Here is a 55,367-nt window from a genome sequence, read left to right as displayed (position 1 = left end):
GCGGGTTCTGGCCGCGCTCAAGGCGCGCGCGATCGAGCACAAAGACACGGTGCGCATCGGCCGCAGCCACGGCATCCATGCCGAGCCGACCACCATGGGGCTCACCTTCGCGCGCTTCTACGCCGAGATGGATCGCGGCCTCGCGCGGCTGCGCAACGCACGTGAGGAGATCGCCACCGGCGCGATCTCGGGCGCCGTCGGAACCTATGCCAATGTCGACCCGGCCGTCGAGGCGCATGTCTGCGAGAAGATGGGCCTGCGCCCTGAGACGATCTCGACCCAAGTGATCCCGCGCGACCGTCATGCGATGTTCTTTGCGACGCTGGGCGTCATCGCCTCGTCGATGGAGAACATCGCCACCGAGGTGCGCCACATGCAGCGCACCGAGGTTCTCGAGGCCGAGGAGTTCTTCTCCAAGGGCCAGAAGGGCTCCTCCGCGATGCCGCACAAGCGCAACCCGGTGCTGACCGAGAACCTGACCGGTCTGGCCCGGCTCGTGCGCATGTCGGTGACGCCCGCGCTCGAGAACGTGACGCTCTGGCACGAGCGTGACATCAGCCACAGCTCGGTCGAACGCGCGATTGGCCCCGACACCACCGTGACGCTCGACTTTGCGCTGAACCGCCTTGCCGGGATGATCGAGAAGCTGGTGATCTACCCGCAGAACATGCTCGACAACATGAACAAGTTCCGCGGTCTGGTGATGAGCCAGCGCGTGCTTCTGGCACTGACGCAGGCGGGGGTGAGCCGCGAGGACGCTTACCGCCTCGTGCAGCGCAACGCGATGCGGGTGTGGGAGCAAGGCGCGGACTTCAAGACCGAGCTTCTGGCCGATACGGAAGTGACGGCGGCGCTCAGCCCCGAGGAGATCGAGGAGAAGTTCGACCTCGCCTATCACACCAAGCATGTGGACACGATCTTCGCCCGCGTCTTCGGCTGATGCGCGGCGGGCGGGCCGGCATCGGCCCGCCACTCAGATCAGGCCGAACCCCGCGGCCAATGTCGCCGCCTGCGTCGCGGTGTTGGCGCCGAGCTTGGTGCGGGCATTCTTCAGGCGTTGCTTGATCGCGCCTTCGGTGACGCCCAGCGCGTGGGCGATCTGCTTGAGCCGGTAGCCGTTCTTGACCATGCGCAGCACCTCGATCTCGGCCTGCGTCAGGTTGCTCGGGGGCGCGGCATCCGAGTGCATCTTGCCGAGCATCTCCACGATCACCGCCAGCTCCCGGTCGCTGAACTCCCGGTCCTCTCGCAGATAAATCCCGTAAGACCGGGCTCCCCCGACATCGGCGACCGCTGCCACGGCCCCATAGCGCAGCCGCAGCTGCCGCGCCTTCGCGAAGACCCCGTGCGGGTCCTCGAGCGCGCTCCAGCGCGTCGCGCCCTCGTTGGCATAGGCCCAGCGGATCGCGGAATCATCAAGAATAAGTCGCTCGGAGGTATAAATGTCGATCCATGCTTTCGGCAGGTGGTTGTATTCTTCGAGTGGGAATGCAAAGCCGATGCGCAATGCGATGTAGTGACCGGCGGGGGCCAGTTGCCCGAGCCGTTCGGTATCGACAAGACCCGTCACAAGGCGGGTCCAGCTCGGGACAGGTCGGTGTGAGGTCGTTCACTCATTGCGCCAACTTCGATCTTTGCCCCCGGACCTCGTCCTGACGGGTGCGATCTGTGAACGCCGAGGTAGAACCGCCAGATGACCTTGCCCAATGATATCAGTATCGGCCATAGCCTTGCGCATCTCAAGCAGATTGCGCCCGGCGGCTTTGCTCTCGGCGTGCATATCCATTTTGCCGCTCCGAAATTGATGTTCAATTGCTACCCCCTGGCTTGGGTCGAATCCTATGCCCGGCAAGGCCTGCTGATGCACGATCCGACGGTGCGCTGGGCGATGTCCAATGAGGGGGTGCGGCGCTGGGAGGAGTTCGACGCGTCGGAGGACCCGCGCGACGTGATGACGCAGGCCGCGAGCTACGGGCTTCGCTATGGCGTCAGCATCTCCATGACCGACGACGCTCACAGTTTTGGCGGGCTGGCGCACCCCGATCGTCCGTTCGAAACGGCGGAGATCGAGGAGATGCAGGCGGAGTTGGCGCGGCTGCACGACCTCACCCGCGAGGTCGAGACACTTGGCCCGGCCATGCGCGCACGGTTGGGGGAGCTGTCGATCGCGGTGGTGACCGCCTGAGACAGAAACCTGTTGTTTACCTTTTGCCCTAATCCTGCCTGTAGAAGCACAGATCAGGGAAGTCGGGACCCCGTGTCAGCCCCCCCGGCCCATCGACAAGACCGGCATCGAGTCGGTGAGCGTGGGCCGGATCAACCGATGGAACGAGGCGGCAAGAGGGGCTCAGGCGGTGATCGCCTGAGGGCGTTCGTGCGACCTTGGTCAGGATGGTCCGGGTTAGCCCAGCACGCGAGCCGCCCGACCCTTGGCTTGGCATCCGGAACGCCCCACTCTATGGCCACTGGCAGGCTTGGCGGAGAACTGGTTTTGGCGAAGGACGGCACGATGACGGTGCGCGGGCGCGGTCCGACCGACAGGGCGGTCGATCTCGCCCTGCGTGCCGCCTTGGGTGTGGCGCGCAGCCTGCCCTACGAGCGGCGCGTCGCCGCGATGGGTGCCTTGACCGCGCGCGCGCTTGGTCCCCTTGCGGGCTACCGCCGCAGGGCCGAAGCCAATCTCGGGCTGATCTTTCCCGATATGCCTGCTCCGCGCCGGGCCAGTCTGGCCCGTGCCGTTTGCGACAACCTCGGGCGCACGCTGATCGAGAATTACTCCGGTGCGGAGTTCGCGCGGGCGTTGCCTGCCGCGCTGCACGAGGACGCCGGATTGGAGACCATTGCACGTGCCCGTGCGGAGCGCCGACCGGTGATTTTCGTGACCGGTCATTTCGGCAATCACGAGGCGCCGCGCCGGGTGCTGACCAGCATGGGGTACGAGATCGGCGGCCTTTATCGCGCTATGTCGAACGGTTTCGTCAACGACCACTATGCCGCCACCATGCAGGACGTGTCGGGTCCGGTCTTTGCCAAGGGGCGGCGCGGGCTCACGGGGTTCTTGCGGCACCTCAAATCAGGGGGCATGGCGACGATCCTGTTCGACCTGCATGATCGGGGCGGTGTCGAGATCGATTTCATGGGCCGGCCCGCCCGCACTGCGCTCACTGCGGCCGAGCTGGCGCTCCGATTCGATGCGGCTCTCGTGCCCTATTTCGGCATTCGCCGCCCCGATGGCATCGGCTTTCACATCGCACTCGAGGCGCCGATTTCCCAAGCTGAGCCGATCGCGATGATGCGCGAGGCGACACGACGTCTCGAAGCGCGCATGGAGCGCGATCCGGGCCAGTGGTTCTGGGTGCACAACCGATGGAAACAGGCCCGCGCGGCCTAGGGCGAGGGCAGACGCGCCGCCGCGAGGATCGCACCGGGTCCTTCTTCCTGCACGATCACGGCCCCCGGCAATTCGCCATCGAACGGTGCGGTGATGTCGAGTGCTTCATTGCCGGTCCAGCGCACGAGCAGGCTCCACGAGGTGACGATGTTGGCATAGACGAGCCGTTGGCCCGCGTTCTCGCCATGCTCGATCTCCACCTCCGCCTGCGGCCGGAAGCGCACCAATTGCACCATGACCGGCACTGCCCCCTCGTCTAACCGCTCCGCCTTGATTCGCAGCGTCTGCCCCTCGCGCATGACCGAGACCGACGCCCGTTCGGGGGCCTCGGCACGGTCCATCACGGCCTGCATCACCTTCATCGGCTTGGCTCCGACGATCCGCTCTACCCCGCCCACGACGAATTGCGGGGTATAGACCATCCGTTCGCCAACGGCGGCGGCATAGCTTTTCTGGCGCTTGGTGAAGCCGGGCTGGGCGAAGCTGTCGGCCCAGCCGATATAATCCCAGTAATCGACATGCAGCCCCAAGGCGATCACATCGTCACGCGTGGAAAGATTGCGCACCATTTCATCCGCCGGCGGGCAACTCGAACATCCCTGCGAGGTGAAGAGCTCGATGACCACCGGGGACTCGGCCAGCGCCGCCGGGCTCAAGGCGAGGCCGCCCGCCATGCTCAGTGCCGCCAGATATCCCCGCATTCATGCTCTCCACCGCGATTGCCCTACAGGTCTAGGCTGATTGACGCTGCAACACCAATCAACCCGCCGCGAGAGCCGCGTGCGCGCCACGTGTCCTCGGGTGTCTGGACATTTGTGTGCCGTTGTATACATAGCGGGCAACGGCCTTGATCGCCTGCTGCCGTTGCGGCAGAACCGGGGCCAGACCCACAGCTCGCAGCCAGAAGGGACACTTCATGCCGATTCAAGTTGGCCAGGACAGCGCCAAGACCCGCCGCAAGATCACGGTCGGATCGCAGAGCCTGTCGTATTACTCGATTCCCGCCGCAACCGAAGCGGGCCTCGGCGACTTCAATCGCCTTCCCGCCGCGCTCAAGGTCGTTCTGGAGAACCTGCTGCGCTTCGAGGATGGCGGCTTCTCCGTCTCGACCGACGACATCAAGGCCTTTGCCGAATGGGGCGCCAATGGTGGCAAGAACCCCCGCGAGATCGCCTATCGCCCTGCCCGCGTTCTGATGCAGGACTTCACAGGTGTGCCGGCGGTGGTCGACCTCGCCGCGATGCGCGACGGAATCAAGGCGCTGGGCGGCGACGCGCAGCTGATCAACCCGCTCAACCCCGTCGATCTCGTCATCGACCACTCGGTCATGATCGACGAGTTCGGCAACCCGCGCGCGTTCCAGATGAACGTCGACCGCGAATACGAGCGCAACATCGAGCGTTACCAGTTCCTGAAGTGGGGCCAGAAAGCGTTTCAAAACTTCCGGGTCGTGCCGCCGGGCACCGGCATCTGCCACCAGGTGAACCTTGAATACCTCGCGCAGGTGGTCTGGTCTGACAAGGACCAGAACGGTGAGGACGTCGCCTATCCCGACACCCTTGTCGGCACCGACAGCCACACCACCATGGTCAACGGCGCGGCCGTGCTGGGCTGGGGCGTGGGCGGCATCGAGGCCGAGGCCGCGATGCTGGGCCAGCCGATCTCGATGCTGATCCCCGAGGTGATCGGCTTCAAGCTGACCGGCAAGATGGTCGAAGGAACCACCGCCACCGACCTCGTGCTGCGCGTCGTGAAGATGCTTCGCGAAAAGGGTGTGGTCGGCAAGTTCGTCGAATTCTACGGCGACGGCCTCGACAACGTGCCGCTGGCCGACCGCGCCACGATCGGCAACATGGCCCCCGAATACGGCGCCACCTGCGGTTTCTTCCCGATCGACGCCGAGACGCTGCGCTACATGGAGCAGACCGGCCGCGACAAGGACCGCATCGCGTTGGTCGAAGCCTATGCCAAGGAAAACGGCATGTGGCGCGACCCGGGCTACGAGCCGGTCTATACCGATACGCTCGAACTCGACATGGGCACCGTGGTTCCCGCGATCTCGGGCCCTAAGCGCCCGCAGGACCACATCGCGCTCGACGCCGCCGCCCCGGCCTTTGCCGAATACGTGAAGGGCCAGCGCGAGGGCAAGGACACCTCGGCCAATTCCGAAATCCGCTGGGAAGGGGAAGGCGGCCAGCCTGAGCCGGTCGACATCCCCGGTGACGAGGGCCATCACAAGCGCGGCTTCGTGAGCACCGATGACGGTCATTACCAGCTGCATGACGGCTCGATCGTGATCGCCTCGATCACGTCGTGCACCAACACCTCGAACCCCTATGTGATGATCGGCGCCGGTCTCGTCGCCCGCAAGGCGCGCGAACTGGGCCTCGACCGCAAACCTTGGGTCAAGACGTCTCTCGCGCCGGGTTCGCAGGTCGTGTCGCACTATCTCGAGGCCGCAGGCCTGCAGGAGGATCTCGACGCGATCGGCTTCAACCTCGTGGGTTACGGTTGCACCACCTGCATCGGCAACTCGGGCCCGCTCGAAGCGCCGATCTCCAAGGCGATCAACGATCACGACCTGATCGCGACGAGCGTCCTGTCGGGCAACCGCAACTTCGAGGGCCGGATCAGCCCGGACGTGCGCGCCAACTACCTCGCCTCCCCGCCGCTGGTGGTGGCCTATGCGCTGGTGGGCGACATGAATGTCGACATCACCCGCGAGCCGCTGGGCCAAAACAAGAACGGCAACGACGTCTACCTCAAGGACATCTGGCCGTCGCAGGCTGAGATCGCCGAGCTGGTCGAGAAGACCGTGACCCGCGCGGCGTTCCAGGAGAAATACGCCGACGTCTTCAAAGGCGACGAGAAGTGGCAGTCGGTCGAGACCCCCGACAGCGAGACCTATGACTGGCCCGCCACCTCGACCTACGTGCAGAACCCGCCTTATTTCCAAGGCATGGACCGCGAACCGGGCCAGATCCACGACATCGACGACGCCCGCGTTCTGGCGATCCTCGGGGACATGGTGACGACCGACCACATCTCGCCCGCAGGTTCGTTCAAGGAGACCACCCCGGCCGGCAAGTATCTGGTCGAGCGTCAGGTTCCGTCCGGGAATTCAACTCGTACGGTAGCCGTCGCGGCAACCACGAGGTGATGATGCGCGGCACTTTCGCCAACATCCGCATCCGCAACGAGATGCTGGATGGCGTCGAGGGCGGCTACACCAAGGGCCCCGACGGCAGCCAGATGGCGATCTACGACGCCGCCATGGCTTGGCAGGAGCAGGGCAAGCCGCTCGTCATCTTCGGCGGCGAGCAGTACGGCGCGGGCTCCTCGCGCGACTGGGCCGCGAAGGGCACGGCACTCCTGGGCGTGAAAGCGGTCATCGCCGAGAATTTTGAGCGCATCCACCGCTCGAACCTCGTTGGCATGGGCGTGATCCCGTTCGAGTTCACCGGTGGTGATACCCGCAAGTCGCTGGGCCTCACCGGCGAGGAAAGCGTGTCGATCAAGGGCCTCAGCGACGTGAAGCCGCTGCAAGAGGTGACCGCGACGATCACCATGGCCGACGGTTCGACCAAGGAGGTCACGCTGCGTTGCCGGATCGATACGGCGGTGGAGATCGACTACATCAAGAACGGTGGCGTGCTGCACTACGTGCTGCGCAATCTCGCGCAATCGGCCGCCTGATCCTGGGATCATTGCGCTGAACGGAAACTGCTCCGGCCCATGGCCGGGGCAGTTTTTCTTTGGGCGCGCAAGCCAACGGAACGAAAAATGGCGTTTTGTTCCGCGCCCCAGCAGCCGGGGCTCGAGGCGTTCAAACTCGTCCGACCGGCGCATGAATGCGCCGGGAACCTGTCGTCTATCTTCTGAAACTGGTTGGCTGCGAGGCCAACCCTAGTTCGCCGCCGCCCGCTCAAGCGCGGGAGTGAGTCGGTCGCGGATCGCGCGCTGGGTCACCGGTCCCGCCATGCGCTCGACGATCCGACCTTCGCCATCGACGACGAAGGTCTCCGGCACGCCGTAGACGCCCCAGTCGCGCGCCACACGGCCATCATCGGTGCCGATCGCGACATAGGGGTCGCCCAGCTCTTCGAGAAAGGCATTCGCGTTCGCCGCGTCGTCCTTGTAGTTGATGCCGTAGATCGGCAGGCCGTCCTCGGCCAGCGCCTCGAAATTCGGATGTTCGACCCGGCAGGGTGCACACCAGCTGGCCCAGAAGTTCACCAGCTTGACCTCACCATCCGCCAGTACTGCCGGATCGAAGGGCGTGCGCCCCGGCAGGGTACCGGTCTCGGTGAGCGGAGCCGCCTGCCCGATCAGCGCCGAGGGCAGCTCATCGGGGTTGTCGCGCAGCATACCGGCGGCGAAGAGCCCGGCCAGCGCCGCGAAGATCGCAGGCGGCAGGATGATGAGCGGCGAGATCCTAGCCATGGTCGCGTTCGGTCCTTTCAAGCTCGGCCCTGACCTTGCGGTCGCGCGCGATGGTCCACCAGACGAGCCCGCCCAGAAGCGCGAGGCTGATGCCCCAGGCCGAGATCACCTCCGCTGCATATTTCCCCAGATCCATCATGCGCGCACCGGTTCGGCCCGGCGGGCACGGGCCCGCATCGCCGCGATGCGGCGGGCGCGGATTTCCGTGCCGGTGCGCAGCAGCACCAAGCTCACGAAGAGCAACACGAAGCCTGCCATGCATACCAGAAGCGGCAGCCAGAATACGTCAGCCACGTTCTCTTGGCTGTCGAGCGACAGCGAGGCGCCCTGATGCAGACCCTGGTTCCAGAAGTTCACGGCATAACGCGACAGGATCGCGAAGACCGAGCCGACGAGGCAGAGCACCGAAGTGAGGTCGGCGGCGCTGTCGGGGTCGGGGATCGCAGCCCAAAGCGCGATGTAGCCGAGATAGAACAGAAACAGGATCAGGAACGAGGTCAGCCGCGGGTCCCAGGCCCACCATGTGCCCCACATCGGCTGGCCCCAGATCGCGCCGGTGACGAGCGCGATCAGCGTCATCACCATGCCGATCGGCGCGGCCGCCCGGGCCGCCAGCGCGCTCACATGGTGACGGCGGACCAGCCAGATCAGCGAAGCCACGAGCATCATCAGCCATGCATTGATCGCCATGAGCGCCGAGGGCACATGCAGATAGATGATCTTGACCGAAGAGCCGAAGCGCTCGGCCTCGGGCGTGAAGAAAAAGCCCCAGACCAGCCCGACTGCCAGAACGGCGGCGGAGAGCCACATAAGCCACGGCACCCAAGGGGCGGTGGTCTCAAGGAACTTCCTCGGATTGGCGTAGGACCAGATCGACATGGCTTTTCCTATCCCGGCCCGCGGCGCGGCTCAATGCTCGAACGGGTCAACGCAGCGTGACCCTGAGCGCGGCGGCCGTGGCAAATGGCAGCAGCGCCGCACAGCCCAGCGCGATGCCCGCCAGCAACAGCAGCGGCGTCGCGGCGGGCAGCCCCTCGGCACCGCGCCGCGCCGCTTCGGCGCCGAAGATCAGCACCGGCACGTAGAGCGGCAGCACGATGAGCGACATGAGCAGCCCACCCCGGCGCAGCCCCACCGTGAGCGCCGCACCGAAGGTGCCGATGAGCGAAAGCGCGGGGGTGCCGAGGGCCAGCGAAACCAGAAGCCATGGCATCGCCGCCCCTGGCAGGTGCAACAGCACACCCAAGAGCGGGGCCGCGACGACGAGCGGCAGCCCCGTGGTGATCCAATGCGCCAGCGCCTTGGCCAGCGCCAGCATCTCCAGCGGCAGCGGCGCGGTGGCCAAGAGCGGCAGCGAGCCGTCCTCGTGATCGAGCGCGAAGATGCGGTCGAGCGAGAGAAGCGCTGCGAGCAGTGCCGCCACCCATAGGATGCCCGGCGCGATACGTGCGAGGATCGCGGTCTCCGGCCCGACGCCGAACGGCACCAGAACCACGACGATGAGAAAGAATGCCAACCCGAGGCCGAAGCCGCCGCCAGCGCGCACTGCGAGGCGCAGGTCGCGCGCGAGAAGTGCTCTCACAGGAACGCCTCGTCCGAGCCGCCCCGTGCCTCGGGGGCGGCACGGTAGGGCGTGAGGTCCATCTCGGGCAGGTCGAGGCCGAGGTCGATGTGGGTGGCGATGACAGCGATGCCGCCTCGCGCGAGGTGATGATCGCGCAGGAAGCTTGCGAAACGTTTGACCGAAAAGGCGTCGAGCGAGACGGTGGGCTCGTCGAGCAGCAGCACCTCGCGCGAGATCACCGCGAGGCGGGCGAGACCGAGACGGCGTCCTTGCCCGGCCGAAAGCGTGCCCGCCGATCGGTCGCGCAGATCGGCGAGGTCGAAGAGATCAAATACCTCCTCAGGCAACGTGCTGCGATAGAGATCGGCCCAGAATTGCAGCGTCTCGGTCACGGTCAGCGCGGGCTTGATGCCGTCGGCGTGGCTGGCGTAGCCCGCCCGTTCACCGGCGCCTTCGATGCTGCCCGAAAGCTGTGGCTGCAGCCCGGCGATGGTGCGCAGCAGCGTCGTCTTGCCGATGCCGTTGGCCCCGCGCAGCACCAGCCCCTGCCCCGGCGCGAGACGGAACGACACTCCGGTGAGCACCGGCATGCCGCCGCGCTCCACCGCGAGATCGGTGACCGCGAGGTCGCTCAGACCGGCAGCAGCGCGACCGCGACGCGCCGCCCTTCCGACAAAAGCACGTTATAGGTGCGGCAGGCGGCGGGGGTCGCCATGGTTTCCACACCGATGCCCGCCTCCTCCAGCCGGTCGCGGAAGGCGCGCGGTGCATGGGCGATCTCGGCTCCGGTGCCGACGAAGAGCACGTCGATGCGCCCGGCCAATGCCAGAACCGCATCAAAATCCTCATAGCCGCCCCAGGCCTTCAGCCCGGTCGGGGCGAGAGTTACCGCCCCCTCGATCACCTTGCCGCCGATCCGGAAGAAGCCCGGGCCGTAGCCGTCGATGGGCATCGAGTCGTCGTAATCGATCTCGGTCAGCCGCATGGGCGCGTCCTCCCCTTCAACATTCCACAGATACGCAGATCCGACGGCACCGCCGGATCAGGCGTCGATATTCGCGAACTGCGTTCCCGCCTTGGGGTCGTCCTTCTTGTCCCAGTCGCGCTTCACGCCGAGCATCAGCACGATGTTCTTGGCAACGTAGATCGAGGAGTAGGTGCCGACGATCACGCCCCAGAAGATCGCGAAGACAAAGCCGCGGATCACGTCGCCACCAAGCACAAGAAGCGCCAGAAGCGCCAGAAGCGTCGTGCCCGAGGTCATCACTGTCCGGCTCAGCGTCTCGTTGGCCGAAAGGTTGAGCAGGTCGCGCAGCGGCATGGTCTTGAACTTGCGCAGGTTCTCGCGCGCCCGGTCAAAGACGACCACGGTATCGTTGATCGAATAACCGACGATGGTCAGCAGGGCCGCGATAATCGCGAGGTCGAACTTGATCTGGATCGCGGCGAAGATGCCGATGGTGAGCACCACGTCATGCACCAGCGCCGCGAGGGCGCCGACCGCGAACTGCCATTCGAAGCGCAGCCAGATGTAGAACAGGATCGCGACGAGCGAGCCCAGAACCGCGAGGATCGCCGACTGGATCAGCTCGCCCGACACCTTGGGCCCGACGCTCTCGACCGAGGGGAAGGTGATCGTCGGATCAACCCCCTGCAGCGCCGTCTCCACGGCAGCAATGGTCTGGGCGCTGACCGCCTCGGTCCCGTCCTGCGCCTGAATGCGCACGGAGGCCACGTTCTTGTCGTCGCCGAAGGAGGGATCGAAGACCTCGGTGATCACCACATCGCCCAGATCGAGCGGCGCGATCGCCTCGCGGTAGGCGCGGACATCAACGGTGCTCTCGCTCTCGGTGCGGATCGTCGTGCCGCCCTGAAAGTCGATGCCGAAATTCAGCCCCATGACGAAGAACAGCACGATACTGGCGATCATCGCCAACACCGAGGCCCCGAAGGTGATCTTGGCGGCCCGGAAGAAGTCGATCTTGGTGTCTTGTGGAACGATGCGCAGCCGCATGTCAGACCTCGATGGTTTTGGGGCGGCGGCGTTCGAACCACATCACGATCAGAAGCCGCGTCACGAAGATCGCGGTGAAGACCGAGGTGAGGATGCCGAGGCCGAGGGTGATGGCAAAGCCACGCACCGGACCGGAGCCCACGAGAAACAGGATGAGCGCGGTGATCAGCGTGGTCACGTTACCGTCGAGGATTGCCGAGAGCGCCTTTTCGTAACCCAGATCGATGGCGCGGGCCGGGCCGCGCGCGGTCTTGAGCTCCTCGCGGATACGCTCGTAGACCAGCACGTTGGCGTCCACCGCCATGCCGACGGTCAGCACGATGCCGGCGATGCCGGGCAGCGTCAGCGTGGCCCCGAGGATCGACAGCACCGCGAAGATCAGGATCATGTTGAAGGTCAGCGCCACGGTGGCGAAAACGCCGAACAGCCCGTAGCTTGCGACCATGAAGACCACGACGCCGAGCGCGCCGACGATGGCGGCGAGCTTGCCGGCCTCGATGCTGTCGGCGCCGAGCTCGGGGCCGATGGTCCGCTCTTCGAGGAACTCCAAGCCCGCGGGTAGCGCCCCGGCCCGCAGCAGCACCGCGAGCTGGGTCGACTCCTCGACCGTGAAGTTGCCGGTGATGATGCCAGAGCCGCCAGGGATGTGGCTCTGGATGACGGGGGCGGAGATCACCTCCTCGTCGAGCACGATGGCGAAGGGCGAGCCGATGTTCTCGGCCGTGTAGTCGCCGAAGGCCCGCGCGCCGGTCGGGTTGAAGCGGAAGTTCACCGCCGGGCGTCCGTTCTGATCGAAGGCCGGCTGGGCGTCGACCAGCTCCTCGCCCGAGACCACCGGATTGCGCTCGAGGATGTAGAACACTCCCTGCTCGTCGAGCGAGGGCAGGATTTCGTTGTTGGGCCCCGCGCTCTCATTGGCGTCGGAAGTCCGCGACACGACCGGCTGGAAGGTCAGCTGCGCGGTGGTGCCGATGATCTCCTTGACCTCCTCGGCCGAGCCGACGCCCGGCACCTCGATCAGGATGCGGTCCTCGCCCTGGCGCTGGATCGTGGGCTCGCGGGTGCCGACCTCGTCGATCCGGCGACGCACGATCTCGAGCGCTTGGCGGATGGTGCGATCGTCGGTGGCGACGCGCTCGGCCTCGCTCAGCGTGACGACGATCTCGGCCCCTTCGGCGCGCACGTCGATGTCATTGGCGCCCGCCCCCGTGATGCTCGCCACCGGGGTGGCGAGACCGCGCACGATCTCGAGCGCCGCCGCCGCTTGATCGGCGTTGGAGATGCGCACGCGTAGCTCGGACGGATCGCCCTCCTCGCGGGTGACGAAACCCACCGTGTCACGCTGCGCCGCCAGCGCGTCGCGCACCTCGGGCCAGAAGGCCTCCATGCGCGCGGCATAGACCTCTTCGACCTGCACCTCTGCGAGCAGATGCGCGCCGCCGCGCAGGTCGAGGCCGAGATTGACGAGCCCCGAGGGCATCCATTCGGGCCAGAGGCCCGCATCGGCCTGCAATTCGGCGTCGGTCTGCCCGGTCTCGATCACGGCACGGGCGTCGTTCGCGGTCTCGACCCTGTCATAGAACAGGTTCGGCAGCGCGAAGAACAGCCGCCCAGACAGACCAGCCAGATCAGGACCCGGCGCCAGGTGGGGATGTGCATCATGTCGTTCGTCCTCTGGCGCGGGGCCGGATCGGAGGGATCAGGCCTTGGCCGGTTCGGTCTTGGAGGTCACGGCGGCGATGGTCGAACGGACCACGCGGACGTTCACGCCCTGCGCGATCTCGACCTCGACCTCGTTGTTGTCGTCACGGACCTTGACCACCTTGCCGATCAGCCCGCCCTGGGTAATCACCTGGTCGCCCCGGCGCAGCGCCGCCACCATCTTCTGGTGCTCCTTCAGCTTCTTCTGCTGCGGGCGGATCAGGAAGAACCACATGATCGCAAAAATCAGGATCAGCGGGATGAGGGATTCGATGCCTTGCATGGCGGTCCTTTATGTCGGTCCGGGGCGTGCTCTCACGCCTTTGAAAAAGTCGCGGCACCCTACTGCCGGGTCCGGTGATTGGCAACCGCGCCCCCCGGCGACGTGGCGGGCCGGTTTGGCGGTTCACAAGCCCGGCCAATTCGGTCCATATGGGCGCGGCCCTTGGGCCGTGAAACCCCCTATGACGGACGAGACAATGCACGACATCCGCGCCATCCGCGACAACCCCGACGCCTTCGACGCCGCCCTGGCCCGCCGTGGGGTGTCTGGCATGTCGTCGCAGATCCTGGCGCTCGATGACGCGCGCCGGGCCAAGATCCACGCCGCCGAGACTGCCAAGGCCGAGCAGAACCGCGCTTCCAAGGAGGTCGGTGCGGCCAAGGGGCGCGGCGACGAAGCCGAGTTCGAGCGGCTGCGCGCGCTGGTGGCCGAAAAGAAGGCCGAGATCGCGCGCCTGAACGACGAGGCACAGGCCGAGGATGCGAGCCTGCGCGAACTGCTGCTGACGATCCCCAACTTGCCCTATGACGACGTCCCCCCCGGACAAGACGAGGACGACAACGTCGAAATGAAGCGCCACGGCACGCCGCGCCAGTTCAACTATGCCCCCAAGGAGCATTACGAGCTTCCGGCGGTACGGGACGGCATGGACTTCGAAGCGGCGGCCAAGCTTTCGGGCTCGCGCTTCGTGGTGCTGTCGGGCGGTGTGGCGCGGCTGCACCGGGCGCTGGCGCAGTTCATGCTCGACACCCATGTCGAGGAACACGGGCTGACCGAGACCATGACTCCGGTTCTGGTCAAGGAAGAGGCGATGATCGGCACCGGTCAGTTGCCGAAGTTCGGCGAGGACAGCTACCAGACCACGACCGGCTGGTGGCTCATCCCCACCGCCGAGGTGACGCTCACCAACCTCGTGGCCGACTGCATGGTCAAGGAAAGCTACCTGCCGCGCCGCTATGTCGCCGACACGCAGTGCTTCCGCTCCGAGGCAGGCAGCGCCGGGCGCGACACGTCGGGCATGCTGCGCCAGCACCAGTTCGAGAAGGTCGAGATGGTTTCGGTGGTGCACCCCGACCAGTCCGAGGCCGAGCATGTACGCATGACCGTTTGCGCCGAGGCGATCCTCGAAAAGCTGGGCCTGCCCTACAGAACGATGCTTCTTTGCGCGGGCGACATGGGTGCTGGCGCGCGGCGGACCCATGACATCGAGGTCTGGTTGCCCGGTCAGGACCGCTACCGCGAGATCAGCTCGATCTCGACCTGTGGCGATTACCAGGCCCGGCGCATGAACGCGCGGTTCCGCCCCGAGGGCGGCGGCAAGCCCGAATTCCTGCACACGCTCAACGGCTCCGGCCTCGCGGTGGGCCGCACGCTCATCGCGGTGCTGGAGAACGGGCAGGAAGAGGACGGCTCGGTGACGCTCCCCGAGGTGCTGCACGGCTACCTCGGCGGGCGCACTCGGCTTTCGGCCACGGGCGAACTGGTCCGCGACTGAACGTCACGCCCGAGGATTTGCGCGCCACCCGGTTGAACCACCGGGCGACGCGGTGCGTAGTGGGGTCATGAAAACCCTCATCGCATGGGGCGTGCTCGCCCTCTCCGTCGCCTTTGCGGCCGCGCCGCTGGTAACCTCTCCCTTCACCGGTTTCACCGCCGATCAATTGCCGGTCCCGCAGATCGACCCGCCGGTGCAGCCAGCGGGCTGGGCCTTCTCGATCTGGGGGCTGATCTACCTGTGGCTGATCGTCTCCGCCGCCTATGGCGTCAGGAAGCGCCCCCGTGCCGAGGATTGGCGCCGCGCCCGCCTGCCGCTGCTGGTGGCGCTTGGCATCGGCACGCCTTGGCTCGCCATCGCGAACGCAAGCGCGATCTGGGCGACGATCACGATCTTCATCATGGCAGCGGGCGCGATCGGCGCGTTCCTGATGGCGCCGGAGCGCGACGTCTGGCTCGCCCGGGTGCCCTACGGCATTTTCGCAGGCTGGCTATCGGCGGCGAGCTTCGTGTCACTGGGCTCCACTGCGGCGGGGTACGGCCTTGTGATGAATCAGACAGGCTGGGCGATCCTCTGCATCATTCTCGCGACGCTGCTGGCGCTCGCGGTGCAGTCGCATCGCCCCCGCGCGGCGTCCTACGGGCTGACCGTGGCGTGGGCGTTGATGGCCATCGTGGTGGCGAACGGGTTCAACGTGCCGGGCGTCGTTGCCTTGGCAAGTCTCGCGGCGATCCTCGGCGCTCTGGCGCTGGCGCGCCGGGTATCGTCATGAGGTTTAAGAGACCCATGCGTCCACGCTGACCCCAAGCCGGTTACTTGAATAAAAAGAGCGCCTTGCGGCGCTCTCTTCAGATCAGTCCTTCATGTGCTTTCGCAGCTTGGAGGGCTGGGCCTTCTTGCGGTTCTGGAACGGGTTCTTCTTGCCCTGATCGCGCAGGAACAACCGGATCGGCGTTCCGGGCATGTCAAAGTCGCTCCGCAACCCATTGACGAGATAGCGAGAATAGCTCTCGGGCACCGCATCGGGATGAGAGGTCATCACCACGAAGGCGGGTGGGCGCGTCTTGACCTGCGTGGCATAGCGCATCTTGATGCGCCGGCCGCCGGGTGCGGGCGGCGGGTGCTGCTCCAGCATGCCGACAAGCCAGCGATTGAGATGCGCGGTGGAGATGCGACTGTTCCAGACGGCATGGGCGCGCAGGATCGCATCGTGCAGGCGGTCGAGGCCGCGCCCGGTCTTGGCCGAGACGGTGACCAGCGGTGCGCCGCGCAGTTGCGGCAAGAGCCGCTCGAAACTTTCCTTGAGGGTCTTGAGCTTGTCCTGCTTCTCGTCCTCGAGGTCCCACTTGTTGACCGCGATGACGACTGCCCGGCCCTCGCGCTCGGCGAGGTCGGCGATGCGCAGGTCCTGCTGTTCGAAGGGGATGTCCACGTCGAGCAGAACCACCACGACCTCGGCGAATTTCACCGCGCGCAGCCCGTCCGAGACTGACATCTTCTCGAGCTTTTCCTGCACCTTGGCACGCTTGCGCATGCCCGCAGTGTCGAAGATCCGGAACGGCGTGCCGTTCCAGTCGATGGCGAGAGAGATGGCGTCGCGGGTGATCCCGGCCTCGGGGCCGGTGAGCAACCGCTCCTCACCGAGGATCTTGTTGATCAGCGTTGACTTCCCCGCATTGGGACGCCCCACCACCGCGACTTGAAGCGGGCGCTCCTTGGTGGGGGCGAAGGGCGCGTCTTCGTCGGTGAGCCCCTCCTCGTCGACGTCGACATCCATCACCGGCGCGTCTTCCTCGGCGCGCGCCTCGAACTCGCCCGCGAGCGGCTCGAGCATCGACAAAAGCTCGCTCATGCCCTCGCCATGCTCGGCCGACAGGCCCAGAGGCTCGCCGAGGCCAAGCGAATAGGCCTCGATCAGCCCGCCCTGACCCGCGCGCCCCTCGGCCTTGTTGGCCGCGAGGATCACGTGCTTGGCACGTTTGCGCAGGATGTCGGCAAAGATCTCGTCGGCGGGAAGGACACCCGCGCGGGCATCGATCATGAACAGGCAGACATCGGCCATGTCGACGGCGCGCTCGGTCAGGCGGCGCATGCGCCCCTGCAGGCTTTCGTCGGTGGCGATTTCGAGACCGGCGGTATCGATCACGGTGAAGCGCAACGGGCCCAGACGTGCCGGGCCCTCGCGCAGGTCGCGGGTCACGCCGGGCTGGTCGTCCACCAACGCCAGCTTGCGGCCGACAAGGCGGTTGAACAGCGTGGACTTGCCCACATTGGGCCGTCCGACGATGGCGAGGGTGAAGCTCATCTCAGGGTCTTTCGCGTACGGAATTGCGCCCCATACACCGATTGCGCGTCAACGGAAAGCGGCAAGCGCGCCATCGGTGGTGACAACGTAGAGCACCCCCCCCGCCGCGATCGGTGCCGAAGCGGCGCCGCCTTCGAGCGGCAGCGCGCCCAACAGCCGCCCCGAGACCGGATCGGCTTGCCGGATCACCCCGTCGGAGGAGGCGATGAGCAGGCGGCCACCGGCGAGGATCGGGCCGTAATGGGCGGTGGGACGATCACGGCGTAGGAAACCCGCCGCTTCGCCTTGGGGAAGATCGGTGCGCCACACGGTCGTGCCGGTCGCAGCATCAAGACGCTGAAGCTGGCCGATGTCGTTGATCAAGAACAAGGCGTCGCCCGCCGGAACGACGGGACCGAGCGCGCCGTCGGCGGCGCTCCAGATCGTTTCGCCGGTAAAGCCGTCGAGCGCGGAAATCCGCCCCGAGGCGTTGCCGACATAGACCCGGCCATCCTCGATTACCGGATCGCCGGAGATGCCGCTGACGGTCAGGGCCGATGCCCTTCCGGGGCGGCGTCCGGCCACGACCGACGACCAGCGCGACCGCCCACCTTCGGGAAAGACGCCGATGACTTCGCCGGAAGCAAAGGGAAAGACGGCAAGATCGCCGCTCACTGCCGGGCCGGCGCCGCCATCGAAGCGCGAGACGTCCTCGACGCCCGATACCCGCCAGCGCACGCGGCCCGAAGCTGCATCGATTGCGAGGCCCTGACCATCGCGCGCGACGACATAGACCATGTCACCCACGACTGCCGGGGCGCCCGCGCCCGGCGCGCCGAGATCCTGGGTCCACAGGCGCGCGCCACTGGCCGCATCAAGCGCCACGAGCTCGCCGTAGCCGGTGGTCGCATAGACCCGCGCGCCATCCGTCGCCAGACCGCCGCCGGAGGCGTCGGTGGCCGCGTCGCTCGCGGGGATCAGGCTTTGGCGCCACAGAGCCGCACCGCCGGTTGTGAAGGCTGAAACGCCAGTCTGCGCATCCATGGCAAAGACGCGGCCCGCCGCGACCACCGGCTCGGCGGTGATACGGGCGCGACGGGTCTCGGCGGCCCCGATCGCCACGCGGAACAAGGGTGCCAGATCAGCCCTAAGGGCCGGATGCGCGATGTCGCGATCCGCCCCGCCGCCGCGCTGCGGCCAATCGGCGTTCTGCACGGGCGCGATGAGCGCCAACGGCACGGCGGTGCCGCCTGCCGCCGCGGCACCGCCCGGAAGGTCCACGCCGATGCGGGTGCCGGGCAGCCGTTCGTCCGGCTGGCCACAGGCCGCAAGGAGGGCCAAGGCCCCTGCTCCGATCACTCCGCTGCGCCGCATGACTGCCCCTCGCCCCATATCTTGTCTTTGCGCGGCCTGTCCCGGCCGCTTGTCGGTCATTGCGCGTCCGCCGCCCCGGTCACGGAGTCAGGCGTCTCACCCAGAGCGACCATCAGGCTTGCCGCGCGATCGCGCAAGTCCGCCGACGACTCGGCATCCTCGAGGATCGCGGCCAGACGCTCGAGCGCGGGCTCGCGTTCGCCCATGCCAAGCTGGACCAGAGCGATCTGTTCCAGAGCCAGCATCCGAAACGGCGCGCCCGGCACCGACAGCGCCTCGAGCGCGAGAAGCCGGTCCTCAGGTGTACGATCGGCGTCGATCAGCACGGATTTGAACGCCGCGAGATCGCGGTAAATCTCGGGCACCTCGCCATTGGCCGCCAGCGCGTCGAGCGTGGCCACCGCCGCCGTGCCATCACCTGCCGCGACCTGTTCGGCCGCGAGGGTGAGGGCGGGCACGACCGCGTCGGGGGCCTCCTGCGCGATCCGGGCCAGAGCCGCGGTGCGCGTCTCGGCGTCGGCCTCGACCTGCGCCGCCAAAAGCGCGTCGCCGCGCGCCTGCGCCTGCGCCGCGAGGCGCGATTGCCGCCACTCATAGCCGGCGGCGCCCCCCACGATCACGAGGACCAGAAGGATGCCGATCCAGCCGTAGCGCCGCAACAGAACAAAAAGCCGCTCGCGGCGGACCTCTTCGCTGACCTCGTCGATGAAGCTGTCGGGATTGCTCACGCCTTGGTCCCCCTGGGATTGCGCCGTGGCGCCGTGTCGGATGCGCACCGGTCTCGGCGCCGTGGTCGATCGCGCCCGTCTTATCGTGAAGCCGGGCGCAGGGACAAGTCCCGCCCGCCGCCTTCGAACGCTGCCGCCGGGTCGTGCGACATGCCGCATGCTGCGGCACCGGAGCCGCCGATCCGGGGCATCGGCGCGTCACCGTGTCGCGCGATCCGCCTGAGCGCTTGAGAGAGCGAGCGACGCGGCGTAGTCTGAACCAAGTGGTTCAGGCATTTCCGGCGGGGTGATCGACCCCGCGTCGATCCGCGTTCGTGCCGGGATCGGCATGATCGGGACAGGCCCGATGGCCGAAGAGGATGCGCAATGAAACTGATCCCCGTCATCACCGCGATCTTCGTGACCGCTTTCCTCTATATGCTGATCATCGACCGCGATCGGCTCTTTGCCATCGCGCAGATCGACGGGGATGCCGCGAATGCGGCGACCGGGTCCTCGCAGGTAACGACGCCCGGCATCGGTGTCGTGGCGTTGCGCAGCACCGCCCGGGAGGTGGATGACGCCGTGGTGCTGCGCGGACGGACAGAGGCCGCGCGCGAGGTCGAAGTGCGCGCGGAAACCTCCGGCCGGGTGGTCTCGGACCCGTTGCGCAAGGGCGCCTTCGTCGAAACCGACGAGCTTTTGTGCGAACTCGACCCCGGCACGCGGGAGATCGACCTTGCCGAAGCGAAAGCGCGACTGTCGGAGGCCGAAAGCCGGGTGCCCACGGCCGAGGCCGCGCAGGCCGAGGCACAGGCCCGGCTGCGGGAGGCCGAAATCAACCTCAGCAACGCGCAGCGGCTGAGCAAGGGCGGCTATCAGAGCGAAACCTCGGTGATCAGCGCCGAGGCCGCGATGGAAGCGGCGGCCGCACAGGTGCAAAGCGCCGCCTCGGGCCTCGTCTCGGCACGGGCCGGAATCGATGCGGCGCGCGCCGCCGTCGCCGCCGCCGAACGCGAGATCGACAAACTGTCGATCCGCGCACCTTTTGACGGGTTGCTGGAAACCGACACTGCCGAGCTGGGGCTCTTGATGCAGACCGGTGCGCCCTGCGCCACGGTGGTGCAGCTCGATCCGATCAAGCTCGTGGGCTTTGTACCCGAGGTCGATGTTGACAAGATCCGCGTCGGCGCGCCCGCCCGTGGGCGGCTGGCCTCCGGCCCGCCGCTGACCGGCGAGGTGCGCTTCGTGTCGCGCTCGGCAGACGAGACGACACGCACCTTCCGCGTCGAGGTCGTCGTCCCCAATGCGGATCTGCAGATCCGCGACGGCCAGACCGCCGAGATCATGATCGAGACCGACGGCAGGCAGGCGCATCTGTTGCCGCAATCGGCGCTGACGCTCGACGATGACGGCCGTCTCGGCGTACGTCTCGTCGATGGCGAGGCCACGGATGCGGTGGCGCGCTTTGCCCCCGTGGCGCTGCTGCGCGACACGGCCCAAGGCGTGCTGGTCGCCGGGCTGGAGCCCGAGGCCGCCATCATCGTCGTCGGGCAGGAATACGTGACCGACGGCGTGCGCGTATCGCCAAGCTTTCGGGAGGCCGGGCAGTGACCGGCATCGTCGACTGGGCCGCGTCCCGGGCGCGGATGATCATGGCCTTCATCGTGCTGAGCCTCGTGGCGGGCGGAGCCGCCTATGTCGGCCTGCCCAAGGAGGGCGAGCCCGACATCGAGATCCCGGCGCTGTTCGTCTCGGTCCCCTTCCCCGGCATCTCAGCCGAGGACAGCGAACAGCTTCTGGTCAAGCCGATGGAAACCCGGCTGTCGGATCTCGACGGGCTGAAGACCATGACCTCCACCGCCGCCGAGAGCTATGCGGGGGTGGCGCTCGAATTCGAGTTCGGTTGGGACAAGACCAAGATCATGGCCGATGTGCGCGATGCGATGAACGCCGCCGAGGCCGAGTTTCCCGACGGGGCCGACGCCTGGTCTGTCAACGAGATCAACTTCTCCGAATTTCCGATCGTCATCGTGAACCTCACCGGCGCGCTGCCCGAACGCACGCTGATCCGGGTGGCCAAGACTCTGCAGGACCGGCTCGAAGGGCTCGACGCCGTGCTTTCGGCCAACCTGACCGGCCAGCGCGACGAAATGCTCGAGGTCGAGATCGACCCGCTCAGGCTCGAGGCCTACAACGTCACCGCCGCCGAACTTCTGCAGGTCGTGACCAACAACAACCTGCTGATCGCGGCGGGCGAGATCGAAAGCGCGCAGGGCGCGTTCTCGGTCAAGATCCCGTCGAGCCTCGACGAGCCGCGCGACATCTACGAGCTGCCGGTCAAGACCAATGGCGACCGGGTGGTGACCTTGGGCGACCTGTCGACGATCCGGCTCACCTTCGAGGACCGGACCTCGACGGCGCGCTTCAACGGCGAGACGACAGTGGCGCTTCAGGTGGTCAAGCGGCGGGGCTTCAACCTGATCGACACCGCCGCGCTGGTGCGCGAAACGGTCGCGGCCGAGCAGGACAGCTGGCCCGACGACCTCAGGGCGGCAATCGAGGTCGGGACCTCGAACGACCAGAGCCGTCAGGTCGCCTCGATGGTGAGCCAGCTCGAAGGTTCGGTTCTGACGGCGATCGCGCTGGTGATGATCGTGGTGCTCGCCGCGCTGGGCCCGCGCCCGGCGCTGCTGGTGGGCTTTGCAATCCCGACCTCGTTCCTTTTGTGCTTTGCGCTTTTGGCGGTGATGGACATCACCATCTCGAACATCGTGATGTTCGGGCTGATCCTTGCGGTGGGCATGCTGGTCGACGGGGCCATCGTGGTGGTGGAATACGCCGACAAGCGCATCTCCGACGGCGTCGGACCGATGCACGCCTATGTCGAGGCGGCGAAGCGGATGTTCTGGCCTGTGGTCTCCTCGACCGCCACCACGCTCTGCGCCTTTTTGCCGATGCTGTTCTGGCCCGGCGTCGCGGGACAGTTCATGGGCATGCTGCCGGTGACGCTGATCTTCGTGCTCTCGGCCTCGCTCGTGGTCGCGCTGATTTACCTGCCGGTGATGGGCGGCGTGCTGGGCCGGATGAGCCGCAGTTTCGGCCATGCCTCCGACAGCCTGCGCCGCCGCCTGCCATGGGTCGTGTGCGCCGCTCTGGTGCCGCCCGCCGCCCTGCTGATCTTCGTGGGGCTGATGCTGGCGCTCAACCCGGGCTATCTCAGCGGCGAGGCCCGCCCCGCCACGGGGCTGCTCGACGCCGCCCCCGGTCTGGCGCTGGCGCTTTTCGGTGCGATCGCCACCACCATCACCGGTGGTGCGGCCAAGATCCGGCGCGCGCCCAAGCGGGTGCGCGCGGGCTATCGGCGTTCGCTCTTCGGGCGCGTCATCGCGCTGATCGCGGGCAACCCGATCATGCCGCTGGTGACGATCGGGGCCGTGGGGGCCTTCGTCTTTTCGACCTTCACCTATTTCGGCACCCACAACAACGGCGTGGAGTTCTTCGTCGAGACCGAGCCCGAGCAGGCGATCATCTACGTGCAGGCGCGTGGTAATCTCAGCCTCGCCGAAAAGGACGCGCTCGTGGCCGAGGCCGAGGCGGCGGTCGTGGGGTTTCCAGGCATCGGCTCGGTTTTCGCCTTCGCGGGTGAAGGCGGGCTCAACTCCAACACCGCCGGGGCCGGTGGTCCCGCCGACGCGGTGGGTCAATTGCAGATCGAACTGGTCCCGTGGGAGGACCGCGCCGCCTATGCGCGCGAAACCGGTTACGATCCGGCCGATCTCGATGGCAATGTGGTGTTCGAACGGCTGCAGGCCCGCCTCGACGATATCCCGGGCATCCGCATCGAGATCCTCGACCTTGCGCAGGGACCCGGCTCGTCCAAGCCGGTGCACCTGCGACTCACCGGTGACGATTTCGAGGCGCTGCGCGCCGCCACCGGGCAGGTCCGCGCGCGATTCGAGGAAACGCCGGGCCTGACGCTGATCGAGGACACGCTGCCGCTGCCGGGCATCGACTGGCAGATCGACGTCGACATCGAGAAGGCAGGCCGCTTCGGCGCAGACGTGGCGACCGTGGGCGCCATGGTGCAACTCGTGACCCGAGGCATCATGCTCGACACCATGCGCATCGACAGCTCGGACGAGGAGATCGAGATCCGCGTGCGGCTGCCCGAGGAGGACCGCGTGCTCTCGACCCTCGACAGCCTGCGGGTCCGCACGCCGTCGGGACTGGTGCCGCTGTCGAACTTCGTCACCCGCAAGCCGGTGCAGAAGCTCGCCGAGATCAACCGCGTCGCGCAACAGCGCTACTTCGAGGTCAAGGCCGACGTGACGCCCGGCCTCGTCCGGCTCGTCGATGGCGACGAGAGCCGGATCGTCACCGAGGCCGAGATCGACGACGCGTTGCAGACGCGCATCGACGCGGGCGAAGTTGGCCGCTCAACGATCAACGCCAATGAACGGATCGAGGCGCTGATCGACTGGCTCGACACCGCGCCGCTGCCTGATGGCGTCGGATGGGAATGGACCGGCGATCAGCAGGATCAGGCCGAAAGTCAGGCCTTCCTGCAATCGGCCTTCGCGGGTGCTCTGGGGCTGATGTTCATCATCCTGCTGGCGCAATTCAACAGCTTCTACAACGCCACGCTGGTACTTCTGGCGGTTGTCATGTCGACCGCCGGCGTGCTGATCGGGATGCTGGTGATGGATCAGACATTCTCCATCATCATGACCGGCACCGGCATCGTGGCGCTCGCCGGTATCGTGGTGAACAACAACATCGTGCTGATCGACACCTATCAGGATTACGCGCGTTACATGCCGCGCACCGAGGCGGTGATCCGCACCGCCGAGGACCGCATCAGGCCCGTCTTCCTCACCACCGTCACCACCATGGCAGGCCTCGCGCCGATGATGTTCGGGCTCAGCCTCGACTTCTTCGGCGGCGGCTACACGATCGACAGCCCCACGGCGCTGTGGTGGAAGCAGCTTGCCACGGCGGTTGTCTTCGGCCTCGGCATCGCCACGGTGCTGACGCTGGTTTTCACGCCCGCGATGCTGGCGCTGCGGATCTGGGCCGCCCGCTATGCCCATTGGATGTCGCGGCTTCTGGCGCGGCTGTCGATGGGACGCGGCAGCCGGGCGGCGCGCGACTGGGCGCTCAGGCGCGAGGCGCGGCGTATCAAGACACCTGAGATCATCTGGGAGGACGCGCAGGGCTCTGCCCCCCTCCCCGCATCGACGTTGCGCGCGGCGGAGTAGCCCGGATACGACAGGGCCGCCCCGAAGGACGGCCCCTTTCCACGAATGCATTTGGCGGGGTCAGGCCGCCTGAACGCCCTGCTCACCCCGGCCCAGCGCCAAGAGGGCAAGCCCCAGCGCCATCACCGCGCAGCCCGCGATCACCGCCACCATCGGCAGCGCCGTGCCATTGAAGAACGGCCCCGTGACCGCGACCATCAGACCGCCCGTGAGCATCTGCAGCGTGCCGCCCATTGATGAGGCGAGACCCGCGATCTCGCCATGCGGATCGAGCGCCATGACCTGGCTCGTCGGGATGACGAGGCCGAGGCAGGCATTGCCGCACAGCAGGAGCCCCATCAGCACCGGCAGCGTCGCATAGCCCGCCGCCGTGATCGCCAGCAGCGTCAGTGCGAAGAAGGCAAAGCCCATCAACGCCAGTCGCAGCATCCGGGTGAGGCCGATGCGGCGGCCCAATGTCGCCGCGAACTGGCTCGCCCCGAAGAAGCCCACGGCATTGGTCGCGAAGGCGAGGCTGAACTGCATCGGCGACAGCCCGTATTGCTGGGTGTAGACGAAGCTGGCGCTCGCGATGAAGACGAAGAAGCTCGCCATGCCGAAACCCGACACGAAGGTCAGCGCCATGAATGTCGGATCGCGGAACAGCCGCTTGGCCGACACCGCGAGCAAGCGCGGGCGGACCGGGCGGCGGCGCTCGGCTGGCAGCGTTTCCTTGAGGCCGAAGATGGTGAGGAGCAGGGCCAGCCCCGCGATCACCGCGAGCGCCCAGAAGATGCCGCGCCAGCTGGTGAAGCTCATCATGATCGCACCCGAAAGCGGTGCGAGCATCGGCGAAACAGAGATGACGAGCATGATCATCGCCACCAGGCGCGTCGCCTCGTGCCCGGTATACATGTCGCGCACCATGGCGCGCGGCACCACCATCAGCGCGGCGCAGCCAAGGCCCTGAAGCGCGCGGAACGCCACCAGCCACGGCAGCGATGGGGCCAGAGCGCATCCGATGGTGGCGACGAGAAACACGCCGACGCCGATATAGACCGGCGTTTTGCGCCCCGCCGCATCGGCGAGCGGGCCATAAAAGAGCTGCGCGAGGCCAAAGGCGAGGAAATAGGCGCTGATCGTCGCCTGCGCCGCGGCTTCGTCTACGTTCAGATCGGCGGCGAGGCCCGGCAGGCCGGGAAGATACATGTCGATCGTGAAGGGACCCACGGCGGAGAGCAGGCCCAGCACCACGGCGGTGCGGAACATCGGGGATAACATAGGGCTGTCCTTGAACTCCGCGCGCGGCACGCCCGGAACGTCGATTGGCCCGCACGCGGCAGGCGACTCAGGCGCAGACTAGACCGATCGGTTCAGAGGCGCAATCACGCGGCCTCGGCCTCTTCGGACTGCTGGCGCGACCAGAGCTGCGCATAGCGGCCCTCTTGCGCCAAAAGATGCTCGTGAGAGCCCGATTCCACGACTTTCCCGGCTTCCAGCACCACGATCCGGTCCGCATCCGCAATCGTGCTCAGCCGATGTGCGATGGTGATCACCGAGCGCCCCTGCCCCATGGCGCGAAGCTGGCCTTGGATCTCGCGCTCGGTGTCGGTGTCGAGCGCGCTCGTCGCTTCGTCCAGAAGCAGGATCGGCGGGTCCTTGAGCAGGGTGCGGGCGATGCCGACGCGCTGCTTCTCTCCGCCCGAGAGCTTCAGGCCGCGCTCGCCCACGGTGGTGTCGTAGCCTTGGGGCAGCGACAGGATGAAGTCGTGGATCTGCGCGGCGCGAGCCACCGTTTCGATTTCCTCGCGGGTGGCTCCCTCGCGGCCATAGGCGATGTTGTAGAGGATCGTGTCGTTGAAGAGCACCGTGTCCTGCGGCACCACACCGATCTGCGCATGCAGGCTGTCTTGGGTGACGTCGCGCAGATCCTGCCCGTCAATCCGGATCGCACCGCCTGTCACATCGTAGAAGCGGAACAGCAGCCGCCCGATCGTCGATTTGCCCGCCCCCGAGGAGCCGACGATGGCGACGGTCTCGCCGGGCTTCACCGTGAAGGACACGCCCTTGAGGATGCCGCGCGCGGCCTCGTAGTCGAAGCGCACATCGTCGAACACGATCTCGCCGCGCGGCACGGCGAGCGCCGCAGCACCAGGCCGGTCGGTGACCTCCGGCGGCTGGTTCAGAAGCTCGAACATTTCGCCCATGTCGATCAGCGCCTGCCGGATCTCGCGGTAGACGGTGCCGAGGAAATTGAGCGGCATGGTGATCTGGATCATGTAGGCGTTGACCATGACGAAATCGCCCACCGTCAGCGCGCCGTTCTGCACCCCGATGGCGGCCATGACCATGACGATGACGAGACCGCTGGTGATGATCAGTGACTGGCCGAAATTCAGGAAGGCGAGCGAGTAGTTGGTGCGCACGGCGGCAGCCGCATATTTCTCCATCGCGCCGTCATAGCGCATCGCCTCGCGGTTCTCGGCGCCGAAATACTTGACCGTCTCGAAGTTGAGCAGGCTGTCGATCGCCTTCTGGTTGGCGTCGGTGTCCTGATCGTTCATCTGCTTGCGGATCTTCACCCGCCACTCGGTCACCTTGAAGGTGAAAGCGACGTAGACGACGATCGTGCCAAGCACGGCCACGAGATACCACACATCGAACAGGAAGAAGAGCACGACCGCGACGAGCAGCAGTTCAAGGATCAGCGGCCCGATCGAGAACAGCAGGAAGCGCAGCAGGAAATCGACGCCCTTCACGCCGCGTTCGATGATCCGGCTGAGACCGCCGGTCTTGCGTCCGATGTGGTAGCGCAGGCTCATCGCGTGGATGTGCCGGAAGGTGCGCAGCGCCAGCTTCCTCAGCGCCCGTTGCCCCACGGGCGTGAACACCACGTCGCGCAACTGCTGGAAGCCGACATTGGCGAGCCGGGCGAGGCCATAGATCAGCGTCAGCCCGGCCGCACCGATCGCCAGCAGCATCGCGGCGCTTTCGCCTTCGCCCGCCAGCGCGTCGACGGCGGCCTTGTAGAAGAGCGGCGTGGCCACCGCGATCAGCTTGGCCACGACCAGGAGCGAGACGGCCAGCACGACGCGGCGCTTCACCCAGCCCTGCCCCTCGGGCCACAGATAGGGCATCACCTGCCGGATCGTGTCCCAACCCTGCACGGGCTGCCCCGAGAGGTTGGCGTCGGTCTTGGACAGGCGTCGCATCGGCGGGCTCCGGGCTGGCGGCGGCGGTTCAACCTAGGACGCGGCCGCCCTGATGGCCAGACCGGGCCGGTCGGTGGGCCTCTGACCGGTTGAGCCGCGCCGCGCCGCGTTCTACGACAGAGCGACACAACCCGGAGACCGCCCATGCCCATGTCCACTTTTTCCGCCTCCGTCTGCGTGTTCTGCGGCTCGCGTCCCGGGCTGCGTGCCAGCTACGAGACCGCGGCGACGGAGACCGGCGAAATGCTCGCGCGCCAGGGATGGCGGCTGGTCTATGGCGCAGGGGATGTGGGTCTTATGGGGTCTGTCGCGCGCGCGGCGCAAGGCGCGGGTGGCGCCAGTTTAGGTGTGATCCCGCGCCACCTCGTCGAGGCCGAGATCGGCAAGAGCGATCTCGATACCTATGTCGTCACGGAGACCATGCACGAACGCAAGAAAGTGATGTTCATGAACGCCGATGCGATCGTCATGCTGCCCGGCGGTGCGGGATCGCTGGATGAATTCTTCGAGGTGCTGACATGGCGCCAGCTCGGCCTTCACGACAAGCCGATCCTGCTGCTCGACATCGATGGCTACTGGCAGCCCCTGCGCCAGCTGATCAACCACGTGATCGACGAGGGATTCGCGAATGACAGCCTCAAGAGCTTCATCCACTACGTCTCCAGCGTGAAGGCTCTCGAAAAGGCACTCGCGGAGACGCTGTCGGCCTGAAGGGGGCGCGGTCGAGGCGCCCCCCTTGGCGTTCGACCCGTTCAGCCCGCGATCTCGTTAGCGATGGCCTTTTCGATTTCGGCGACGGGGTGGTTGGTGAGGGTCTTGGGGATCTCGGCCACCACCGTGTCGGCCACCTCCTTGTGCAGTTCGGGACGCAGCACACCCAGCACATGCGGGCTCGCCACGATCACCAACTTGTCGAACCGGCCCTTATGGACATGCCGATAGAGGAGATCCGCAAGGTCCGAAGCAAAGCGATCCTTGGCAAGCTGGTGAAAGTCGGTCTCGTCCAGCGCAGTGCGCTGACCGGGGCCGCCATCGGCCTGCCGCCCGGCCTTGTCGGTCGCCTGAGCGCGATCCGGCGGGTTCTCCTGCGCCTCCTTGCGCACGACCTGCAGGTTCGGATGCTGGGCGTCGGTGGTGTTCTCGAGGATCAACGCCTTTTCGCCATCGGCGACGAGAACCCAGGTTCCATTGTCGATCCGGGCCATCAATCGGGGTCCTTCTCGTCGCTCTTGCGCACGCGGGTGACGCCGGGGTCGTCCTGCTCGGCGCGCTTGAGATCGTCGCGCGTGCCGACCTTTCGGGTCAGGTCGCCGCCTTCACGACCCGGCTGGCCGCCCGCCCCCGCCTTGTCCTCTTCACTGACGTAAGCCTCGGTCTCACGGGTCCCGTCCTTGGATCTCGCCCTCTCAGCCATCGAAGCCTCCTTTGGTTGCATGCAGAGGAAACGATCCGTGACGGCGCGGGTTCCGGAAACGAAAAGGCCCCCACGGTCTCCCGCGAGGGCCTCGGGGACGCGGCAGCGCCGCGACGCCTCACATGCGCGAGGCGACGTTCTCCCAGTTCACGAGGTTGTCGAGGAAGTTGGAAATGTAGGCGGGACGCTTGTTGCGGTAGTCGATGTAGTAGGAGTGCTCCCACACATCGAGACCCAGAAGCGCGGTCTGTCCGAAGCACAGCGGGTTCACGCCATTCTCGGTCTTGGTGACCTTGAGGCCGCCATCCGCATCCTTGACGAGCCACGCCCAGCCCGAGCCGAACTGGCCCGCGCCCGCGGCGGCAAAGTCTTCCTTGAACTTGTCGACCGAGCCGAAGCTGTCGGTGATCGCGCTCTCGAGCTCGCCCGGCATCTTGCTCTGATCGGGGGTCATCATCTCCCAGAACTGGTTGTGGTTCCAAAGCTGGGAGATGTTGTTGAAGATGCCGTTCTGCGCCACCGACGACTTGTCATAGGTGCCGCGGATGATCTCTTCCATCGACTTGCCGTCCCATTCGGTGCCGGCGATCAGCTTGTTGCCGTTGTCGACATAGGCCTTGTGGTGCAGGTCGTGGTGATACTCGAGCGTCTCCTTCGACATGCCCTTGGAGGCGAGCGCGTCGTGGGCGTAGGGAAGGTCGGGAAGTTCGAAAGCCATGTCGGTCTCGCTTTGCTGCCAGTGGTGGATTTGCGCCACATAACAGAACCCCTGCGCCCCAAAGGTCAATGGGACAGCCGGGAAATTCCGAGCGCTGGCGCGCGGCCACAAGCGTGACCGAAACCGTTCGACGACCCAAGCTCGGGCGGTGGGCCCGCCATGAGAAAGGGCGGCGACCAGACCGGCCGCCGCCCGAAAACCGGCGCGCGTAGAAACGAGCGCGGCTGTCTTACTGAACCACCTCGGCTTCGCCCTCGACCTCGATGGTCTCGGTCGCGTCGATCTCGGAGTCCACCTCGGCCTCGGCTTCGGCTGCGGTATCTTCGACTTCGACGGCGGTCTCGTCGATCTCGGCCTCGACGGCTTCACCGGCATCCTCGATGCTCTCGGCAGCCGACTCGGCGCCTGCATCGACGTTGATGTTGGTTTCCTCGCCGACCATGTCGGCGTTGTCCACATCGGTGCCGCCCGCAAAGAGCCAGTACAGCACGATCACGGCAACCACGAGACCACCGACGATGAGGGCGATCGACGTGCCACCTTTCTTCGGCGGCGGGTTGACGTTGTTGTTGTTGAAATTCGGGTCGGACATGCGTGATGCTCCGTTATGTGTCATTTGACGGGCCAACGTCACCCGCTCGGGCCGGTTCCTCTCCAGTTCAAATTTTTGTGGCTCAGGGATCCGTTATCACATGGAACCAGGTGAGGCTTTCGCAGGATTGCCACGCTCGGCGCGACCACCTGTCGCCGGTCCGGGGCTTTCTCGGAAAGCCCTGTCACGATAGGAAGTCCGCAAATAGGAGTGTCGCATGCTGTTCTGGATCATAGCGGTCGGGTTGTCCGTGGTCGTTGCCGTGGCGCTGGCGGTGCCGCTGCGCCAGGCACACGCAATCGAAGAGGCCGCACCGGACGTCGCATTCTATCGAGCCAGCTGGCCGAGGTCGAAGCCGATCGCGGTCGCGGATTGATCTCCGCCGAGGAAGCCGAGCGCGCCCGTGCCGAGATCGCCCGCCGTCTCATCGCCGCTGATCACGTGCGGCAGGGGAAAACCGTGGAGCGGGTCCGGCGCGGTCCGGTGCTGCCTGCCGCCGTCTTCGGGGCGGTGCTGGTGATCGGCGGCGCGCTTGTGCTTTATACCGACCTCGGGGCCCCCGGCATCCCCGACCAGCCGCTGGGCGGCAGGATCGCGGCGGCACAAGAGTTGCGCGAGGCGCGCCCCTCGCAGGAGGCCGCGGAAGCCATGATGCCCGCCTCCCCCGTCGATGCGCCGCAGGACTATCTCGACATGGTCGCGCAGTTGCGCGCGGCGGTTCCGGATCGTCCCGACGACCTGACCGGTTGGGAGCTACTGTCGCGCCACGAGGCCGCCTTGGGCAATTACGCCGCCGCCGCGCGCGCGCAGGAGCGGGTGATCGCGCTCAAGGGCGACGCCGCGGAGTACGAGGATCAAGTGGCGCTGGTGGACCGGATGGTGGCGGCTACCGGCGGCCTCGTGACGCCGGAGGCCGAGGCGCTGCTCGCCCGGCTTCTGTCCGAGCGGCAGGACGCCGAAGGGCCGCTTTACTACATGGGGCTGCTGCAGGCACAGGTCGAACGGCCCGACCTTGCCTTTCGCTACTGGAAGCGGGCGATCGATGAGGGCGACCCGGCCTCGCCGCATGTCGAACTGGCGCGCACCCAGATCGACCGCGCCGCGGCACTGGCGGGGGTCGAATATACCCCGCCCGCCCTGCCCGGCCCCAGTGCGGCGGATATCGCCGCGGCGCAGGACATGAGCGCCGAAGACCGCGACGGCATGATCCGAGGCATGGTGGAGGGGCTGTCGGCGCGTCTGGCGGAAACCGGCGGCTCTGCCTCCGAATGGGCGCGCCTGATCCGGGCGCTGGGCGTGCTGGGCGAGCGCGAGCGCGCAGCGCAGATCTGGGCCGAGGCGCAGGGGGTCTTTGCCGACACGGACGGTCTGGACGAGATCCGCGAGGCCGCCCGCGCGGCGGAGGTGGCGCAATGATCTTCGAAACCGCGGAAGAGTTCGCTGCCGCCCTGCCGCGCCACGGCGCGCTTGCGGGGCTCGACTTCGGCACCAAGACCATCGGCGTGGCCGTCTCGGACGGGCTACGCTCGGTCGCCACCCCGCTCGAGACGGTGATACGCAAGAAGTTCACGCTCGACGCCGCGCGGCTGCTGGAGATCGCGCAAGGGCGCACCGTCGCGGGCTTCGTGCTAGGGCTGCCGCGCAACATGGACGGCTCGGAAGGCCCGCGCGCCCAATCGACGCGTGCCTTCGCGCGCAACCTGTCGCGCCTCACCGAGATCCCGATCGTCTACTGGGACGAGCGCCTCTCGACCGTCGCCGCCGAGCGCGCCCTGCTCGAATCGGATCATTCGCGCAAGCGCCGGGGCGAGTTGATCGACGCGGTGGCGGCGGGATACATCCTGCAGGGCCTGCTCGACCGGCTCGGCTACATGGCGCGGTCATGAGCGACGAGGTCTGGCAGCGTGCCGAGATAGAGAGCCCTTGCGTGAAGCTCTGCGCGATCCATCCCGAGACGCGGCTCTGTCTGGGCTGCGCGCGCTCCATGGACGAGATCGCCGCATGGGGCCGGATGGTACCGGAAGAGCGCGCCCGGATCATGGCCGAGCTGCCGACCCGCGAGGCCGCGCCCAAGGGGCGGCGCGGCGGCCGCAAAGCCCGGCTGGAGCGTTAGATCATCGCCTTGCGCAGCATGTTGAGCGCCACGAGGATCAGAAAGCCGCCGAACACCCGCTTGAGCCGCTTTGCATCGGTGCGGTGCGCCAGAGCAGCGCCCAGAGGAGCCGTCAGCAGTGTCATCGCGATGACGATGAGAAAGGCGGGCAGGTTCACCGATCCCAGCGTCATCGGCGGCGCGGCCCCGGCGGGCAGCGGCGTCAGCAGAAACCCGATGACCGAAGGCAGCGCGATCAGCAGCCCGAACCCCGCCGCCGTCGCCACGGCGCGGTGGATGCTCATGCCGTAGAGCGTCATGATCGGCACGCCGAAGCTGCCGCCACCGATGCCCATGAGCACCGACAAGAACCCCACCACCGGCGACATCGCACCCCGTGCCACGCCGCCCGGCATCGTGTCGCCAAGTCGCCAGTGGCTGCGTCCGAACACCATGTAGAGCGACACGCAAAGCGCCAACCCGCCGAAGATCAGCTGCAGCGTCACCGTGCGCAGTTGCGCCACGACGAACACACCCGCGAGCGCGCCCACCGCGATCCCCGGCGCCCAGCCACGCAACACCGACCAGTCGACCGCCCCCTTGCGGTTGTGGCTCAGCACCGAGCGGGCCGATGTGACGATGATCGTGGCGAGCGATGTGGAAAGGCAGATCTGCATGAGCTGCGGCGTCTCGTAGCCCAGCGCCGCGAAGGCGTAGAAGTAGGCGGGCACCAGCACGATGCCGCCGCCGACCCCCAAGAGCCCCGCGAGCACGCCCGCGAAAGCGCCAATGGCGAGCAGCATCGCTCCCATGGAAAGAAGCAGCATGGTATCAGGCATCTGGCGCTCCGGCTCGGTTCGCCACAGCGATGCCCGGCCCGGCGATCCTCGGCAAGGGGTCGCGCGCCGGCTTACGCCGCCTGTTGCAGGTCCTCGACCCGTTGCAGCGCCTCGAGAACCAGCTCCGGCCCCGCGCCTGGCCGTGACGCCCCCTCCGACAGCACTCGCCTCCAGCCGCGCGCGCCGGGACGCCCGGCGAACAACCCCAGCATGTGGCGCGTCACTTGATGCAGCCGCCCGCCATCCGCGAGATGCCTCTCGATATAAGGCAGCATATCGCGCACCGCGTCCTCGGCGCGCGTCACCGCGCCCTCGCCCCAGATACGTTTGTCGGCATCGCCTAGGATGTCGGCAGGCGAATGATAGGCGGCGCGGCCGATCATCACCCCGTCGAGCCCTGAGGCGAGGAAGCTCTCGGCTTCGTCCAGCGTGCCGATGCCGCCGTTGATCGAGAGGTGCAACCGTGGAAATTCGCGTTTCATCCGCAGGACCAGATCATAGTCGAGCGGCGGTACGTCGCGGTTTTCCTTGGGGCTGAGCCCTTGCAACCACGCCTTGCGGGCATGGATCGTGAACCGGCTGACGCCTGAGGCCGCGACGGTTTCAAGGAAGCGCGGCAGGACCTCTTCGGGCACCTGCTCATCGACGCCGATGCGGCATTTCACGGTCACCTCGACCGGGCTGGCCGCGATCATTTCGGCGCAGCACTCCGCGACCAGTTCGGGCCGGGTCATCAGAACCGCGCCGAACGCCCCCGACTGCACCCTGTCGGAGGGGCAACCACAGTTGAGGTTGATCTCATCATAGCCCCGCTCCGCCCCGATCCGCGCCGCCTCGCGAAGATCTACCGGATCCGATCCGCCAAGCTGCAGAGCCAGCGGGTGTTCCGACGCGTCGAAACCGATCAGCCGGTCGCGCTCGCCGTGAATGACGGCAGGGGCCGTGACCATCTCGGTGTAGAGCAGGGTCCTGTGCGACAGCAGCCGGTGCAGATACCGGCAATGCCGATCGGTCCAATCCATCATCGGAGCGACCGAAAGGCGCGCGGCCGTAGCCAGCCTGCCATTCACTTGCTTCATCGCCTCTGCCGCATTCCGCATCGCGCAGCTTTCTCATTCTGTTCAGGTCGATCGGAACCGGCATCCGCACTCGGGGCGGCGGGGACAGGCCCGCATGATCCGCCGTGGGGCCGCGAGGCGCTTTTCTACCAGTCCGGTGCGCAACCCGCAAACACTCTTGCCGCGGTGACCCGTTCGGCCTTCTTGGGGCCAATGCGCCGCGCCCACAGCCGGGTTTCAGCTTGAGGGAACCTGCCGAACCGGCCGCTCCCTCCCGAGCCGCGCTGCGGCCAGTGCGCTCGCGCCGACCATCGCCGCCGCCGTGCCGAGACAGGCGGGCAGTCCGCCGATCTGGTAAGTCAAACCCGACAGGAGCGTGCCCAACAGCCGCCCGGCCGCGTTCGACATGTAGTAGAAGCCGACATCCATGGTCACCCGCTCCGAGGTCGAGAAGGCGAGGATCAGGTAGGAGTGCAGCGAGGAGTTCACCGCAAAGAGCGCCCCGAACACCAAGAGCCCCGCGACCACGATCAGGGTAAGCCAGCCCGCCGGTGCCCCGGCGATCCAGACCAGAGCCGCCAGCGCGGCAGGCACGACGAACAGCGCCAGCGCCCAGCGGCGCGCCTCGCCGACCAGCGCGGCCTCGGACCGCTCGGTCGCGCGCAACAACCGCGGTGCCCAAGCCTGCACCGCGCCGTAGAGGATGGTCCAGACGGCCATGAAACTGCCGATCATGAAGAAGGCCATGCGGTTGCCCGCTTCCGAGCCATCGGAAAGCACTGCGTAGAAATAGATCGGAATGCCGACCACGAACCAGACGTCGCGCGCGCCGAACAGGAACAGCCGCGCCGCCGAAAGCCAATTAATGTTGGGGTCCTTGGAGAAGACCTCCAGGAACTTCGCGCCCTTGCGGCCCTGCGGCAGGCCCGAGGGCATGCGAAGCAGGATGACGACAAGGACTACCGCCAGGGCGGCGGCCATCGCCAGCACCGATGGCACGAAGCCCACGAGCCCCAATAGCGCCGCGCCGAGCAGGAAGCCCAGCCCCTTCACGGCGTTCTTCGAGCCGGTCAGCACCGCGACCCAGCGGAACAAGCCGCCCTGCCCTTTTGGCGCGAGGATCTTGACCGCGCTCTTGGCGCTCATCTTCGTGAGGTCCTTGGCGACGCCGGACGCGCCTTGCACCGCCATCACATAGGCGACCGATGCCCAGAGCCCCCAGCCCGGATCGAGCGCCGACAGCGCCAGAAGCGCCGCGACTTGCAAGCCGAGCCCCGCATAAAGCGTCGATGTCAGGCCAAAGCGCGCCGCGATCCAGCCCGCCGAGAGGTTGGTGACGACGCCAGCGATTTCGTAGAGCAGGAACAGGTAGGCCAGCTGCACCGGCGAGAAGCCGAGCGTGTGGAAATGCAGCAGTACCAGCATCCTGAGCGCGCCGTCGGTGAGCATGAAGGCCCAGTAGGCGGCGGTGACCGCGATGTAGGCGGAAAGCCCCTCTGGCCGGGCGGTCACAACCGTCCCCCCACCATGCGCGCCACGTCGACGAGACGATGCGCATAGCCCATCTCGTTGTCGTACCACGCATAGATCTTCACCTGCGTGCCGGCGATCACCATGGTCGAGGGCGCATCGACGATCGAGGATCGTGTGTCGTTGACGTAATCGGCCGAAACGAGGGGGCGGGTCTCAAACCCCAGTATTCCGCTAAGCGGGCCCTCGGACGCCTCGCGCAAAAGGGCGTTCACCTCCTCCACCGTGGTCTCGCGCTCGACCTCGAACACGCAGTCGGTGAGCGAGGCGTTCAGGAGCGGCACCCGCACGGCATGGCCGTTCAACCGCCCCTTCAGCTCCGGGTAGATCAGCGTGATCGCGGTGGCCGAGCCGGTGGTGGTCGGGATCAGCGAGTTGAGCGCCGAGCGGGCGCGGCGCAGGTCCTTGGCGGGCCGGTCGACGATGGTCTGGGTGTTGGTGACGTCATGGATCGTGGTGATCGAACCATGGCGGATGCCCAAGCCCTCATGGATCACCTTGACCACCGGGGCGAGGCAATTGGTGGTACAACTCGCCGCCGTGACGATGTCATGCACCTCGGGGTCATAGGTGTCGTCGTTGACGCCGTAGACGATGTTAGCGGTGGGTCCGTCCTTTACCGGTGCGCTGACGATCACCTTCTTCACCCCGGCGGCGAAATAGGGTGCGAGCTTCGCCTCGGTCTTGAAGACGCCGGTACAGTCGATCACCACGTCGACGCCGTCGAGCGGCAGATCCTCGATGCGCTTTTTCGCGAGGACCGGCAGGCGCGTGCCGTCGATGGACAGGCTGTCCTCGTCGGCCACGAAACTGGCGGACCAGCGGCCATGCACGCTATCGAATTCCAGCAGATGCGCATGCATCGCCGCATCGCCCACGGCGTCGTTGATCCAAGCGATCTCGGCACCGCTGTCGAGGAGCGGGCGCAGGGCGAGCTTTCCGATCCGGCCGAGGCCGTTCAAGGCATAGGTGGTCATTGCGGTTCCTTCCGGGTCGGGATGTCGTCGACGGCGCGCTGGATCGCGATCCGATCGAGCGCCGTAAGGTTGAGCGTGGTGAGCAGATCGATGCGCCGCCGCAGCGCGCCATAGACCTGATGATAAATCAATCGACGCTCCGGCTCGGTACCGGTCGCCTTCACGGGGTCGGGCTGGCCCCAATGCCCGGACACCGGCTGGCCGGGCCAGCCGGGACAATCCTCGTTGGCGGCGCGGTCGCAGACCGTGAAAACGAAATCCAAGGCGGGCGCCTCGGCCCCCTGAAACTCCGACACGTGCTTGGCCCGCAGGCTGGCGGTCTCATGGCCATTCGCCTCCAGCACCTGCACGGCCAACGGGTTCAGAACCGACTGCGGCGTCGTCCCGGCGGAAAAGGCGCGAAACCTGCCGCCGCCGGTGTCGCGCAGGAGCGCCTCCGCGAAGATCGAGCGCGCCGAGTTGCCGGTGCAGACGAACAGGACATTGTAGGGGCGTGAGATCATGTCGGAAACTCCGAAAGTGGACAGGTCGGCTGGAGCGGCGCGCAGGGCCGGGCGGCTGCGGCAGCAATCCTCGATCAGGTAGCCGAGCAATCCACCCGCCTGCTCCATATCGGCGCGGTAGAGCAAGGAGCGGCCGTGCCGGAGCTGTTCGATCAGCCCGGCATGGCGGAGGGCCGAAAGATAGGAGGACAGCGTGTTGGCGCGGGTGTCCAGCACCTCCGCGATTTCACCTGCGGGGACCGCGTCCGGGTAGCGCCGCATGAGCATCCGGAACACCGCAAGACGTTGCGGGTGGGCGAGGGCAGCCAGTCGTGTAACGTGAATCGATTCCATATTTCGAGAATACTCGAATTATGGATTTTGGAAAGCGTGTATTGTGTGAGAACGCTGATTTTTGCGCGCTTGCCGATTTTGAGCCGAGTAGTTCGACGTCTCGGCCTGCTCGATGGCCTGAATGAATGTGGTGCGGACTTGGCCGGCCGAGACACCTATCTAGCTGTTTGTCTGCCGCCTCCGGTCGTCATTGCGCACGAGATATGTTTTCATTCTCCGTCGATACGGGCCCCGTCTGCTCCTAGATCGGCTTCATGCGCTTTTGGGTTCGCCTCGCCACGGTCTGCTTGTCGCTGCTCCTGCTGATCGGCGTGCTATTGCATGACGTCGCGGGTGCCCGAACGTCGATCGACATGGCAACTTCCACCCTCATGAACCAGCAGGACGATCTCGGCCCCGCCTGCACACAGGACGCAACCAAGCAGATGACCTGCAATTTCGACTGCACCCCCCACTGCTCTTCACCGAGATCTCCATGGCGATCCAGCCGCGGGCCGTCGTTGCGACCGATCTCGCCTGGCCCGCCAATATGGCAATTCAAATGCGCCAGCCGGACGTCGACGCTGCTCCGCCCCGAACCAACATCCCGAGCTGACCGGTTGCACCGCTTGAGTGACGGCCCGTTTTTCTAGTGAATGTATGAAAGGGATGATGTCGATGATGAACGGACCGATGATGGGCGTCATGATGGCCGGTGGCGGGGTCGTCCTGCTGCTGGTGCTGACCCTGCTCGTGCTGAGCCTGATGGCGCTGGTCAAGTTCCTCAGGAGCCCGCGGTGAGACGCGGGTTGGCCATCGGCCTCGCCTCGGGCCTTCTTGGCGCCGCCGCGATCGTGGCGGTGGCCCAAGGGCTGACAGCGGAGGACCCGCAGGGCGCGGCATCGGCGGAGATCGCAGGGCTCTCCGTCCTCGGAGAACCGGTCACGCGGGAAATGGTCGAACAGGGCGCCGCGATCTATGCCGAGAGCTGCGCTGCCTGCCATGGCGCGAAGCTCGGAGGGCAGACCGACTGGCGCCGCCGGACCGAGGACGGGCGCATGCCCGCCCCGCCGCATGACGACAGCGGTCACACCTGGCACCACGCCGACCGCGATCTCTTTACCATCACCAAGCATGGTGTCGGTGCGGTTGTCCCCGGCTACGAGAGCGACATGCCGGCCTTCGCGGGCCTGCTGAGCGACGACGAGGTCAAGGCGGTGCTGGCCTACATCAAGACGAGCTGGTCCGAGCGCGAGCGCGGCTTCCAGGCCGAAGTCTCGGCCGGGGCCGAGAGCTCGCCTTGAGCCGACAATGCCCTATTGGATCGCGCGGATCGCGGGGTAGCTCGCTCGGAAGGCCGCATAAGTCTTGTCGAAGTCGGCCCTGAGGCCCGCCTCGGGCTCGATGGAGGCGCCGATGGCGGGCCGCAGCATGACGTTCTCGGGCGCCACGCCCATCGCAGCGATCAGACCGAGGCGGGCCGCGCCCAGCGCCGCACCGAATTCGCCGTCCTTCGGCAGGTCGAGCGGCACGCCGAGCACGGTGGCGATGAGGCGCAGCCAGTACCGCGACCGCGTGCCGCCGCCGATCGCCATCAGCCGGTCGATCCGCGCGCCGGAGGCCTTCAGCGCCTCATGCGAATCGCGCAGGCCGAAGGCCACGCCTTCGAGCACGGCGCGGGTCAGGTCGTCGCGGGTGGTGTCGGCGCCGATCCCGGTAAAGCTACCACGGATCTCGGCGTCGTTGTGCGGCGTCCGTTCGCCCGACAGGTACGGCAGGAAACGCACCCGGCCCGGCGGCAACAGCGTATCGCCCAGCGCCCCCGTCAATTCCGCGGCACCCGTCCCGGTGATCGATGAGAGCCAGATCAGGCTGTCGGCGGCCGAAAGCATCACCCCCATCTGGTACCAGCGCTTCGGCACCGCGTGGCAGAAGGTGTGCAACGCCGTCTCCGGCGCAGGGCAGTAGCCGTCGCGCGCGGCAAGCAGCACGCCCGAGGTACCGAGCGACAAGAAGCCCTCTCCTTCCGACAGCGCCCCGATGCCGCAGGCTGCGGCGGCGTTGTCGCCCGCTCCGCCCGCAACGGCGACGGCGCCGTCGAGACCCCATGCGGAGACAAGATCGGCGCGCAGTTCCCCGGCCCTTTCGCAGCCCTCCACGAGGCGCGGCATCTGATCGCGGCGCATGTGCCCGGCCCCGAGCAGCGCGTCGGACCAGTCCCGCGCACCAGTGTCGAGCCATGAGGTGCCGGCGCTGTCGGACATGTCGGCGACATGCGTGCCGGTGAGGTAAAGGTTGAGATAGGCCGCGGGCAGAAGCACCTTGGCGACGCGGGCATAAGCCTCGGGCTCATTCGTGCGGACCCATTCCAGCTTGGGCGCGGTAAATCCCGGGAAAACGATGTTGCCCGACAGGGCCCGCACCCCCTCGGTGGCATCGAGTTGGGCGGCCTCGGCATGGGCGCGCGTGTCGTTCCACAGGATGCAGGGGCGGATCACCCGGTCCTTTGCATCCAGAAGCGTGGCGCCGTGCATGTGCCCGGCGACGCCGATGCCGCGCAGACCGGCAAAGGCGGGATGCGCCGCGCGCAGATCGGCCACGGCCCCTTCGAGCGCGGCGATCCAGTCCGCCGGGTCCTGCTCGCTCCAGCCCGATCGCGGATGCGCCGCCGCATAGTGACGCTCAACAGCGCCCATGGGCACGCCCTCGTCATCCACGAGAAGGGCGCGCAGTCCGGAAGTGCCGAGGTCGATGCCGAGATAGCTCATGATGCGGTGCGATCCTGTGATGAGGCGAGGCCCAAGCAATAGCCCGAGCCCCGGACGCATGCCAAGCGCGTCTCCCGTCGATTCGCCCCGACGCGGGATCGCATCCGCGACATCCTGTCGCTCCGATGGCAGCAGGACCGAAATAAAGCGCTCCGAGGCGTGCGAAAATTCGGCGTCACGTCTGGTCGTCACGCTTCGCTTTCGCGATAGTGCGCGCCATGTCGCTTTTCATCATCGTCCTCCTCCCGTTCCTCGGCGCGCTGCTGCCAGGCCTGATGATCCGGGCCGGTCGCCAAGCCTGTTTCACCGCCACCTTCCTCGTCACGGCGCTGGCCGCGATCGGGCTGCTCACGCATCTGCCCGCCGTGCTGCGCGGCGAGACGGTCTCGGCCCGGCTCGACTGGATGCCGGGGCTCGGGCTCAACGTGAACCTGTTCCTAGATCCCTTGGGCTTCATGTTCGCAGCATTGATCCTCGGGATCGGCCTGCTGATCATCGCCTATGCGCGCCACTACCTGTCGCGCGACGACAACATGGGCGAGTTCTTCAGCTACCTACTGCTGTTCCAGGGCGCGATGGTGGGCATCGTACTGTCCGACAACATCCTGCTCCTGCTGATATTCTGGGAGCTGACCTCGCTGTCCTCCTTCCTGCTGATCGGGTTTTGGAAGCATTTGCCCGAAGGCCGTCAGGGCGCGCGCATGGCGCTCACCGTGACCGGCATGGGCGGGCTGGCATTGATCGGCGGCATGCTGATGCTGGGGAGCATCGTCGGAAGCTATGATCTGAGCGTGATCCTCGAGCAGCGCGAGCTGGTGCAGGCCTCGCCGCTCTATCTGCCCGCCTTGCTGTTGATTCTTCTGGGCTGCTTCACCAAATCGGCGCAGTTCCCGTTCCATTTCTGGCTGCCGCACGCCATGGCGGCCCCGACGCCGGTCTCGGCCTATCTGCACTCCGCGACGATGGTGAAGGCGGGATTGTTCCTGCTGGCGCGGCTCTGGCCGGTCCTGTCGGGTACGCCCGAATGGGTGGTGATCGTGTCGTCGGCGGGCCTCATCACCATGGTCCTCGGCGCGGTGATCGCGCTGTTCAAGCACGACCTGAAGGCGCTCCTGGCCTTTTCGACCGTCTCGCATCTCGGCCTCATCACCTTTCTTCTGGGCACCGGCACGGCGTTCGGCGCGATGGCGGCAGTGTTCCACATCCTGAACCATGCAAGCTTCAAGGCAGCGCTGTTCATGACCGCAGGGATCGTCGATCACGAGGCGCATACCCGTGACATGCGCCGTCTGGGCGGCCTGCGCCACCTGATGCCGATCTCCTTCGCGATCGCGACGCTGGCGGCGCTGTCGATGGCGGGCATCCCGCTGCTGAACGGCTTTCTCTCCAAGGAGATGATGCTCGAAGAGGCGACGCATACGACGCTGTTCGGTATGCCGATGCTGGTCACGGTCGTGGCGACGATCGGCGCGCTGTTCTCCGCAGCCTATTCCTTTAGGCTCATCGCGCATACCTTCCTCGGGCGCGAGCGCGACGATTACCCGGCGCATCCGCATGACCCGAATCCCGGCATGTGGCTGCCGCCTGCTCTTCTGATCATCCCCGTGGTCGGCGTCGGCCTGTTTCCTGCGCTGGCCGAGCCCTTCGTGAAGCTCGTCACCGGCGCCGTGATCGGCGGCGCGGCCGAGATGCCCGACGCGCATCTCAAGATCTGGCACGGGCTGACCCCGGCGCTGGCCATGTCGGCCATTGCGGTGCTGGGCGGCGCGGTGCTGCTGGCGGCCTTCGCGCCGCTGTCGCGGGTCTGGGAGGCCGCGCGGCGGCCCGAGGCCAAGCACATCTTCGACAGGCTCATCGACGTGTGCGTGCGGGCGCCCGGCGCGTCACGCTGGGCCTGCATGACGGGGCCTTCACTCGCTATGCTGCGATCATGGTGCTGACGGTAGTGGCCGTGGGCGCGCATGCGTGGTTCTCTGGGACCACCGGCACCGAGACCCGCCGCCCGCTGCTTCCGGTGACACCGATCGCCGTCGCCGCATGGGCGATGCTGATCGCCGCCACTGGCTTTCTCGTTGCGGCGCATCGCAATCGCCTCGCCGTGCTGATGCTGATGGGAATCATCGGCCTGATGGTCTCGGTTGGCTTCAACCATTTCTCGGCGCCCGATCTCGCTCTGACGCAGATCTCGGTCGAGGTGGTGACGATCATCCTGCTGCTTCTGGCGCTGAACTTCCTGCCCAACACCACGCCCAACGAATCCGGCGCGCTGCGACGGACGCGTGACGCGATCATCGCGGGCGCGGGCGGCATCGCCGCGACCGCGCTGACATGGACCATCCTGTCGACCGAGTTTCCGATCGCGCCGATCTCGGACTATCACCTCGCCAACTCCTACAAGGGCGGCGGCGGCGACAACGTCGTCAACGTGATCCTCGTGGATTTTCGGGGCTTCGACACCTTCGGCGAGATCATCGTGCTCGGCATCGCGGCCCTTGTCATCTACGCGCTGACCGAGGCGCTGCTCTCGAGCACGGTGCGCCGCCGCCTGCTTAACCGCGGCTACGAGGAAACGCAGGCCGGCGACGCGCATCCGCTGATGATGGTGGTGCTGACGCGGGTGATGATGCCGGTGATCCTGATGGTCGGCGTCTACATCTTCCTGCGCGGGCACAATTCGCCCGGCGGCGGCTTTGTCGCGGGCCTCGTCGTGGCCATCGCGGTGGTGACGCAATACATGGCCAGCGGCTTTGCATGGGCCGCGCGGCGGCAGCGCTACCCCTATCACGGGATCATCGGCGCGGGCGTCTTCGTCGCCGGTCTCACCGGCATCGGCGCCTGGCTCGCGGGCCAGCCTTTCCTGACATCGGCCTTCGGATATTTCCGCATCCCGCCGATGGAGGAGTTCGAGCTGGCCACCGCCATGGGCTTCGATCTCGGCGTGTTCCTCGCCGTGGTCGGCGCGGTGATGCTGTCGCTCGAAAGTTTCTCGCGCCTGGGCTACAGGGCCGGGACGGAAACCTCCGATCACGCGATGGATATCGACCCTTCGCGCGACGAAGAGCTCACCCCGGCCGCAGGCGAACAAGGCAAGGTTATCTGACATGGAACTCCTGATCGCATCCGCCGTCGGCGTCCTGTCCGCCGCCGGCATCTACATGGTGCTGCGCCTGCGCACCTTTCCGGTGATCATCGGAACCTCGCTTCTGAGCTACGCGGTGAACGTCTTCCTCTTCGCCTCGGGGCGGCTGGCGATGAACGCCCCGCCGGTGCTGCGCGACGGGGCCGTCCGCTACACCGATCCGCTGCCGCAGGCGCTGGTGCTGACGGCGATCGTCATCTCCTTCGGCATGACGGCGGTGGTGGTGATCATGGCGCTGGGAAGCTGGCTGTCGTCGGATGACGACCTCGTCGACCGCCCCGCCGTCTCGGAGGGCGACGCCCGCGCGCCCTCGATGCCCGAAGGAGACGCATGATGAGCCATTGGTTGATCACCCCTGTCGTGCTGCCCGCGATGCTGGCCGCGATCCTCGTGCTGATGGTGCGCGAGCACATCGTCGTGCAGCGGGCGCTGTCGATGGCGGGCGCGCTGGCGCTGGCGGCGATCGCGACGGGCCTGTTCTGGCAGGCCTCGGACGGCACGATCACGCTCTACCAGCTTGGCAACTGGCCCGCGCCGTTCGGCATCGTGCTCGTCGGGGACCGGCTCTCGACCCTGATGGTGTTGCTCACGACGCTGCTGGCACCGCTGGTGCTTCTCTATGCCATCGGCTCGGGCTGGGACGCGCGGGGACGGCATTTTCACCCGCTGTTCCAGTTCCAGCTGATGGGCATCCTCGGCGCCTTCCTGACCGGCGACGCCTTCAACCTCTTCGTCTTCTTCGAGGTGCTGCTCATCGCCTCCTACGGCCTGATGATCCATTCGGGCGGGCGCGAACGGCTGCGCGCGGGCACACAATACGTGCTCTACAACCTGCTCGGCTCGACCCTGTTTCTCTTTGCCCTCGGTACGATCTACGCCCAGACCGGCACGCTCAACATGGCCGATCTTGCAGGCCGGGTAGCCGAGCTCGACGCCAGCGCCTCGGGCGGCATCCGTGTCGCCGCGGTGCTGCTGCTCATGGTCTTCGCCATCAAGGCCGCGGTGCTGCCGCTGCATTTCTGGCTGCCCGACAGCTATGCGCAGGCTCCCGCGCCCGTCGCGGCCCTCTTTGCGATCATGACTAAGGTTGGTGCCTACGGCATCATCCGCTTTTACACGCTGGTCTTCCCCCCTGATCTCGAAATCACCCAAGGCCTGTTCGACACCTGGCTGCTGCCCGCCGCGCTGCTGACGCTGGCGGTCGGCATGATCGGCGTGCTGGGGGCCGTACGCGTCGACCGGCTCATCGCCTTTTCGGTGATCGGCTCGATGGGCCTGCTGCTGAGCGCCGTGTCGGTCTTCACCCCCGATGGCATCGCCGCCGCGCTCTATTACGCGATCCATTCGACCTTTGCGACGGCGGCGCTGTTCCTGCTGGTCGACCAGATCAAGGAGCGTCGCGGAGAGACGGGTCCGTTCCTCGTGCACGGGCGCCCGATCGAAGGCGGCGCGCTGATCGCGGGGATGTTCTTCGTCGCGGCCATCGCCATGACCGGGCTGCCGCCGCTGTCGGGTTTTCTGGGCAAGCTGCTGATCCTCGACGCGGCGCTCACCAGCCCGTTGGTCTGGTGGGTCTGGGCGGTGGTGCTGTCGGCTTCGCTCGTGGCCGTGGTCGGATTTTCGCGCGCGGGCTCGATGATCTTCTGGAAGGCGCATCAGGAGGGGCCCGACGGCCCAGTCGATTGCGAGACCGCCCCCGAAATCGAGGACGAGACCTCGCAGCCCGGCTCGACCAAGGGGCCGATCTCACCACGCCCGGTGCTGCCGATGATCGCGATCGGCGGGCTGATCGCGCTCCTGATCGCGCTGACCGTCTTCGCGGGCCCGGTCAACCGGGTGCTGAGCGCGACGGCAGCACAGCTTTTCGCACCCGAGCCCTATATCGAACTGGTGCTGACCACGCCCGGCAAGAAAATCAAGGACGACCCGCACGCGGTTGAGGGCGATCATGGCGACGCGGCAGATCTTGCCATCGACGACGAGACCTCGGACGCCACCGGAGAGGAGCACTGAAATGCCGCTGCGCCTGACCCGAAAGCTGCTGCCCCACCCGCTGCTCTCGACGCTGCTGGTGATCGTGTGGTGCCTGCTGATCAACGATCTCAGCCTCGGCACCGTGGTCTTCGGGGCGATCCTCGGCCTGCTGATCCCGATCTCCACCGCCGCCTATTGGCCCGATCGGCCCAAGATTACCCGGCCATGGCGGCTGGTCTCCTACATGCTTCTTGTGATCTGGGACATCATGGTCGCCAACGTGCAGGTGGCGATGATCGTGCTGTTCAAGCGCAACGACGACATGGCGCCGAACTGGGTGCTGATCCCGCTCGACCTGCGGTCACCCGAGGCGATCACCTTGCTCGCGGGCACCATCACCCTGACCCCCGGCACCGTCAGCACCGACCTCTCGGCCGATGGCAGGGCGCTACTGGTTCACGCGCTCGACGCCGCCGATCCGGAGGCGGTGCGCGACGACATCAAGACCCGCTACGAGCGGCGGCTGAAGGAGATCTTCGAATGATCGACACCGTCTTGTATTTTGCCATCGGCGCCGTCGGGCTGGCGCAGCTTCTGGCTATGGTCCGACTCGTGATCGGGCCGCACACCGGCGACCGCATCCTCGCGCTCGACACCATGGTGATCAACGCCATCGGCCTGATCATCCTGCTCGGGATGTTCTGGGGCACGCAGATCTACTTCGAAAGCGCGCTGATCTTCGCCATGCTCGGCTTCGTGTCGACCGTGGCGCTGGCGCGGTTCGTGCTGCGCGGGGACATCATCGAATGACCGACATTCCGTTTCTCATCGACATCCTTGTCGCCACGCTCCTGATCATCGGCGCCACCTTTACGCTTATCGGCTCCTACGGCCTCTTGAAGCTGGACCAGCCGATGAAGCGGCTGCACGCACCGACCAAGGCCTCGACACTGGGTGTGGGCTCGCTTCTGCTGGCCTCGATGATCCATGCCTTCGCTTCGGGCGAGAGCTCGTTGCACGAGCTTCTGGTGATGGCCTTCCTCTTCGTCACGGCTCCCATCTCTGGAAATTTCATCGCCAAGGTGCATCTGCATCGGCAGCGCGGTGGCAAGGAGCTGCCCGCCCCGCCCGCCGAAGACGGCTGGGCGACCTATTCAGAAAAATGACGCACCCGGCCCCGCCGGGGCCGAGGAGCGAAACGTGATCGAGACATCCGCCCCCCGACAGGCCGGGCCTTTGCTGCATCTGCGCGGGCATGACGCGGAGGGGCTCCGCCTCGCCGCCGTGGTGATCCGCCCCGAGGATGCGCCCTGCAGCGATCTGCATGCAAGCGGCACCGCACACCGGGCGCGCCGCATCGCCACGCTGGAGGGTCTGGCGGTCTGGCGCTTCGATTTCCGGCTTGGCCCGCAGGATCGCGCTACGCCTTCGAAGATACCGAATACCCGGTCGAAACCGATCTTGGCGGCGACCTGCGCCTCGCCTTCCTGTCGTGCAATGGCGAGGAGATCGGCGACATGGACCGCGATCCGGCCGAGCGCGACGCGATGTGGGAACGCATGCGCACAGAGCATGAGGACCGGCCCTTCGCCGCACTGTTGCAAGGCGGCGACCAGATCTATGCCGACGAGGTGACCCAAGGCCATCCGCTCAGCGATGGCTGGCCCGAGGACATCCCGCAGGCGCCACCGAGGAGGATCTCTCCGAATTGGCCGCGCATCTGCGCGCGGGCTTCGTGAACCGCTACATGCGCGGCCTTGCTTCCCCGGCCTTTGGCGGGCTTGCGGCCCGTGTGCCGAGCCTGGCGGTCTGGGACGATCACGACATATGCGATGGCTGGGGCTCGCTGCCCGTGGCCGCGACCAATAGCGCCGTGGGACGGACGCTGTTTTCCGTGGCCCGCGAGATGTACCTGCTGTTCCAGCATGGCGCTGTCGAGGCGGATGTGGCCGACATTTTCGTCGACCCCTCCGGCATGCAACTCGGCTGGCAGCGCCAGCTTCCCGGCGTGACACTGATGGCGCCCGACCTGCGCTCCGAACGGGGTCGCAGGCGGGTCATGGGCGAGGCGGGCTGGCGGTTGCTGGAACGCCCCGTGCCGGAACCGGAGCGCACGATCATCGTCTCGTCCGTGCCACTCCTCGGCCCGCGCCTGTCTCTGGTCGAGGCGGTGATGTGGCTCTGGCCCGGCATGCAAAAATACGAGGACGATTTGCGCGACCAGTGGCAGAGCCGGGCCCATCGGGAGGACTGGAAACGAGCCCTGCGGGCCGTGCTGGGCCTTCGCGCGCAAGGCCCGGTGACGGTCCTTTCGGGCGAGATCCACCTCGCCACCCGCGCCGAAATGGCCGCGTCGCCCGGCCCGGTGCATCAGCTCGTCGCCTCGGGCATCGCGCACCGCGCACCGCCCAAGGGCTATGCGCGGGGTCTGGGTTGGCTGGCTTGGCTTGGCGAGGGGCCGCTTTCGGAGCACAGGATTCGCATTCTGCCGCCGCCGGGAATGCGGCGGCGCTACGTCGCCGAGCGCAACTTCCTCGTGCTGGAACGGCGGGACGGCGATTGGAACGCCGTGTGGCATCTCGAAGAAAGCGGCGAGACGCTGCCGCTGCCGATCTAGGGGATAGCAACTCCACCCGCGCCTCGAGACCGCGTGGCGCGCGGTTCGACAGCGCGATCTCGCCGCCATGGGCGCGGATGATGGTGCGGGTGATCGACAGCCCAAGCCCTGCCCCGCCGGTGTCCTGGCTGCGGCTGTCCTCGCCGCGCACGAAGGGCTCGAACATGCCTTCGAGCCGCGCCTCGGGGATGCCCGGCCCGTCATCATGAATGCGCACGACCGCCTGCCCGCCATCGCGCGAGAGCATCACCCGCGCCGCCCCGCCATAACGGATCGCGTTGTCGATGAGGTTGCCGAAGGCGCGCGACAGGGCCACGGGCCGCCCTCTCACCATGGGCGCCGCACCGCCCTCGAAGCTGGCACCGCGCTCCTCGCAGAGCCGCTCCAGCAGCGCGCCGAGATCGATTTCGGCGGGGGCCTCGGCGTCGTGGCCACTCTTGGCGAAGGCCACGAGCCCCTCAGCCATCACCGCCATCTCGTCGAGCGTGCGGATCATCGGCACGCCCTCGTCCTCGTCGAGCATCTCGGCACGGATGCGCAGACTGGTGATCGGCGTCCGCAGGTCGTGCCCGACGGCGGCGAGAGTGCGCAGGCGCTCGGCCTCGAATCGTGCGATCCGGGCCTGCATATCGTTGAACGCCGCCGCCGCCGCACGCATTTCGCGCGCTCCGGTCTCGGGGACACGCAGGCTGCGATCACCGCGCCCAGCGGCGCGCGCGGCTACGGCCAACGCGCCCAAGGGCCGGGTCAGCTGCCGCACGAACCACAGGCCCACGGCCAGCACCGTGACCAGAGACAGGCCCAGCACCAGCAGGAACACCTCCTCCTGCACGCCGTTCGCCGGTCTCAGACCCGACGTGACGACGTTGAGCCAACCGCCGCTGCTGTCGGCTCCCAACGCGATGGAGATGACGATACCCGAAGGGCCACCCCGCATGGCCGGGTCATGAGCCTGCCAGCCCGCCGCCTCTGGGCGCTGGCTTCCGCGCTCGTGCATGGCGACATGCACCCTGCGCCCGTCCAAGGCCGCCACGAGGCGCGCCTCAAGCGCCGCCGCACGCTCCGAACTCGCAGCAGCAGGTCGGAGCACCAAAGGCACAGGCGCGACATCGATCCGCGCCAGACGGGTCGAGGCCCGCCGCGCCAGAACCTCTCTCGCGCGCGGGTCCAATGCCTCCATCGCGGGCACCAAGGCCACGATCCGCTCGACCTCCCGCGCGGCTCCAGCCTCGCGGTCGAGACGTGCGCGTTCGAAGGACAACAGGCCCAGCGCCACGAGATTGGCCGTGACCAGCGCCGCCGCGAGCAGCAGCGCGAATCGCGCGGCGAGGCCCTTCGGCAGCAGTCGCGCGACTGCGTTCATTGCGCCGCCTCGACTTCGGCGGCGAGAAGATAGCCGCCGCCCCATTCGGTGACGATGAGACGTGGCTGCTTGGGATCGTCCTCGATCTTGCGGCGCAGGCGGCTGATCTGGTTGTCGATGGCGCGGTCATAGGCCTTGGCCTCGCGCCCGGCCATAAGGTCGAGCAGCCGCGAGCGATCGAGCACGGTGCGTGGCGCGTCAAGAAACAGACCCAGCAGGCGGTTCTCACCGGAGGTCAGTTCGGCCTCGCGCCCGTCGTCGTGCCGCAGGCGCGCGCCGCCGGATCATGGGTCCAGCCCGCGAAACGGCGCGGCGTCGCATCGAGCGTCGGCGCGGAGGGCGGCGCGCGGCGCAGCACGGCGCGCACCCGCGCGAGCAATTCGCGCGGGTTGAACGGCTTGGTCACATAGTCGTCGGCGCCAAGCTCCAGACCGACGATGCGGTCGGTCTCGTCGGCCATGGCGGTGAGCAGGATCACCGGCGGCCCGCCGCGCGCCACCAGCCAGCGGCACAGGCTGAGCCCATCTTCGCCCGGCATCATCACGTCGAGCACCACGAGGCCGATCCGCGCCGTCTCGACGATGCCGCGGGCCTCGGCCGCGCTCGCCGCGAGCCGGACCCGGAACCCTTGTTTCTTAAGATACTGTCCCAGCGGTTCGCGGATGTCGCGCGCGTCGTCGACGACGAGGATCTGCTCGGCGGTCTCGGTCATGGGGCGGTCTCCTGCGGGGCTGAGGCCTCTGTTCTAAAGCAGCCCGAGGGGCGGTTGCCAGCATCGCTCGCCCCGATCGGCGCGAAGTTTTGTCGCCAGATGTATCACACGGAGGTGCTACCCGCTTGCCAGCCCGGCACGGTCTGGATACATCGGCATCGGGGCCGGCTTAGCTCAGCTGGTAGAGCGTCTGATTTGTAATCAGGGGGTCGGGGGTTCGAGTCCCTCAGCCGGCACCATCATATCTCATTTTCACCAGCGTTATCAGTAGATTAGGTGAAACTGCCAAGTTTCTATCCACCCCGCAATCCACCCTTCCATTTGTCCGAATGACCGCTGTGAAGCTTTGACGCATCCCGGGATGAATGAACCGATTCAGGTGGACGGAGGATGGCCCAAGAGCGCTTAACGCATGGCAGCCGTGTCCCGCTTAACCCATCCCCGGCATCGCAGTGACGACCAGCGCCATGTCATGGCCGCTGACACGAAAATGGGGTCGAAAGCTCTCGCTCCCGACCCCTACTGGTTAAATCCACCCAAACGACATTGGTTACACGGCTTTCTCGAAAATCCGGGGAGGAACAGCTTCGAGAACATGAAGCGGGTGGCAGCACTCGCATGACGTTAGGATAGAGGCCGCTGCGAACCAGGATCGAGGGTCTATCGCTGTGCGTATTCAGACGCGGAATAGCTGGAACCTTGCACTTGTTCGCCTTTAGCCCCGAGCCCATTACCGGATGTGTTGGACAAGCAGATGGGCCACGCTACGCAAGCGGCGTACCAAAGGACAAACGCCCTCGCAGGTTTCTGCGGGGGCGTCGTCACTCTGGATGCACGCTCAATGGACAAAGCCGCCGTTGGCTGACGCATCGCATCGAACAATGATCGCTTCCAAGGTCGTCCGCGCTGATGTCGTCGGCGGAATCCTTGATCACACTGGAAAGCTTTGCTCAGTTGCCGTTGCGTATCTGGCCCGGAGCGTAGTCCTTCCCGTTCTTTTTCCCATCGCCATTCCGATCAGTCGACATGGGGTCGGGTTCTTGCGCCGATTTGCCAGGCGCATAATCCTCACCGTTGGTGCGACCATCGCCGTGGCGATCAGCCCCATCCTGGGCGGCAATGCCAGGCGCCTCACCCGAGGCGTGACCTGCCATCGCAGGTGTGGCAGCAGCGAGAATGGCAATCACGGAAACAAGCATACGCATAGAGTTCTCCTCCATCGAACCGGCCTCACAGTGAGACCAATTCCCTTAGGCACGTATGAGCTGCGAGTAAGTTTCAATTCTTCGTTGACTTTCGCCCCCTTTATGAGCGCGCGACCACAAGCGGCGGCTCGGCGGGGAACGACCTGATATCGAACCACTTGAAGCACGTCCCGTCCGCGTTGCGCTGGTCGCCCGACCTGATGCGGTAGCCATTCGCTGCCTGCCGGATCAGGGCGGCCCGGAAGGCCTTCAGGTCCAGCAGCCACCATGCTGCGAGCCCCCTGCCGTCTTCGTTCGCGTGGCCGTAGAACATCCAGTCGCCGCTGCCGTTCACTATCTTGGCAAGCTCCGTCTCCGCGCCCGAGGCGACACGCGAGCGGATGGTGAACTCGAAGGGGTAGCGGGAGCCATAGCCCGGTCGCCTTACCCTTGCCGCAACCCGCACGTCACGGGCATCCAGCATCATCAGGTCAGTAGCTTGCCGCCAGTCGAATGCATCGGCGGCAACGTCCAATAGCTGTGCGCCGACGATGTGGCGGATCTCAGGAAGGTAGCGGTCAGACCATGACCGGTTGGCTGTGTAACAGTTCATCACTCGTATCCGATGCCAGGGCGAGCGGGAAACACAGGCTCGCGGTTTGGAAACACGTCTGCGAAGGCCCGCCTTGCCTGCTAATCTCTTTCCTACTCCGGAAAGCGTGTTTCTTTTCCATGGAGTAACGGGGAGAGAGCGAGGACGAGCCGAAGGCAGCGACTAGAGGGGGCTGTCATTTGCCCCCTGCCATCTGTCAGGGCGTGCCCGCCTGACCAGCCACGACGAAGGCCCCATGGCGAAGACGGCGCAGGAACAGATATTGCGGGTTTTGCATCTCCATCTCCCAGCCTTCGGTACCGGGCATTCCAACCGGCCCTTCCAGGTTCCAGTAGACGTCCATCATGGCGGCCAACCCTTCGGCGCTGGTCGGCACCATCCGCTGAAGCTGCCGCTCGATACGGCGCTGGGCCTCTTCCGCCTCTTCGAGTTCGGGCGCGTCGAAGTGCCCCCCGACTTCCTCATCAAGCATCCCTGCCACAGCTGTCCGCATCGATTTCCAGCGCTGGCAAAGTGCGACGACAGGATCTTCGCCGGTTGCGGCCAGCCTCTCAGCATCAGCGCGCAGCGCCGTCACCGTCTCCGACAGCATTCCTTCTTCCAGCAGTGCCCCCACCTTCAACAGGTATTCGCGCTGGGTCTTCGGCTCGGCATCCCGCAGTCTCGCCTCGGCGGCTGACACCTTTTCATGGAGCGGCCCTACCGTCTCGTCGTCGTATTTCTTGGCCTCCGCGCTGCCTACGCCCTTGGTGTTCTCCAGCAGCGTCAGGGCCGTCAGGGCGGCGTCGCGAGTGCTGCGGGCTTCGTGCAGCTTGGTCAAAGCATGGGTGAACTGGCTCATCGTGGTCTCCTGCTATTGGCGGCCCGTCTCCGGGCTCAGAAATGGTGGATGGGTTGGCCTGCAGCGGCATGACGGCGGGACAGGAACATCAGCCCCCAGAACGCCAGCCAGTCGCTGTCTGTCGGGCCGGATGGCTGGTGCGGCTGGACGACCTGCTGAGCGCGGTCCCTCCGAAGGGCCGCCAGATCCTCCCAATCCTTCGGGGTGAGACGGTCCTGCCCCTCCAGGGTGGCGATGGCGTGCTCGACGGGTGACAGCTCCAACGGCTGAACGACGTTGCGGGCGGCCGCCTTCACCTCGGCCCATGCTTCACGAAGAAAGCGGGCCATCAGGAACCGGGTGAAACGGTTGTGCTGCATGTGCTGGCGCATCTTCGCCCATGCACGGCGCATAACGGTGGAGCAGGTGTCGGCCATTTGCGACTCCAGTGTTGAGAAATTATGTCAACGTGATACATACCTAGTGCACGGCCCTGCTTCAGTCAACACAGTGATAAAAGAATTCATATCAGGGAATCAATATGACGCCAGCACAAGTACGGATGGCACGCGCCGCGTTAAGACTCGGAGTACGGGAGCTGGCGCAGTTAGCGAATGTTACGCCTGCTACTGTTACTCGCTTCGAGACTGAGAAGGGTGGACTGCAGCATAGCAGTGCCGAGGCTATCCGACGCGCCTTGGAAGCCGAGGGCGTGCAGTTCCTCGAAGGCGGCACCGTCTCGGCTGGACCGGGGGTTGCCATGAAGACGCGGGAGAACGGGAACTGAAGCTCTGCCAAGGAACTAGACCGGACCTTTATGTCCGGCGAGCCGTTTGGCCGGAGTTCTCAAAATTGGAGGTACCAAGATGCCCACCAAGATTACTGTCCTGTTCTATTCCACCTACGGCACGAACCACGGCGTCGCGCTCGAAGCGGTCCGGGCGGCTGAAGCCGCTGGAGCCGAGGTGCGGTTGCGCCGCTGCCGAGAGACTGCCCCAGCCGACGTCGTGAATGGCCAAGATGCCTGGCGGGAGCAGGTAGAGAAGATGCAAGACATTCCGGAGGCTACGCTGGACGACATGGAATGGGCCGACGGCTACTTCATCTCGGTGCCCACCCGCTTCGGCGTTCCTGCCAGCCAGTTCCGGGCCTTCGTTGATACGCTGGGGCCGCTGTGGCAATCGGGCGCGCTGGCGAACAAAGCCGTGACCGCGACCACTTCGGCACAGAACACGCACGGCGGACAGGAAACGACGATCCAGTCGGTTTATGTCACCGCCATGCACTGGGGGGCGGTGATCGTGGCTCCGGGTTATGCGAACCCGATCAAGTTCGAAGACGGTGGCAACCCCTACGGTTACTCGTGCAAGCCGGGTCCGCTTGATGAGACGGGCAGGAAGTCGGTGACGTTCCAAGCGCAGCGACTGGTAGAATATGCCGAAAAGCTGACGCGGTAAGGGGCGCAGCCCGAAGTAGGATGTACTGGCCGACGCGAAGTGGGCCATTTCAGTTCCCTTGCACGGCTGCCAGACTCGCTGCCGCTAGGTACAGCGAAGGTCGCGCTTGCGTGCTCTCGCTACATCCAGCATTAGCCCTGCAGGGGAACGATACAGCGCCGCAGGTGGGCAGGGGTGCCTAAACTCCTGCGGCGCTGGAATGAAAATTATGGAGCGACGCCCGCCACATCTTCCATCTGGTAGCCGGAACGCTTTGCTGCGCCATCGGAGGCTATGGAGGAAATCCGCTCCACTTCCAGACTTACAATCGGCGCCCCCGCCTGCGTATGGTCGGCCCGAAAGGCCGCCTGAATTGCCCGGCCAGTGACGCGATACCGCAAGTCGTCTTGGCCCGTGCAGCTGATCTCCAGCGTATCCCCCACCATCGGCACCCATGACATTTCGAGGTCATAGAGGGCGGCCTCCCGGGGCTGCTCCTGCGGCGCGATCAGTCGAATAACGTACATATCACTTCCTGGGTATTTACTACCTATGGGAGATGTTTCGAGGATCGGGCGATGCGGTCAATGCTATGTACGGACCTGCACCGCCAGCCATGCACGGCGACGGATCATTCCTCAGCGCCCTCGGCACCAGGGCGGAGAGCGCAGGCTGACTTAGAGCCCCCGGAAAGATTTGACACAGTGGGTCGCGCCAACGTTGAGGAGCGGGACAGGCGAAAGCTCTTGGGGGCAGCGCTGTACAGCTGGGTCTGCCTGCCCTCCTGCGCTCCTCCATGGCTCTAGGGTCGTGGCGGGAAGGGAGCTGTCCCTGGAGTGACGTATTGTGCTGGCTCAACGCCCATTACATCCACGTCCAGCGCATTTAATGCAATCAACGCCAGAGCCCCCACCCCAGCGAGCAGGAAGATATTCGAGAGGAGGCGCAGACCCGTCATAGACAAACTCCGTCAGTGTTTGGGCGCTGTTGCACATATC

Annotated in this window: 54 protein-coding genes, 1 tRNA gene and 4 pseudogenes (1 of these 59 running past the window's edge); 25 read left to right on the top strand and 34 right to left on the bottom strand. The window is 66.4% G+C overall.

Features of this window, described 5'->3' with window-relative positions:
• On the top strand, window positions 1-940 hold the 3' portion of the coding sequence (gene purB, locus MBELCI_RS05050) for an adenylosuccinate lyase (protein WP_021693080.1). The gene continues 362 nt to the left of window position 1, outside the view; the window shows 940 of its 1,302 coding nt (coding positions 363-1,302); the start codon falls outside the window, past its left edge; it ends in the stop codon at window positions 938-940.
• Between the two features lie 33 nt (window positions 941-973).
• Here purB and MBELCI_RS05045 read toward each other — a convergent pair whose 3' ends face one another.
• Window positions 974-1,570, bottom strand: coding sequence for a helix-turn-helix transcriptional regulator (locus MBELCI_RS05045; protein WP_021693079.1), 597 nt, complete (start codon window positions 1,568-1,570; stop codon window positions 974-976).
• A gap of 123 nt (window positions 1,571-1,693) precedes the next feature.
• On the opposite strand from MBELCI_RS05045, the gene MBELCI_RS05040 reads away from it, so the two are divergent.
• A complete protein-coding gene (locus tag MBELCI_RS05040; protein ID WP_021693078.1) occupies window positions 1,694-2,185 on the top strand; it encodes an autoinducer binding domain-containing protein in 492 nt (163 codons plus the stop codon).
• 306 nt (window positions 2,186-2,491) lie between these two features.
• Window positions 2,492-3,391, top strand: a complete 900-nt coding sequence (locus MBELCI_RS05035; protein WP_369385365.1) for a lysophospholipid acyltransferase family protein — start codon at window positions 2,492-2,494, stop codon at window positions 3,389-3,391.
• Here the strand turns inward: MBELCI_RS05035 and MBELCI_RS05030 are convergent.
• Entirely contained in the window at window positions 3,388-4,092 is a 705-nt protein-coding gene (locus tag MBELCI_RS05030) for a DUF1223 domain-containing protein (RefSeq protein ID WP_045319731.1), read from the bottom strand. The genes MBELCI_RS05035 and MBELCI_RS05030 overlap by 4 nt on opposite strands.
• Window positions 4,093-4,307: 215 nt before the next feature.
• Between MBELCI_RS05030 and acnA the strand changes: the two are divergent.
• Window positions 4,308-7,087: pseudogene (gene acnA / locus MBELCI_RS05025) on the top strand (aconitate hydratase AcnA).
• A gap of 210 nt (window positions 7,088-7,297) precedes the next feature.
• Here the strand turns inward: acnA and MBELCI_RS05020 are convergent.
• From MBELCI_RS05020 to yajC, 9 genes and pseudogenes are all read right to left on the bottom strand, one after another.
• Window positions 7,298-7,834 (bottom strand): DsbE family thiol:disulfide interchange protein, encoded by a 537-nt coding sequence (locus MBELCI_RS05020; protein ID WP_021693074.1) that lies wholly within the window; start codon window positions 7,832-7,834, stop codon window positions 7,298-7,300.
• Window positions 7,827-7,970: a heme exporter protein CcmD gene (gene ccmD, locus MBELCI_RS05015; RefSeq protein ID WP_045319742.1), complete on the bottom strand. Its 144-nt coding sequence runs from the start codon at window positions 7,968-7,970 to the stop codon at window positions 7,827-7,829. Before ccmD ends, MBELCI_RS05020 begins: the two co-directional genes overlap by 8 nt.
• Complete coding sequence (gene ccmC, locus MBELCI_RS05010) at window positions 7,970-8,713, bottom strand: heme ABC transporter permease CcmC (RefSeq protein ID WP_021693072.1); 744 nt, start codon at window positions 8,711-8,713, stop codon at window positions 7,970-7,972. The genes ccmD and ccmC overlap by 1 nt, the downstream gene beginning before the upstream one ends.
• 46 nt (window positions 8,714-8,759) lie before the next feature.
• Window positions 8,760-9,416, bottom strand: coding sequence for a heme exporter protein CcmB (ccmB, locus tag MBELCI_RS05005; protein WP_021693071.1), 657 nt, complete (start codon window positions 9,414-9,416; stop codon window positions 8,760-8,762).
• Window positions 9,413-10,033: a heme ABC exporter ATP-binding protein CcmA gene (ccmA, locus tag MBELCI_RS05000; RefSeq protein WP_268744176.1), complete on the bottom strand. Its 621-nt coding sequence runs from the start codon at window positions 10,031-10,033 to the stop codon at window positions 9,413-9,415. Before ccmA ends, ccmB begins: the two co-directional genes overlap by 4 nt.
• Complete coding sequence (locus MBELCI_RS04995) at window positions 10,030-10,383, bottom strand: Mth938-like domain-containing protein (RefSeq protein WP_021693069.1); 354 nt, start codon at window positions 10,381-10,383, stop codon at window positions 10,030-10,032. Before MBELCI_RS04995 ends, ccmA begins: the two co-directional genes overlap by 4 nt.
• A 57-nt stretch (window positions 10,384-10,440) precedes the next feature.
• On the bottom strand, window positions 10,441-11,412 hold the full coding sequence (gene secF / locus MBELCI_RS04990) for a protein translocase subunit SecF (protein ID WP_021693068.1): 972 nt from the start codon (window positions 11,410-11,412) through the stop codon (window positions 10,441-10,443).
• Between the two features lies 1 nt (window position 11,413).
• Window positions 11,414-13,074, bottom strand: a pseudogene (secD, locus tag MBELCI_RS04985) (protein translocase subunit SecD).
• 37 nt (window positions 13,075-13,111) lie between these two features.
• Complete coding sequence (yajC, locus tag MBELCI_RS04980; protein WP_021693066.1) at window positions 13,112-13,396, bottom strand: preprotein translocase subunit YajC; 285 nt, start codon at window positions 13,394-13,396, stop codon at window positions 13,112-13,114.
• A 196-nt stretch (window positions 13,397-13,592) separates the two neighbouring features.
• Between yajC and serS the strand changes: the two genes are divergently transcribed.
• Window positions 13,593-14,891, top strand: coding sequence for a serine--tRNA ligase (gene serS / locus MBELCI_RS04975; protein WP_021693065.1), 1,299 nt, complete (start codon window positions 13,593-13,595; stop codon window positions 14,889-14,891).
• Window positions 14,892-14,958: 67 nt separating this feature from the next.
• Window positions 14,959-15,663: a TspO-related membrane protein gene (locus MBELCI_RS04970; protein WP_021693064.1), complete on the top strand. Its 705-nt coding sequence runs from the start codon at window positions 14,959-14,961 to the stop codon at window positions 15,661-15,663.
• Window positions 15,664-15,744: 81 nt separating this feature from the next.
• On the opposite strand, the gene der is transcribed toward MBELCI_RS04970, so the two are convergent.
• The 3 genes from der to MBELCI_RS04955 form a co-directional block, all read right to left on the bottom strand.
• Complete coding sequence (der, locus tag MBELCI_RS04965; protein ID WP_021693063.1) at window positions 15,745-17,196, bottom strand: ribosome biogenesis GTPase Der; 1,452 nt, start codon at window positions 17,194-17,196, stop codon at window positions 15,745-15,747.
• A 48-nt stretch (window positions 17,197-17,244) separates the two neighbouring features.
• Window positions 17,245-18,516 carry a PQQ-like beta-propeller repeat protein gene (locus MBELCI_RS04960; RefSeq protein ID WP_369385364.1) on the bottom strand — a complete coding sequence of 424 codons (1,272 nt, stop codon included), beginning with the start codon at window positions 18,514-18,516 and terminating at the stop codon, window positions 17,245-17,247.
• An 89-nt stretch (window positions 18,517-18,605) separates the two neighbouring features.
• Window positions 18,606-19,277: a tetratricopeptide repeat protein gene (locus MBELCI_RS04955; protein WP_021693061.1), complete on the bottom strand. Its 672-nt coding sequence runs from the start codon at window positions 19,275-19,277 to the stop codon at window positions 18,606-18,608.
• Window positions 19,278-19,643: 366 nt separating this feature from the next.
• Between MBELCI_RS04955 and MBELCI_RS04950 the strand changes: the two genes are divergently transcribed.
• Together MBELCI_RS04950 and MBELCI_RS04945 are read left to right on the top strand one after the other, a co-directional pair.
• Entirely contained in the window at window positions 19,644-20,870 is a 1,227-nt protein-coding gene (locus MBELCI_RS04950) for an efflux RND transporter periplasmic adaptor subunit (protein WP_021693059.1), read from the top strand.
• Window positions 20,867-24,517: an efflux RND transporter permease subunit gene (locus MBELCI_RS04945; RefSeq protein WP_021693058.1), complete on the top strand. Its 3,651-nt coding sequence runs from the start codon at window positions 20,867-20,869 to the stop codon at window positions 24,515-24,517. Before MBELCI_RS04950 ends, MBELCI_RS04945 begins: the two co-directional genes overlap by 4 nt.
• Before the next feature lie 60 nt (window positions 24,518-24,577).
• On the opposite strand, the gene MBELCI_RS04940 is transcribed toward MBELCI_RS04945, so the two are convergent.
• Both MBELCI_RS04940 and MBELCI_RS04935 read right to left on the bottom strand, forming a co-directional pair.
• Window positions 24,578-25,777 (bottom strand): multidrug effflux MFS transporter, encoded by a 1,200-nt coding sequence (locus MBELCI_RS04940; RefSeq protein WP_021693057.1) that lies wholly within the window; start codon window positions 25,775-25,777, stop codon window positions 24,578-24,580.
• 104 nt (window positions 25,778-25,881) lie between these two features.
• A complete protein-coding gene (locus MBELCI_RS04935) occupies window positions 25,882-27,708 on the bottom strand; it encodes an ABCB family ABC transporter ATP-binding protein/permease (protein ID WP_021693056.1) in 1,827 nt (608 codons plus the stop codon).
• 144 nt (window positions 27,709-27,852) lie between these two features.
• On the opposite strand from MBELCI_RS04935, the gene MBELCI_RS04930 reads away from it, so the two are divergent.
• Window positions 27,853-28,419, top strand: a complete 567-nt coding sequence (locus MBELCI_RS04930; protein WP_021693055.1) for an LOG family protein — start codon at window positions 27,853-27,855, stop codon at window positions 28,417-28,419.
• Between the two features lie 41 nt (window positions 28,420-28,460).
• Here the strand turns inward: MBELCI_RS04930 and MBELCI_RS04925 are convergent, their stop codons facing one another.
• The 4 genes from MBELCI_RS04925 to MBELCI_RS04910 all read right to left on the bottom strand — a co-directional run bounded on the left by MBELCI_RS04925 (window position 28,461) and on the right by MBELCI_RS04910 (window position 30,432).
• Window positions 28,461-28,913 (bottom strand): host attachment family protein, encoded by a 453-nt coding sequence (locus MBELCI_RS04925; RefSeq protein WP_021693054.1) that lies wholly within the window; start codon window positions 28,911-28,913, stop codon window positions 28,461-28,463.
• Window positions 28,913-29,122 (bottom strand): hypothetical protein, encoded by a 210-nt coding sequence (locus MBELCI_RS04920; RefSeq protein ID WP_021693053.1) that lies wholly within the window; start codon window positions 29,120-29,122, stop codon window positions 28,913-28,915. The genes MBELCI_RS04925 and MBELCI_RS04920 overlap by 1 nt, the downstream gene beginning before the upstream one ends.
• A 118-nt stretch (window positions 29,123-29,240) precedes the next feature.
• On the bottom strand, window positions 29,241-29,840 hold the full coding sequence (locus MBELCI_RS04915) for a superoxide dismutase (RefSeq protein WP_021693052.1): 600 nt from the start codon (window positions 29,838-29,840) through the stop codon (window positions 29,241-29,243).
• A 229-nt stretch (window positions 29,841-30,069) separates the two neighbouring features.
• Entirely contained in the window at window positions 30,070-30,432 is a 363-nt protein-coding gene (locus MBELCI_RS04910; RefSeq protein WP_021693051.1) for a hypothetical protein, read from the bottom strand.
• 217 nt (window positions 30,433-30,649) lie between these two features.
• Here MBELCI_RS04910 and MBELCI_RS21485 point away from each other — a divergent pair, with 217 nt between their 5' ends.
• From MBELCI_RS21485 to MBELCI_RS04895, 4 genes are read left to right on the top strand one after another with little or no spacing between them, the layout of a single operon-like run.
• Entirely contained in the window at window positions 30,650-30,808 is a 159-nt protein-coding gene (locus tag MBELCI_RS21485) for a hypothetical protein (RefSeq protein ID WP_235047573.1), read from the top strand.
• The gene (ccmI, locus tag MBELCI_RS04905) at window positions 30,757-31,848 is read left to right on the top strand and encodes a c-type cytochrome biogenesis protein CcmI (RefSeq protein WP_235047572.1); all 1,092 of its coding nucleotides are present in this window, start codon (window positions 30,757-30,759) and stop codon (window positions 31,846-31,848) included. Before MBELCI_RS21485 ends, ccmI begins: the two co-directional genes overlap by 52 nt.
• Complete coding sequence (gene ruvX / locus MBELCI_RS04900) at window positions 31,845-32,318, top strand: Holliday junction resolvase RuvX (RefSeq protein WP_021693049.1); 474 nt, start codon at window positions 31,845-31,847, stop codon at window positions 32,316-32,318. The genes ccmI and ruvX overlap by 4 nt, the downstream gene beginning before the upstream one ends.
• Window positions 32,315-32,545: a DUF1289 domain-containing protein gene (locus MBELCI_RS04895; RefSeq protein ID WP_021693048.1), complete on the top strand. Its 231-nt coding sequence runs from the start codon at window positions 32,315-32,317 to the stop codon at window positions 32,543-32,545. Before ruvX ends, MBELCI_RS04895 begins: the two co-directional genes overlap by 4 nt.
• Here MBELCI_RS04895 and MBELCI_RS04890 read toward each other — a convergent pair.
• The 5 genes from MBELCI_RS04890 to MBELCI_RS04870 form a co-directional block, all read right to left on the bottom strand.
• Window positions 32,542-33,363 (bottom strand): sulfite exporter TauE/SafE family protein, encoded by an 822-nt coding sequence (locus MBELCI_RS04890; RefSeq protein WP_021693047.1) that lies wholly within the window; start codon window positions 33,361-33,363, stop codon window positions 32,542-32,544. The genes MBELCI_RS04895 and MBELCI_RS04890 overlap by 4 nt on opposite strands.
• Before the next feature lie 71 nt (window positions 33,364-33,434).
• On the bottom strand, window positions 33,435-34,442 hold the full coding sequence (dusA, locus tag MBELCI_RS04885) for a tRNA dihydrouridine(20/20a) synthase DusA (protein ID WP_045319740.1): 1,008 nt from the start codon (window positions 34,440-34,442) through the stop codon (window positions 33,435-33,437).
• Window positions 34,443-34,658: 216 nt separating this feature from the next.
• On the bottom strand, window positions 34,659-35,933 hold the full coding sequence (gene arsJ / locus MBELCI_RS04880) for an organoarsenical effux MFS transporter ArsJ (protein WP_021693045.1): 1,275 nt from the start codon (window positions 35,931-35,933) through the stop codon (window positions 34,659-34,661).
• The gene (locus MBELCI_RS04875) at window positions 35,930-36,928 is read right to left on the bottom strand and encodes an ArsJ-associated glyceraldehyde-3-phosphate dehydrogenase (protein ID WP_021693044.1); all 999 of its coding nucleotides are present in this window, start codon (window positions 36,926-36,928) and stop codon (window positions 35,930-35,932) included. The genes arsJ and MBELCI_RS04875 overlap by 4 nt, the downstream gene beginning before the upstream one ends.
• The gene (locus MBELCI_RS04870) at window positions 36,925-37,764 is read right to left on the bottom strand and encodes an arsenate reductase/protein-tyrosine-phosphatase family protein (protein WP_045319728.1); all 840 of its coding nucleotides are present in this window, start codon (window positions 37,762-37,764) and stop codon (window positions 36,925-36,927) included. The genes MBELCI_RS04875 and MBELCI_RS04870 overlap by 4 nt, the downstream gene beginning before the upstream one ends.
• Window positions 37,765-38,415: 651 nt before the next feature.
• Between MBELCI_RS04870 and MBELCI_RS22240 the strand changes: the two genes are divergently transcribed.
• Window positions 38,416-38,544: a hypothetical protein gene (locus MBELCI_RS22240; protein WP_268744175.1), complete on the top strand. Its 129-nt coding sequence runs from the start codon at window positions 38,416-38,418 to the stop codon at window positions 38,542-38,544.
• The gene (locus tag MBELCI_RS04860; RefSeq protein ID WP_021693041.1) at window positions 38,541-39,047 is read left to right on the top strand and encodes a c-type cytochrome; all 507 of its coding nucleotides are present in this window, start codon (window positions 38,541-38,543) and stop codon (window positions 39,045-39,047) included. The genes MBELCI_RS22240 and MBELCI_RS04860 overlap by 4 nt, the downstream gene beginning before the upstream one ends.
• A 12-nt stretch (window positions 39,048-39,059) precedes the next feature.
• Here the strand turns inward: MBELCI_RS04860 and xylB are convergent, their stop codons facing one another.
• Window positions 39,060-40,511, bottom strand: coding sequence for a xylulokinase (xylB, locus tag MBELCI_RS04855; protein WP_045319739.1), 1,452 nt, complete (start codon window positions 40,509-40,511; stop codon window positions 39,060-39,062).
• A gap of 218 nt (window positions 40,512-40,729) precedes the next feature.
• Between xylB and MBELCI_RS04850 the strand changes: the two are divergent.
• The 8 genes and pseudogenes from MBELCI_RS04850 (at window position 40,730) to MBELCI_RS21480 (ending at window position 48,241) form a co-directional block, all read left to right on the top strand.
• Window positions 40,730-43,611: pseudogene (locus MBELCI_RS04850) on the top strand (monovalent cation/H+ antiporter subunit A).
• Between the two features lies 1 nt (window position 43,612).
• Window positions 43,613-43,984: a Na+/H+ antiporter subunit C gene (locus MBELCI_RS04845; protein WP_021693038.1), complete on the top strand. Its 372-nt coding sequence runs from the start codon at window positions 43,613-43,615 to the stop codon at window positions 43,982-43,984.
• Entirely contained in the window at window positions 43,984-45,663 is a 1,680-nt protein-coding gene (locus MBELCI_RS04840; RefSeq protein ID WP_045319726.1) for a monovalent cation/H+ antiporter subunit D, read from the top strand. Before MBELCI_RS04845 ends, MBELCI_RS04840 begins: the two co-directional genes overlap by 1 nt.
• Window position 45,664: 1 nt before the next feature.
• The gene (locus tag MBELCI_RS04835) at window positions 45,665-46,168 is read left to right on the top strand and encodes a Na+/H+ antiporter subunit E (RefSeq protein WP_021693036.1); all 504 of its coding nucleotides are present in this window, start codon (window positions 45,665-45,667) and stop codon (window positions 46,166-46,168) included.
• On the top strand, window positions 46,165-46,434 hold the full coding sequence (locus MBELCI_RS04830) for a K+/H+ antiporter subunit F (RefSeq protein ID WP_021693035.1): 270 nt from the start codon (window positions 46,165-46,167) through the stop codon (window positions 46,432-46,434). The genes MBELCI_RS04835 and MBELCI_RS04830 overlap by 4 nt, the downstream gene beginning before the upstream one ends.
• Window positions 46,431-46,790, top strand: a complete 360-nt coding sequence (locus MBELCI_RS04825) for a Na+/H+ antiporter subunit G (RefSeq protein ID WP_021693034.1) — start codon at window positions 46,431-46,433, stop codon at window positions 46,788-46,790. Before MBELCI_RS04830 ends, MBELCI_RS04825 begins: the two co-directional genes overlap by 4 nt.
• Window positions 46,791-47,141: 351 nt before the next feature.
• Window positions 47,142-47,363 (top strand): hypothetical protein, encoded by a 222-nt coding sequence (locus MBELCI_RS21240; protein ID WP_021693033.1) that lies wholly within the window; start codon window positions 47,142-47,144, stop codon window positions 47,361-47,363.
• A complete protein-coding gene (locus tag MBELCI_RS21480) occupies window positions 47,333-48,241 on the top strand; it encodes a metallophosphoesterase family protein (RefSeq protein ID WP_235047569.1) in 909 nt (302 codons plus the stop codon). The genes MBELCI_RS21240 and MBELCI_RS21480 overlap by 31 nt, the downstream gene beginning before the upstream one ends.
• A gap of 67 nt (window positions 48,242-48,308) precedes the next feature.
• Here MBELCI_RS21480 and MBELCI_RS22490 read toward each other — a convergent pair.
• The 3 genes and pseudogenes from MBELCI_RS22490 to MBELCI_RS04810 form a co-directional block, all read right to left on the bottom strand.
• A pseudogene (locus MBELCI_RS22490) lies at window positions 48,309-49,178 on the bottom strand (ATP-binding protein); the annotation flags it as partial.
• Window positions 49,179-49,600: 422 nt separating this feature from the next.
• Window positions 49,601-49,813: a winged helix-turn-helix domain-containing protein gene (locus MBELCI_RS22485; RefSeq protein ID WP_369385367.1), complete on the bottom strand. Its 213-nt coding sequence runs from the start codon at window positions 49,811-49,813 to the stop codon at window positions 49,601-49,603.
• Between the two features lie 26 nt (window positions 49,814-49,839).
• Complete coding sequence (locus tag MBELCI_RS04810; RefSeq protein WP_369385360.1) at window positions 49,840-50,316, bottom strand: response regulator; 477 nt, start codon at window positions 50,314-50,316, stop codon at window positions 49,840-49,842.
• A 163-nt stretch (window positions 50,317-50,479) separates the two neighbouring features.
• Between MBELCI_RS04810 and MBELCI_RS04805 the strand changes: the two genes are divergently transcribed.
• Window positions 50,480-50,555 (top strand) — tRNA-Thr (locus tag MBELCI_RS04805).
• Window positions 50,556-51,266: 711 nt separating this feature from the next.
• Here the strand turns inward: MBELCI_RS04805 and MBELCI_RS20680 are convergent.
• The 4 genes from MBELCI_RS20680 to MBELCI_RS04790 form a co-directional block, all read right to left on the bottom strand.
• Window positions 51,267-51,521, bottom strand: coding sequence for a hypothetical protein (locus tag MBELCI_RS20680; protein ID WP_131505506.1), 255 nt, complete (start codon window positions 51,519-51,521; stop codon window positions 51,267-51,269).
• Window positions 51,522-51,621: 100 nt separating this feature from the next.
• Window positions 51,622-52,113 carry a hypothetical protein gene (locus MBELCI_RS04800; protein ID WP_045319724.1) on the bottom strand — a complete coding sequence of 164 codons (492 nt, stop codon included), beginning with the start codon at window positions 52,111-52,113 and terminating at the stop codon, window positions 51,622-51,624.
• 196 nt (window positions 52,114-52,309) lie between these two features.
• The gene (locus MBELCI_RS04795; RefSeq protein WP_021693029.1) at window positions 52,310-52,954 is read right to left on the bottom strand and encodes a hypothetical protein; all 645 of its coding nucleotides are present in this window, start codon (window positions 52,952-52,954) and stop codon (window positions 52,310-52,312) included.
• 35 nt (window positions 52,955-52,989) lie between these two features.
• Entirely contained in the window at window positions 52,990-53,370 is a 381-nt protein-coding gene (locus MBELCI_RS04790) for a hypothetical protein (RefSeq protein ID WP_021693028.1), read from the bottom strand.
• Between the two features lie 429 nt (window positions 53,371-53,799).
• Here MBELCI_RS04790 and MBELCI_RS04785 point away from each other — a divergent pair, with 429 nt between their 5' ends.
• Complete coding sequence (locus tag MBELCI_RS04785) at window positions 53,800-54,390, top strand: NAD(P)H-dependent oxidoreductase (protein WP_021693027.1); 591 nt, start codon at window positions 53,800-53,802, stop codon at window positions 54,388-54,390.
• A 206-nt stretch (window positions 54,391-54,596) separates the two neighbouring features.
• On the opposite strand, the gene MBELCI_RS04780 is transcribed toward MBELCI_RS04785, so the two are convergent.
• Complete coding sequence (locus MBELCI_RS04780) at window positions 54,597-54,896, bottom strand: hypothetical protein (RefSeq protein WP_045319723.1); 300 nt, start codon at window positions 54,894-54,896, stop codon at window positions 54,597-54,599.
• Window positions 54,897-55,367 lie beyond the last annotated feature (471 nt).

This window comes from Limimaricola cinnabarinus LL-001, from assembly GCF_000466965.1.
Classification (GTDB): domain Bacteria; phylum Pseudomonadota; class Alphaproteobacteria; order Rhodobacterales; family Rhodobacteraceae; genus Limimaricola; species Limimaricola cinnabarinus.
Note: the sequence above shows the minus strand (reverse complement) of the source record. Positions and strands in the feature narration are given on the sequence as shown.

Bases quoted from the DNA above. Each gene is read 5' to 3' on its own strand.
- MBELCI_RS05040 (WP_021693078.1), top strand. From the start codon at position 1,694: ATGACCTTGCCCAATGATATCAGTATCGGCCATAGCCTTGCGCATCTC.
- MBELCI_RS05030 (WP_045319731.1), bottom strand. From the start codon at position 4,092: ATGCGGGGATATCTGGCGGCACTGAGCATGGCGGGCGGCCTCGCCTTG.
- MBELCI_RS05020 (WP_021693074.1), bottom strand. From the start codon at position 7,834: ATGGCTAGGATCTCGCCGCTCATCATCCTGCCGCCTGCGATCTTCGCG.
- ccmD (WP_045319742.1), bottom strand. From the start codon at position 7,970: ATGGATCTGGGGAAATATGCAGCGGAGGTGATCTCGGCCTGGGGCATC.
- ccmC (WP_021693072.1), bottom strand. From the start codon at position 8,713: ATGTCGATCTGGTCCTACGCCAATCCGAGGAAGTTCCTTGAGACCACC.
- MBELCI_RS04995 (WP_021693069.1), bottom strand. From the start codon at position 10,383: ATGCGGCTGACCGAGATCGATTACGACGACTCGATGCCCATCGACGGC.
- secF (WP_021693068.1), bottom strand. From the start codon at position 11,412: ATGCGGCTGCGCATCGTTCCACAAGACACCAAGATCGACTTCTTCCGG.
- yajC (WP_021693066.1), bottom strand. From the start codon at position 13,396: ATGCAAGGCATCGAATCCCTCATCCCGCTGATCCTGATTTTTGCGATC.
- serS (WP_021693065.1), top strand. From the start codon at position 13,593: ATGCACGACATCCGCGCCATCCGCGACAACCCCGACGCCTTCGACGCC.
- MBELCI_RS04970 (WP_021693064.1), top strand. From the start codon at position 14,959: ATGAAAACCCTCATCGCATGGGGCGTGCTCGCCCTCTCCGTCGCCTTT.
- der (WP_021693063.1), bottom strand. From the start codon at position 17,196: ATGAGCTTCACCCTCGCCATCGTCGGACGGCCCAATGTGGGCAAGTCC.
- MBELCI_RS04950 (WP_021693059.1), top strand. From the start codon at position 19,644: ATGAAACTGATCCCCGTCATCACCGCGATCTTCGTGACCGCTTTCCTC.
- MBELCI_RS04940 (WP_021693057.1), bottom strand. From the start codon at position 25,777: ATGTTATCCCCGATGTTCCGCACCGCCGTGGTGCTGGGCCTGCTCTCC.
- MBELCI_RS04935 (WP_021693056.1), bottom strand. From the start codon at position 27,708: ATGCGACGCCTGTCCAAGACCGACGCCAACCTCTCGGGGCAGCCCGTG.
- MBELCI_RS04930 (WP_021693055.1), top strand. From the start codon at position 27,853: ATGCCCATGTCCACTTTTTCCGCCTCCGTCTGCGTGTTCTGCGGCTCG.
- MBELCI_RS04925 (WP_021693054.1), bottom strand. From the start codon at position 28,913: ATGGCCCGGATCGACAATGGAACCTGGGTTCTCGTCGCCGATGGCGAA.
- MBELCI_RS04920 (WP_021693053.1), bottom strand. From the start codon at position 29,122: ATGGCTGAGAGGGCGAGATCCAAGGACGGGACCCGTGAGACCGAGGCT.
- MBELCI_RS04915 (WP_021693052.1), bottom strand. From the start codon at position 29,840: ATGGCTTTCGAACTTCCCGACCTTCCCTACGCCCACGACGCGCTCGCC.
- MBELCI_RS04910 (WP_021693051.1), bottom strand. From the start codon at position 30,432: ATGTCCGACCCGAATTTCAACAACAACAACGTCAACCCGCCGCCGAAG.
- MBELCI_RS21485 (WP_235047573.1), top strand. From the start codon at position 30,650: ATGCTGTTCTGGATCATAGCGGTCGGGTTGTCCGTGGTCGTTGCCGTG.
- ruvX (WP_021693049.1), top strand. From the start codon at position 31,845: ATGATCTTCGAAACCGCGGAAGAGTTCGCTGCCGCCCTGCCGCGCCAC.
- MBELCI_RS04895 (WP_021693048.1), top strand. From the start codon at position 32,315: ATGAGCGACGAGGTCTGGCAGCGTGCCGAGATAGAGAGCCCTTGCGTG.
- MBELCI_RS04890 (WP_021693047.1), bottom strand. From the start codon at position 33,363: ATGCCTGATACCATGCTGCTTCTTTCCATGGGAGCGATGCTGCTCGCC.
- dusA (WP_045319740.1), bottom strand. From the start codon at position 34,442: ATGAAGCAAGTGAATGGCAGGCTGGCTACGGCCGCGCGCCTTTCGGTC.
- MBELCI_RS04875 (WP_021693044.1), bottom strand. From the start codon at position 36,928: ATGACCACCTATGCCTTGAACGGCCTCGGCCGGATCGGAAAGCTCGCC.
- MBELCI_RS04870 (WP_045319728.1), bottom strand. From the start codon at position 37,764: ATGGAATCGATTCACGTTACACGACTGGCTGCCCTCGCCCACCCGCAA.
- MBELCI_RS22240 (WP_268744175.1), top strand. From the start codon at position 38,416: ATGTCGATGATGAACGGACCGATGATGGGCGTCATGATGGCCGGTGGC.
- xylB (WP_045319739.1), bottom strand. From the start codon at position 40,511: ATGAGCTATCTCGGCATCGACCTCGGCACTTCCGGACTGCGCGCCCTT.
- MBELCI_RS04845 (WP_021693038.1), top strand. From the start codon at position 43,613: ATGGAACTCCTGATCGCATCCGCCGTCGGCGTCCTGTCCGCCGCCGGC.
- MBELCI_RS04840 (WP_045319726.1), top strand. From the start codon at position 43,984: ATGAGCCATTGGTTGATCACCCCTGTCGTGCTGCCCGCGATGCTGGCC.
- MBELCI_RS04835 (WP_021693036.1), top strand. From the start codon at position 45,665: ATGCCGCTGCGCCTGACCCGAAAGCTGCTGCCCCACCCGCTGCTCTCG.
- MBELCI_RS04830 (WP_021693035.1), top strand. From the start codon at position 46,165: ATGATCGACACCGTCTTGTATTTTGCCATCGGCGCCGTCGGGCTGGCG.
- MBELCI_RS04825 (WP_021693034.1), top strand. From the start codon at position 46,431: ATGACCGACATTCCGTTTCTCATCGACATCCTTGTCGCCACGCTCCTG.
- MBELCI_RS21240 (WP_021693033.1), top strand. From the start codon at position 47,142: ATGGACCGCGATCCGGCCGAGCGCGACGCGATGTGGGAACGCATGCGC.
- MBELCI_RS04810 (WP_369385360.1), bottom strand. From the start codon at position 50,316: ATGACCGAGACCGCCGAGCAGATCCTCGTCGTCGACGACGCGCGCGAC.
- MBELCI_RS20680 (WP_131505506.1), bottom strand. From the start codon at position 51,521: ATGCGTATGCTTGTTTCCGTGATTGCCATTCTCGCTGCTGCCACACCT.
- MBELCI_RS04800 (WP_045319724.1), bottom strand. From the start codon at position 52,113: ATGAACTGTTACACAGCCAACCGGTCATGGTCTGACCGCTACCTTCCT.
- MBELCI_RS04795 (WP_021693029.1), bottom strand. From the start codon at position 52,954: ATGAGCCAGTTCACCCATGCTTTGACCAAGCTGCACGAAGCCCGCAGC.
- MBELCI_RS04790 (WP_021693028.1), bottom strand. From the start codon at position 53,370: ATGGCCGACACCTGCTCCACCGTTATGCGCCGTGCATGGGCGAAGATG.
- MBELCI_RS04785 (WP_021693027.1), top strand. From the start codon at position 53,800: ATGCCCACCAAGATTACTGTCCTGTTCTATTCCACCTACGGCACGAAC.
- MBELCI_RS04780 (WP_045319723.1), bottom strand. From the start codon at position 54,896: ATGTACGTTATTCGACTGATCGCGCCGCAGGAGCAGCCCCGGGAGGCC.